The sequence below is a fragment of the Micromonospora noduli genome, from assembly GCF_003264475.1.
In the GTDB taxonomy this organism is placed as follows: Bacteria; Actinomycetota; Actinomycetes; order Mycobacteriales; family Micromonosporaceae; genus Micromonospora; species Micromonospora noduli.
The window spans coordinates 57,672-115,342 of sequence record NZ_PYAC01000023.1 but is presented as its reverse complement, the minus strand read 5'-3'; the positions used below and the strand labels follow the sequence as shown (position 1 = coordinate 115,342).

At 71.5% G+C, this 57,671-nt stretch carries 51 protein-coding genes and 1 riboswitch (2 of these 52 cut by a window edge); of the genes, 22 read left to right on the top strand and 29 right to left on the bottom strand.

Annotated elements, in window-relative coordinates:
- The 3 genes from MED15_RS22635 to MED15_RS22625 form a co-directional block, all read right to left on the bottom strand.
- Positions 1 to 47, bottom strand: partial view of a DEAD/DEAH box helicase gene (locus MED15_RS22635; RefSeq protein WP_112586740.1) — the 5' end (the start) only. It extends 1,687 nt beyond the left edge of the window; only the first 47 of its 1,734 coding nucleotides appear in the window; it begins with the start codon at positions 45 to 47; its stop codon lies beyond the left edge, outside the window.
- Positions 48 to 236: 189 nt separating this feature from the next.
- The gene (locus tag MED15_RS22630; RefSeq protein ID WP_091400592.1) at positions 237 to 899 is read right to left on the bottom strand and encodes a trimeric intracellular cation channel family protein; all 663 of its coding nucleotides are present in this window, start codon (positions 897 to 899) and stop codon (positions 237 to 239) included.
- A gap of 40 nt (positions 900 to 939) precedes the next feature.
- Positions 940 to 1,158, bottom strand: coding sequence for a DUF3039 domain-containing protein (locus MED15_RS22625; protein ID WP_007456912.1), 219 nt, complete (start codon positions 1,156 to 1,158; stop codon positions 940 to 942).
- Between the two features lie 88 nt (positions 1,159 to 1,246).
- On the opposite strand from MED15_RS22625, the gene MED15_RS22620 reads away from it, so the two are divergent.
- A complete protein-coding gene (locus tag MED15_RS22620; protein WP_112586738.1) occupies positions 1,247 to 2,182 on the top strand; it encodes a pseudouridine-5'-phosphate glycosidase in 936 nt (311 codons plus the stop codon).
- Positions 2,179 to 3,078 (top strand): carbohydrate kinase family protein, encoded by a 900-nt coding sequence (locus MED15_RS22615; RefSeq protein WP_112586736.1) that lies wholly within the window; start codon positions 2,179 to 2,181, stop codon positions 3,076 to 3,078. The genes MED15_RS22620 and MED15_RS22615 overlap by 4 nt, the downstream gene beginning before the upstream one ends.
- Before the next feature lie 65 nt (positions 3,079 to 3,143).
- Here the strand turns inward: MED15_RS22615 and MED15_RS22610 are convergent, their stop codons facing one another.
- Complete coding sequence (locus MED15_RS22610) at positions 3,144 to 3,503, bottom strand: DUF3099 domain-containing protein (RefSeq protein ID WP_208646708.1); 360 nt, start codon at positions 3,501 to 3,503, stop codon at positions 3,144 to 3,146.
- A 104-nt stretch (positions 3,504 to 3,607) separates the two neighbouring features.
- Here MED15_RS22610 and MED15_RS22605 point away from each other — a divergent pair, with 104 nt between their 5' ends.
- Together MED15_RS22605 and MED15_RS22600 are read left to right on the top strand one after the other, a co-directional pair.
- Positions 3,608 to 3,892: a hypothetical protein gene (locus tag MED15_RS22605; protein ID WP_030489374.1), complete on the top strand. Its 285-nt coding sequence runs from the start codon at positions 3,608 to 3,610 to the stop codon at positions 3,890 to 3,892.
- Positions 3,893 to 3,909: 17 nt separating this feature from the next.
- Entirely contained in the window at positions 3,910 to 4,221 is a 312-nt protein-coding gene (locus tag MED15_RS22600) for a hypothetical protein (RefSeq protein WP_091400586.1), read from the top strand.
- Between the two features lie 9 nt (positions 4,222 to 4,230).
- On the opposite strand, the gene MED15_RS22595 is transcribed toward MED15_RS22600, so the two are convergent.
- A complete protein-coding gene (locus tag MED15_RS22595) occupies positions 4,231 to 4,821 on the bottom strand; it encodes an HhH-GPD-type base excision DNA repair protein (protein WP_112725293.1) in 591 nt (196 codons plus the stop codon).
- Between the two features lie 95 nt (positions 4,822 to 4,916).
- Between MED15_RS22595 and MED15_RS22590 the strand changes: the two genes are divergently transcribed.
- Positions 4,917 to 6,401 (top strand): DUF7782 domain-containing protein, encoded by a 1,485-nt coding sequence (locus MED15_RS22590; protein WP_181541691.1) that lies wholly within the window; start codon positions 4,917 to 4,919, stop codon positions 6,399 to 6,401.
- A complete protein-coding gene (dtd, locus tag MED15_RS22585; RefSeq protein WP_112586732.1) occupies positions 6,401 to 6,823 on the top strand; it encodes a D-aminoacyl-tRNA deacylase in 423 nt (140 codons plus the stop codon). The genes MED15_RS22590 and dtd overlap by 1 nt, the downstream gene beginning before the upstream one ends.
- A 27-nt stretch (positions 6,824 to 6,850) precedes the next feature.
- Here dtd and MED15_RS22580 read toward each other — a convergent pair whose 3' ends face one another.
- Positions 6,851 to 7,639 carry a sporulation protein gene (locus MED15_RS22580; protein WP_112736997.1) on the bottom strand — a complete coding sequence of 263 codons (789 nt, stop codon included), beginning with the start codon at positions 7,637 to 7,639 and terminating at the stop codon, positions 6,851 to 6,853.
- Positions 7,640 to 7,872: 233 nt separating this feature from the next.
- Between MED15_RS22580 and sigB the strand changes: the two genes are divergently transcribed.
- From sigB to MED15_RS22560, 4 genes are all read left to right on the top strand, one after another.
- Positions 7,873 to 8,889, top strand: coding sequence for an RNA polymerase sigma factor SigB (gene sigB, locus MED15_RS22575; RefSeq protein ID WP_112736871.1), 1,017 nt, complete (start codon positions 7,873 to 7,875; stop codon positions 8,887 to 8,889).
- Between the two features lie 123 nt (positions 8,890 to 9,012).
- On the top strand, positions 9,013 to 9,390 hold the full coding sequence (locus MED15_RS22570) for an ArsR/SmtB family transcription factor (protein ID WP_112586796.1): 378 nt from the start codon (positions 9,013 to 9,015) through the stop codon (positions 9,388 to 9,390).
- Positions 9,387 to 9,893: an SRPBCC family protein gene (locus MED15_RS22565; RefSeq protein WP_112699324.1), complete on the top strand. Its 507-nt coding sequence runs from the start codon at positions 9,387 to 9,389 to the stop codon at positions 9,891 to 9,893. The genes MED15_RS22570 and MED15_RS22565 overlap by 4 nt, the downstream gene beginning before the upstream one ends.
- Positions 9,890 to 10,297, top strand: a complete 408-nt coding sequence (locus MED15_RS22560) for a VOC family protein (protein WP_112736869.1) — start codon at positions 9,890 to 9,892, stop codon at positions 10,295 to 10,297. The genes MED15_RS22565 and MED15_RS22560 overlap by 4 nt, the downstream gene beginning before the upstream one ends.
- Before the next feature lie 10 nt (positions 10,298 to 10,307).
- Here the strand turns inward: MED15_RS22560 and MED15_RS22555 are convergent, their stop codons facing one another.
- From MED15_RS22555 to MED15_RS22545, 3 genes are read right to left on the bottom strand one after another with little or no spacing between them, the layout of a single operon-like run.
- Entirely contained in the window at positions 10,308 to 12,863 is a 2,556-nt protein-coding gene (locus tag MED15_RS22555; protein ID WP_112736867.1) for a bifunctional acetate--CoA ligase family protein/GNAT family N-acetyltransferase, read from the bottom strand.
- A gap of 24 nt (positions 12,864 to 12,887) precedes the next feature.
- Complete coding sequence (locus tag MED15_RS22550) at positions 12,888 to 14,069, bottom strand: acetoin utilization protein AcuC (RefSeq protein WP_112586724.1); 1,182 nt, start codon at positions 14,067 to 14,069, stop codon at positions 12,888 to 12,890.
- A gap of 48 nt (positions 14,070 to 14,117) precedes the next feature.
- Entirely contained in the window at positions 14,118 to 14,978 is an 861-nt protein-coding gene (locus MED15_RS22545) for a sulfurtransferase (RefSeq protein ID WP_112586794.1), read from the bottom strand.
- Between the two features lie 100 nt (positions 14,979 to 15,078).
- Here MED15_RS22545 and MED15_RS22540 point away from each other — a divergent pair, with 100 nt between their 5' ends.
- On the top strand, positions 15,079 to 15,768 hold the full coding sequence (locus MED15_RS22540; protein WP_091400569.1) for an iron-dependent transcriptional repressor DtxR: 690 nt from the start codon (positions 15,079 to 15,081) through the stop codon (positions 15,766 to 15,768).
- A 19-nt stretch (positions 15,769 to 15,787) separates the two neighbouring features.
- Here the strand turns inward: MED15_RS22540 and MED15_RS22535 are convergent, their stop codons facing one another.
- Both MED15_RS22535 and MED15_RS22530 read right to left on the bottom strand, forming a co-directional pair.
- Positions 15,788 to 16,336 (bottom strand): hypothetical protein, encoded by a 549-nt coding sequence (locus MED15_RS22535; protein ID WP_091400566.1) that lies wholly within the window; start codon positions 16,334 to 16,336, stop codon positions 15,788 to 15,790.
- A gap of 92 nt (positions 16,337 to 16,428) precedes the next feature.
- Positions 16,429 to 16,689, bottom strand: coding sequence for a DUF5522 domain-containing protein (locus MED15_RS22530; RefSeq protein ID WP_112699321.1), 261 nt, complete (start codon positions 16,687 to 16,689; stop codon positions 16,429 to 16,431).
- 150 nt (positions 16,690 to 16,839) lie between these two features.
- Between MED15_RS22530 and MED15_RS22525 the strand changes: the two genes are divergently transcribed.
- Genes MED15_RS22525 through MED15_RS22515 form a run of 3 tightly spaced genes read left to right on the top strand, consistent with a single transcriptional unit; the run spans position 16,840 to position 19,239 of the window.
- Positions 16,840 to 17,403 (top strand): dihydrofolate reductase family protein, encoded by a 564-nt coding sequence (locus MED15_RS22525; RefSeq protein ID WP_112604469.1) that lies wholly within the window; start codon positions 16,840 to 16,842, stop codon positions 17,401 to 17,403.
- A 3-nt stretch (positions 17,404 to 17,406) separates the two neighbouring features.
- A complete protein-coding gene (locus tag MED15_RS22520) occupies positions 17,407 to 18,264 on the top strand; it encodes an alpha/beta fold hydrolase (protein WP_112736865.1) in 858 nt (285 codons plus the stop codon).
- A gap of 33 nt (positions 18,265 to 18,297) precedes the next feature.
- The gene (locus tag MED15_RS22515; protein WP_112699319.1) at positions 18,298 to 19,239 is read left to right on the top strand and encodes a MerR family transcriptional regulator; all 942 of its coding nucleotides are present in this window, start codon (positions 18,298 to 18,300) and stop codon (positions 19,237 to 19,239) included.
- A 32-nt stretch (positions 19,240 to 19,271) separates the two neighbouring features.
- Here MED15_RS22515 and MED15_RS22510 read toward each other — a convergent pair whose 3' ends face one another.
- Entirely contained in the window at positions 19,272 to 20,207 is a 936-nt protein-coding gene (locus MED15_RS22510; protein WP_112604478.1) for a DUF2332 domain-containing protein, read from the bottom strand.
- Positions 20,208 to 20,350: 143 nt separating this feature from the next.
- Here MED15_RS22510 and MED15_RS22505 point away from each other — a divergent pair, with 143 nt between their 5' ends.
- Positions 20,351 to 21,463 (top strand): FAD-dependent monooxygenase, encoded by a 1,113-nt coding sequence (locus MED15_RS22505; RefSeq protein WP_244220543.1) that lies wholly within the window; start codon positions 20,351 to 20,353, stop codon positions 21,461 to 21,463.
- A 34-nt stretch (positions 21,464 to 21,497) separates the two neighbouring features.
- Here MED15_RS22505 and MED15_RS22500 read toward each other — a convergent pair whose 3' ends face one another.
- Together MED15_RS22500 and MED15_RS22495 are read right to left on the bottom strand one after the other, a co-directional pair.
- A complete protein-coding gene (locus MED15_RS22500; RefSeq protein ID WP_112725297.1) occupies positions 21,498 to 22,469 on the bottom strand; it encodes a CU044_5270 family protein in 972 nt (323 codons plus the stop codon).
- A gap of 10 nt (positions 22,470 to 22,479) precedes the next feature.
- Positions 22,480 to 23,049 carry an RNA polymerase sigma factor gene (locus tag MED15_RS22495; protein ID WP_208646707.1) on the bottom strand — a complete coding sequence of 190 codons (570 nt, stop codon included), beginning with the start codon at positions 23,047 to 23,049 and terminating at the stop codon, positions 22,480 to 22,482.
- A gap of 238 nt (positions 23,050 to 23,287) precedes the next feature.
- Positions 23,288 to 23,369, top strand: a riboswitch (ZMP/ZTP riboswitch).
- 13 nt (positions 23,370 to 23,382) lie between these two features.
- Between MED15_RS22495 and MED15_RS22490 the strand changes: the two genes are divergently transcribed.
- Positions 23,383 to 24,282 (top strand): bifunctional 5,10-methylenetetrahydrofolate dehydrogenase/5,10-methenyltetrahydrofolate cyclohydrolase, encoded by a 900-nt coding sequence (locus MED15_RS22490; RefSeq protein WP_112725299.1) that lies wholly within the window; start codon positions 23,383 to 23,385, stop codon positions 24,280 to 24,282.
- Between the two features lie 72 nt (positions 24,283 to 24,354).
- On the opposite strand, the gene MED15_RS22485 is transcribed toward MED15_RS22490, so the two are convergent.
- Both MED15_RS22485 and nrdR read right to left on the bottom strand, forming a co-directional pair.
- Complete coding sequence (locus MED15_RS22485) at positions 24,355 to 27,219, bottom strand: vitamin B12-dependent ribonucleotide reductase (protein WP_373861087.1); 2,865 nt, start codon at positions 27,217 to 27,219, stop codon at positions 24,355 to 24,357.
- A 67-nt stretch (positions 27,220 to 27,286) separates the two neighbouring features.
- Positions 27,287 to 27,787 (bottom strand): transcriptional regulator NrdR, encoded by a 501-nt coding sequence (gene nrdR / locus MED15_RS22480; protein WP_091400542.1) that lies wholly within the window; start codon positions 27,785 to 27,787, stop codon positions 27,287 to 27,289.
- A 539-nt stretch (positions 27,788 to 28,326) separates the two neighbouring features.
- Here nrdR and lexA point away from each other — a divergent pair.
- A complete protein-coding gene (lexA, locus tag MED15_RS22475) occupies positions 28,327 to 29,112 on the top strand; it encodes a transcriptional repressor LexA (RefSeq protein ID WP_112586701.1) in 786 nt (261 codons plus the stop codon).
- Positions 29,113 to 29,187: 75 nt separating this feature from the next.
- Here the strand turns inward: lexA and MED15_RS22470 are convergent, their stop codons facing one another.
- Positions 29,188 to 30,954, bottom strand: coding sequence for a hypothetical protein (locus MED15_RS22470; protein ID WP_112736863.1), 1,767 nt, complete (start codon positions 30,952 to 30,954; stop codon positions 29,188 to 29,190).
- 50 nt (positions 30,955 to 31,004) lie between these two features.
- A complete protein-coding gene (gene hflX, locus MED15_RS22465) occupies positions 31,005 to 32,459 on the bottom strand; it encodes a GTPase HflX (protein ID WP_112586697.1) in 1,455 nt (484 codons plus the stop codon).
- A gap of 183 nt (positions 32,460 to 32,642) precedes the next feature.
- On the opposite strand from hflX, the gene MED15_RS22460 reads away from it, so the two are divergent.
- Positions 32,643 to 34,109, top strand: coding sequence for an NAD-dependent malic enzyme (locus tag MED15_RS22460; RefSeq protein WP_112586695.1), 1,467 nt, complete (start codon positions 32,643 to 32,645; stop codon positions 34,107 to 34,109).
- 105 nt (positions 34,110 to 34,214) lie between these two features.
- Here MED15_RS22460 and dapF read toward each other — a convergent pair whose 3' ends face one another.
- The 3 genes from dapF to MED15_RS22445 are packed head-to-tail and all read right to left on the bottom strand — an operon-like array spanning position 34,215 to position 36,743.
- On the bottom strand, positions 34,215 to 35,060 hold the full coding sequence (gene dapF / locus MED15_RS22455; RefSeq protein WP_112736861.1) for a diaminopimelate epimerase: 846 nt from the start codon (positions 35,058 to 35,060) through the stop codon (positions 34,215 to 34,217).
- A gap of 7 nt (positions 35,061 to 35,067) precedes the next feature.
- Complete coding sequence (miaA, locus tag MED15_RS22450) at positions 35,068 to 35,991, bottom strand: tRNA (adenosine(37)-N6)-dimethylallyltransferase MiaA (RefSeq protein ID WP_425271087.1); 924 nt, start codon at positions 35,989 to 35,991, stop codon at positions 35,068 to 35,070.
- Positions 35,976 to 36,743, bottom strand: coding sequence for a class III extradiol ring-cleavage dioxygenase family protein (locus tag MED15_RS22445; RefSeq protein ID WP_112736860.1), 768 nt, complete (start codon positions 36,741 to 36,743; stop codon positions 35,976 to 35,978). The genes miaA and MED15_RS22445 overlap by 16 nt, the downstream gene beginning before the upstream one ends.
- Before the next feature lie 150 nt (positions 36,744 to 36,893).
- Between MED15_RS22445 and MED15_RS22440 the strand changes: the two genes are divergently transcribed.
- The 3 genes from MED15_RS22440 (at position 36,894) to MED15_RS22430 (ending at position 42,315) form a co-directional block, all read left to right on the top strand.
- Complete coding sequence (locus MED15_RS22440) at positions 36,894 to 38,105, top strand: DUF349 domain-containing protein (protein ID WP_112586688.1); 1,212 nt, start codon at positions 36,894 to 36,896, stop codon at positions 38,103 to 38,105.
- Between the two features lie 1,017 nt (positions 38,106 to 39,122).
- Entirely contained in the window at positions 39,123 to 40,706 is a 1,584-nt protein-coding gene (locus tag MED15_RS22435; RefSeq protein ID WP_112586788.1) for a cellulase family glycosylhydrolase, read from the top strand.
- 259 nt (positions 40,707 to 40,965) lie between these two features.
- On the top strand, positions 40,966 to 42,315 hold the full coding sequence (locus MED15_RS22430) for a pectate lyase family protein (protein WP_112586684.1): 1,350 nt from the start codon (positions 40,966 to 40,968) through the stop codon (positions 42,313 to 42,315).
- Positions 42,316 to 42,363: 48 nt separating this feature from the next.
- On the opposite strand, the gene miaB is transcribed toward MED15_RS22430, so the two are convergent.
- The 8 genes from miaB to MED15_RS22390 all read right to left on the bottom strand — a co-directional run bounded on the left by miaB (position 42,364) and on the right by MED15_RS22390 (position 57,327).
- A complete protein-coding gene (gene miaB / locus MED15_RS22425) occupies positions 42,364 to 43,857 on the bottom strand; it encodes a tRNA (N6-isopentenyl adenosine(37)-C2)-methylthiotransferase MiaB (RefSeq protein WP_112725303.1) in 1,494 nt (497 codons plus the stop codon).
- Between the two features lie 155 nt (positions 43,858 to 44,012).
- Positions 44,013 to 47,882 carry an FxSxx-COOH system tetratricopeptide repeat protein gene (gene fxsT / locus MED15_RS22420; protein ID WP_112736858.1) on the bottom strand — a complete coding sequence of 1,290 codons (3,870 nt, stop codon included), beginning with the start codon at positions 47,880 to 47,882 and terminating at the stop codon, positions 44,013 to 44,015.
- A gap of 49 nt (positions 47,883 to 47,931) precedes the next feature.
- Complete coding sequence (gene fxsT, locus MED15_RS22415; RefSeq protein WP_112604514.1) at positions 47,932 to 51,795, bottom strand: FxSxx-COOH system tetratricopeptide repeat protein; 3,864 nt, start codon at positions 51,793 to 51,795, stop codon at positions 47,932 to 47,934.
- Entirely contained in the window at positions 51,785 to 53,029 is a 1,245-nt protein-coding gene (locus MED15_RS22410) for a TIR-like protein FxsC (RefSeq protein WP_112736856.1), read from the bottom strand. The genes fxsT (MED15_RS22415) and MED15_RS22410 overlap by 11 nt, the downstream gene beginning before the upstream one ends.
- Positions 53,026 to 53,643, bottom strand: a complete 618-nt coding sequence (locus MED15_RS22405; RefSeq protein WP_225855054.1) for a TIR-like protein FxsC — start codon at positions 53,641 to 53,643, stop codon at positions 53,026 to 53,028. Before MED15_RS22405 ends, MED15_RS22410 begins: the two co-directional genes overlap by 4 nt.
- A 347-nt stretch (positions 53,644 to 53,990) precedes the next feature.
- Entirely contained in the window at positions 53,991 to 54,815 is an 825-nt protein-coding gene (locus MED15_RS22400) for an AAC(3) family N-acetyltransferase (protein WP_244220541.1), read from the bottom strand.
- Complete coding sequence (locus tag MED15_RS22395; protein ID WP_112736854.1) at positions 54,799 to 57,138, bottom strand: FxsB family cyclophane-forming radical SAM/SPASM peptide maturase; 2,340 nt, start codon at positions 57,136 to 57,138, stop codon at positions 54,799 to 54,801. Before MED15_RS22395 ends, MED15_RS22400 begins: the two co-directional genes overlap by 17 nt.
- Positions 57,139 to 57,327, bottom strand: a complete 189-nt coding sequence (locus MED15_RS22390; protein WP_112586670.1) for a hypothetical protein — start codon at positions 57,325 to 57,327, stop codon at positions 57,139 to 57,141.
- A gap of 139 nt (positions 57,328 to 57,466) precedes the next feature.
- On the opposite strand from MED15_RS22390, the gene MED15_RS22385 reads away from it, so the two are divergent.
- Positions 57,467 to 57,671: the 5' portion of a DUF2277 family protein gene (locus tag MED15_RS22385; protein WP_112700128.1), read on the top strand. Its footprint extends 44 nt past the window's final position; only the first 205 of its 249 coding nucleotides appear in the window; its start codon is at positions 57,467 to 57,469; its stop codon lies beyond the right edge, outside the window.

Sequence of the window (57,671 nt, the reverse complement as noted above, 5' to 3'; positions counted from 1 at the left end):
GCGCGTAGCGCCGGGAACGTCTCGAGCACCGGCGTCCGGGCTGCCACGCGAAGCTCCTCTCCGACCGCACGATGGCGGACCCCGGGCGAGGGCCACGAGGATCCGCCGCCCATGAAAACGCCTCCGCGCAGAAGCTGCCGCGAAGGCCGACTCAGCATAACCAGCACGGGCCGTCGGGCCCAGGCGACGCCACGCTGGTCACAATCCCGCACCCATTCGAACAGCGGCCCGACGTCTCACCACTCCCGGTCGGTGCGTGGATCCGCCCCGTCGGCGCGCGGCGGGCGCAGCGTGGCCACCGGCGCCGACCAGCGTCGACGCAGCGCGATCAGGCGTAGCCCGAAGACCAGGACGGCGGCGGCGGTGAGCGGCGCGGGCCCGGTCTGCCCGGTGACGTACAGCAGCACCACCAGGACCGAACCGGCCAGTGCCGCCAGCGCGTAGATCTCCCGGCGCAGCACGACGGGGATCTCGGCGGTGAGCAGGTCGCGGCCCAGCCCGCCGCCGATCGCGGTGAGCATGCCGATCAGGCAGGCCCCGACGGCCGGCACCCGGGCGTCGAGCGCCTTGAGCGTGCCGGTGACGGTGAACAGCGCCAGACCGGCCGCGTCCAACACCAGCACTGTGGTGCGCAGTCGGACCAGTTGCGGGTGCAGCCAGAAGACGGCGAGCGCGGTGATCGCGGCGGTGGCCGCGTACCGCCAGTCGGCGAAGGCCAGCGGCGGCACCTCGTCGATGACCAGGTCCCGGAAGATCCCACCGCCGAGGGCGGCCACGAAGCCGACGAAAGCGACACCGAACAGGTCCAGTCGCTTGGCCACCGCCGCCGAGGCCCCGGACGCGGCGAACACCGCCACCCCGGTCAGGTCGGCGAGGAGCAGGGCGGTGGAGGTGGTCACCGCCGCAGGCTACGTCGCCGGCCGGAGCACCGGCCGAGGTTCACTCACGGTACGAGTCGTAGATCTCCTTGCACTTGGGGCAGACCGGCGAACCCGGCTTGGCCGCCTTGGTGACCGGGAAGGTCTCGCCGCAGAGAGCGACGACGAAAGTGCCCATGACGGCGCTCTCGGCGATCTTCTCCTTGCGGACGTAGTGGAACATCTCGGGACCGGTATCGGCGTCCTTCAGCTCCGGACGCTCGAGAACCTCTGTGCTCACGTCTGCACCTCCAACCGACAAGTTTGGCAGGTCATCATGGCCGGGTCCACTTGAGGCCGGTCGGGGCCCCACCCCGTACGGTGCCCGTGTGACTGACTTTCGCATCAGCTACGGCACCGAGGTCGCCGAAGCCCTGCGCGACGGCCGGCCCGTCGTCGCGCTGGAGAGCACCATCGTCTCGCACGGTCTGCCCCGACCGGAGAACCTGCGGGTGGCCAGGGAGATCGAGCGAACGGTTCGGGACGCCGGGGCCGTTCCGGCGACGATCGGCATGATCGCCGGCGAGCTGGTGGTCGGCCTGGACGACGCGCAGCTGACCCGGCTGGCCACCGTCGACGGGGTGACGAAGCTCTCCGTCCGCGACCTCGCGGTGGCTGCCGCGACCGGCGCTGACGGCGCGACCACGGTGGCCGCGACCAGCGCGGTGGCCGCCGCCGCCGGCATCGGCGTGTTCGCCACCGGCGGGCTGGGTGGGGTGCACCGGGAGGCCGCGCACACCTTCGACGAGTCGGCGGACCTGGTCACCCTGGCGCAGACCCCGATCGCTGTGGTCTGCGCCGGGGTCAAGTCGATCCTCGACGTGGGCGCGACCCTGGAGCGCCTGGAGACCCTCGGGGTCGCGGTGGTCGGTTACCGCACCCGCCGGTTCCCCGGCTTCTACCTCACCGACGCCGGCTTCGACCTGGACTGGTCGGTGGACTCGCCGGAGCAGGTCGCCGCCGTGCTCGCCGCCCGCGACGAGCACGCCGTGCACACCGGCGGGCTGCTCATCGCCAACCCGCTGCCGGTCGACGAGCAGCTCGACCCGGAGCTGCACGACCGGACGCTCACCGAGGGCCTGGCCCTGCTGGAGCGGGACGGGATCACCGGAAAGGCCGTCACCCCGTACCTGCTCGCGCACTTCCACTCGGCCACCGAGGGCGCGAGCCTGGCGGTGAACGTTCGGATCATCCTGCGCAACGCCGACCTGGCCGCGCGGATCGCGGTCGCCTCGGTGGCCCGCGGCACCGCCGTCCCGGCATGACCCGACCGGCCCGGGTGGTCGTCGTCGGGGACGTGATCACCGATGTGGTCGCCGTGTTGTCCGGGCCGCTCGCTGCCGGCTCGGACACCGGAGCCGCGATCAGTCTCGGCGGCGGCGGTCAGGCGGCCAACACCGCCGCCTGGGTCGCCGCGCAGCGGGTGGACGTCACGCTCGTCGGTGCCGTCGGTGACGACGACGCCGGGCGGGACCGGGTGGCCGAGCTGGAGCGGGCGGGCGTCGACTGCGCCATCGAGCGGGTCGAGGGCGCCCCGACCGGCACTGTCATCGTGTTGGCCGCCGACGACGAGCGCACCATGGTCAGCCAGCGGGGCGCGAACCTGCGGCTGAGCGCCGCGCACGTGGAGCAGGCCCTCGCGGCGGCGCCCGGCGCTGGGCATCTGCACCTGTCCGCGTACACCCTGTTGGACGCGGAGTCGCGCGGCGCGGGGCTGCGGGCGTTGGCCGCTGCCCGCGAGCGCGGGCTCACCATCAGCGTCGACGCGGCCTCCGCGGCGCCGTTGCGGCGGGTCGGCGCGGCGGCGTTCCTGAGTTGGGTACGCGACATCGACCTGCTCCTGGTCAACGCGGACGAGGCCACGGTGCTGGCCGGCGGGCTGGACCCGGCGGCGCAGGGGCGGGCGCTGTCGGCGACGGCCCGTCGGGTGGTGGTGAAGCGTGGCGCGGCCGGCGCGGTCTGGGTGGACCGCACCACCCCGGTCTGCGTGGCTCCGGCCAGCCGGGTGGCGGTGGTGGACGTCACGGGCGCGGGCGACGCCTTCGCGGCCGGTCTGCTCACCGCGTGGCTCGCCGGTGCCACGCCGGCCGCGGCACTGAGCCGCGCCACCGACCTGGGTGCGCTCGCCGTCTCCACCGCCGGGGCTCGGCCACAGGCGTAGCGGCCGGCACACGGCCACCGGGCACGGCGCGGTCGTGACCTATCGAACCCTGGCCCGTTCGCGGGTCAGGGTTCGACGTCGATGACCTTGTGTGGGCGCTCCTCGGCGGTGAGGCTCATCGACGGGGTGTCGTCAGTGTGCCGGCGGTGGAACCGGTTGGCCAGCCGGTGCTCTTCCTTCGGCGGCCGGTCGTTGGCCAGCAGCACGGCCAGCCAGGGGATGAGCACCATGCCGAGGGCGCACAACGGCAGCCAGAGCCAGAGCAGTGGGGCGTTCGCACCGACCAGGATCGCGCCGACAATGATGCAGGCCACCCGGATGCCCATCATCAGGACATAGCGGCGCTGACGGCTGTTGAGCTGATCACCCTGGCTGCGCGAGGCGTCGGTGATCAGAATCGGCTGGTACGCCTGACGCTTCACCATGGACCTCCTCGAGGGGGTTACGCCTCATCCTGTCACCGCGGGGCCGTGATCAGCGAACTTCGAGTCATCCCGCCGCGTGTTACGCCCGTGGTACGCTCCGCGATGTGGGCAGCAGGTTCAGCTTCACCGACGAGGCGTTGGCCAACCTGAGGGTCTACGACGTCACACCCGGGGAAGTCTGGGAGGCGCTGCACAGCGCCCGACGGGTCATCCGTCATCTGGGTGACGACGTGATGGTGGTCTACGCCGCCGCCCGTCGGGGCCGCCGGCTGGCGGTGCTGCTCGCCGAGGCCGATGGCACCGACAACGACTGGGACATTCTCTCCGCCCGCGAGTTGAGCGACGTCGAGTCCAAGCGCTATGACGAGGCCGTGCGGAGATCTCGGTAGATGAGGAGGCCGTGACGATGCACCGTAACGACGCGACCAAGCAGTTCCACGACGGCGGCGAGCGAATCGCCGAGCTGATCGACGAGAGCCCGGCGGCGGAGCTGCCCACCCCCGACAGCGACGTGCCGATGGTGAGCCGCTCGGTGCGGCTGCCACTGGACACCTACGAGCGGGTCCGCGCCGCCGCCGACGCCCGGGGCATCGGGGTCACCACGCTGATGCGCCAGTGGATCGAGGCCGGCCTGGCCGACCTGGACGACTCGGCGACCGTCTCGCTGGCCGACGTCCGGCGCGCCCTGGCCTCGCTGGCGCACCCCACCGCCGCCTGAGCAGACGGCTCAGCCGCCTGTCGTCTTTGCCTTGGCCGCCGCCTTCATCTGCTGCTTGAACTCCCGCACCCGACGCAGCGAATCGGCGTCGGTGACGTCGGCCACCGACCGGTACGCGCCCGGGTCGCCGTAGTCTCCGGCTGCCTTCCGCCAGTCCTGCGGGGTCACTCCGAACCGCTTGCCGAGCAGGGCCACGAAGATCTGCGCCTTCTGCTTGCCGAAGCCGGGCAGCGCGGCGACCCGGCGCAGCAGCTCCGGCCCATCGGCAACCTCCGCCCAGAGCAGCGCCGCGTCACCGTCGTAGCGCTCCACCAGCACCTGGCAGACCTCCTGCACCCGGGCCGCCATGGCCTTCGGGAACCGGTGCAGCGCGGGCGGCTGGGCGAAGAGCGCGACCAGGGCCTCCGGGTCGTACCCGGCCAGCTCCGCCGCGTCCAGCTCATGGCCGAGCCGCTGCTGGAGCACGTACGGCGACGAGAACGCCTTCTCCATCGGCACCTGTTGATCGAGAACCATGCCGACCAGCAGGGCCAGCGGGCTGCGTTCCAGCAGCCGGTTGGCCTCCGGGTCGATGGGCAGGACAAGCGTCATGCGGACCATCCTGCCTGGCGTACCGAACCGGGCGGACACCGACGCTCCGACACCTTCCGGCGGGTGACGCTGACCCGGGACCCAACGGGAGGCAGGATGTCGGGGTGGACGAACACGACATGCTGCTCTCCCCCGCCGGCGTCGACGCGCTGCGCACCGCACTGACCCGGACCGGATTCACCAGTCACGGCATCGCCGAGCGGCTGGGCGCCCAGGCGACCGCGGCTGTCGCCCGCAACGACTACCGGGCCGCGCTGCTGGCCACCGGGGACGGCGACCCGCTCGGCACCCTGATCCGGCTGTTCATCTGCGCCCAGACCGAGTCGGAGGTGGCGGTGACCGCCGCGCTGGCGCCACTGAGCCTGGCCGAGGCCCTGGCCGGCGGGCTGGTCGAGCGGTACGGCGACGGCCTGCGTGCCGGCATCGACCTGGAGCCGTACGGCGAGGACTGGTGGGTGCTCGCCGACGTGCCGGCCAGTGCCCGCCCGGGTCGCCCGTTGCACGCCGAGCACGTCCTCGGCGTCGGCGGGGCGACCCACACCCTGATCGGCGCGACAATGCGCCGGCCGGTCGACACCGCACTGGACCTGGGCACCGGCTCCGGCATCCAGGCCCTGCACCTGGGCACCCACGCCAGGTCGGTGACCGCCACCGACCTCTCCGAGCGGGCACTGCGCTTCGCCGCGACCACCGCCGCCCTCAACGGTCAGGACTGGGAGCTGCTCCGCGGCGACCTGGTCGCCCCGGTGGCCGGTCGGCGGTTCGACCTGGTGGTGAGCAACCCACCGTTCGTGGTCGGCCCGGGCACGACCACGCACGTGTACCGCGACTCCGGCCGGGTCGGTGACGCGATCGGCGCAGAACTGGCCGCCGCCGCCCCGGGCCTGCTCACCGAGGGCGGCACCATGCAGTACCTGGCGAACTGGGTGCACGTCGCCGGCGAGGAGTGGGACGAGCGGGTGGCCGGCTGGTTCGCCGGGACCGACCTGGACGCCTGGGTGATCCAGCGCGAGGTGGCCGACCCGATGGCGTACGTCGACCTGTGGCTCACCGACGTCGGCGAGACCGCCGACCCGCAGCGGATGGCCGCCTGGCTGGACTGGTTCGACGCGCACAAGGTGGAGGGCATCGGCTTCGGCATCGTGTCACTGCGTCGGAGCGGGCACGCCGACCCGGTGGTCCGGGTGGAGGATCTGCGCCAGCGGGTGCAGCCACCGCTGGGCGACCAGGTCGCCGCCTGGTTCGACCGCCAGGACTTTCTCCGGGTACGCGACACCGAGGCGTTGCTCGCCGAGCGCTACCGGGCCGCCGAGGGCCTCCAGCTGCGACAGGAGGCCACCATGGGCGACGAGGGCTGGGGGGTTAACCGGCAGGTCCTCGCGATGCCGCACGGCCTGCGCTGGACCGAGGAGATCGACCCGCTGGTGCTGGCGCTGGTCGGCGGCGCCGACGGCCGGCTGCCGCTGCGTGACCAGCTCGCCCTGCTCGCCGCCGCGCACGACGTCGAGCCCGACGAGATGGCCGAGGCCGCCGGCCCGATCGTGGCGCACCTGGTGGAGCGCGGCTTCATCGAGCCGGTGAGCGCCTGATGCGAGCGGTGGTGCAGACCGTCGGGCGGGCCAGCGTGACGGTGGACGGCGAGGTGGTCGGCGCCATCGAGAACGGCCTGCTGGTGCTGCTCGGCGTGACCCACTCCGACACCGCGGAGACCGCTCAGACGATGGCCCGCAAGGTGCACGAGGTACGCATCCTCGACGGCGAGCGGTCCGCCGCCGACACCGGCGCGCCGATCCTGGTGGTCAGCCAGTTCACCCTCTACGGCGACGTCCGCAAGGGCCGCCGACCGAGCTGGACCGCCGCCGCCCCCGCCGAGGTCGCCGAGCCACTGGTGACAGCGGTGGTCGACGCCCTACGCGAACGGGGAGCGAAGGTGGAGACCGGTCGCTTCCGCACCCACATGCTGGTGGAGAGCACCAACATCGGCCCCCAAACCCTCCTCCTGGACCTCTGACCAACAGCGGTGATCTGCCGGGTGGGGTTAGGAGAAGAGGCCTCGGCGGGACAGGGACTGGCGGAGCCAGTTGTCGAGTTCGGCGGTCCAGTCGGTGCGGTCGGCGGTGGCCTGATCGACAGTGAACCGGCCGAAGGCGTCCCGGCCCTCGGTGAAGACACCGCCGCGCTTGTCGACCTCCAGCACCACCTGCATCTGCTGCGCGTCGGCGATGAAGGTGACCTCCAACTGGTTGATCGAGCGGGCGTACTGCGGTGCCGGGCTGAACTCAATCTCCTGGTAGAACGGCAACGTCTGGCGTACGCCGTAGATGTGACCACGTTCCACATCGGCGCGCGCGAACCGGAAGCCCAGCCGCAGCAGCGCGTCCAGCAGTCGCTCCTGCGCCGGTAGCGGGTGCACCGACACGGCGTCCAGGTCACCCTTGTCGACCGCGCGGGCTACCTCCAGCTCGGTACGCAGGCCCATCGTCATTCCGTGCAGGTGCTGCCCGTACAGCTCGGTGACCGGTGTCTCCCACGGCACGTCGAAGCGGAACGGAAGGTCGTAGCGCTGCCCCGGCTCCAGCCGGAACGCGCCGGTGACCTGCTGGCGGTGGAACTCCTGAGTGGTGTCGTAGTCGTTGTCGCCGCTCTCCACCTCGACCCAGGTGACCAGGCCGAGGGCGACGTGGTCGATGTCGACCTGGTGGTCGCCGCCCAGCACCTGGATCCGGCCCTCCAGTTGGCCGCCCGGGCGGCAGTTCGCGTTGGCCAGCACCGTCTCCACCGACGGACCACCGACGCCCATCGCCTTCATGAGCCGCTTGAAGACCACACCGTCCTCCAACTGTCGTTTCCGGCCGACCAGAGATGGCCGGCCGTCCGCAACGTAGCCGGGGCGGGCAACCACACACTCCGGTGACACACCGCACCAGCGATCCGACGCGATTCCTGTCGGGTGCCCGATCGCCTCACTCCCGTTTTACGCCCCGCCCGCCAAGCTGTTGTTCACACCGGCGCCACTGGGCCGGGAACACGGCACCGACGTGGAAACGGGGAGAGACAGAGATGGTCCTTCAGATGACGGAACACCGGACGCGCCCGGCTACCACGACCGACACTGACGGAGCCCCCGAGGCCCTCGTCGACCTGGACGCCACCGACGAGCGCGGCATCTCCACCGACCTGGTCCGGGCTTACCTCAACGGAATCGGCCGGACGAAGCTGCTGACCGCCGCGCAGGAGGTCGACCTGGCCCGGCGCATCGAGGCCGGCCTGTTCGCCGACGAGAAGCTGGCCACCTGCACCCCGGTTTCCGCGGAGCTGCGAGCCGACCTGGAGCTGATCGTCGCGGAGGGTCGGGCGGCCAAGGACCACCTGTTGGAGGCGAACCTGCGGCTGGTGGTCAGCATCGCCAAGCGCTACACCGGCCGTGGCATGGCGTTTCTCGACCTGATTCAGGAGGGCAACCTCGGTCTGATCCGGGCGGTGGAGAAGTTCGACTACGCCAAGGGCTACAAGTTCTCCACGTACGCCACCTGGTGGATCCGACAGGCCATCACCCGCGCCATGGCCGACCAGGCCCGCACCATCCGCATCCCCGTGCACATGGTCGAGCAGGTCAACCGGATGGTTCGGGCCCGCCGCGAACTGGCGGTGACGCTGGGCCGCGAGCCGACGGTCGCCGAGGTGGCCCACGCACTGGAGATCCCCGAGATCCAGGTCATCGAGCTGATCTCCTACGACCGGGAACCGGTCAGCCTGGACCAGGCCGTCGGCGACGACGGTGAGAGCGCGCTCGGCGACTTCGTGGCCTCGGTGGACCCGCGCACCGAGCCGGGCGACGCCGCCGCCCAGGGCGAGCTGCGCAACGAGGTCAGCATCGTGCTCTCCACCCTGTCCCAGCGGGAACAGGCGGTCATCCGCCTCCGGTTCGGCCTGGACGACGGCCGCCAGCGCACCCTGGACGAGGTCGGCCGGGAGTTCGGCCTGTCCCGGGAGCGGATCCGGCAGATCGAGAAGGTGACGCTGCTGAAGCTGCGCGCCCCGGAGCGGGCCCAGCGCCTGGAGGCGTACGCCTGCTGACGCACCGGTTCCCACGGAAGGCCCCGGCGGTTCGCCGGGGCCTTCCGTGCTGTCGAAGTGCTTGACCGGCGACCCCATCCACGATAAAAACCATGTGGTTATAAAACCAGGAGGTTATACGTGGTGGGCACCGAACTGCTGGACGCGACCTTCGCGGCGCTGGCCGACCCGACCCGGCGGGCCATCCTCGCCCGGCTCGCGGCCGGGGAGGCGACAGTGACAGAGCTGGCAGCACCCTTCGCGATGAGCCAGCCGGCCATCTCCAAGCACCTCAAGGTGCTGGAACGCGCTGGCCTCGTCAGCCGGGGGCGGGACGCCCAGCGCCGACCCTGCCGCCTGGAGGCCCGACCGCTGCGGGAGGCGACAGCCTGGCTCGCCGACTACCGCGACTACTGGGCGGAAAGCTACCAACGCCTCGACGCACTGCTCGACGAACTCCAGTCCGTCGACCGCACCGGCACCGAGCGTCGACCCGCCAGACCGAACGGAACGGGCGGTTGACCAACCTCGATGATCCGCTCGTCGTCCACACCCCGGGTGATCGGGAGATCGTGTTGAGTCGGCTGTTCGAGGCACCGGCACAGCTGGTGTTCGCCGCCTTCACCCGACCCGAACTGCTGACCCGGTGGTACGGCGCGCGTGGCTGGAGGCTGACGGAGTGCGACGTCGACCTGCGGATCGGTGGACGGTGGCGGTTCGTGTCGCAGGGCCCGGAGGGTGCGCAGATGGTCCAGGCTGGGGTCTACCGGCAGATCGAGCCACCGCACCGGCTGGCCTGCACCGAGCTGTTCGACGACCAGTCCTATCCGGGCGAGACGCTGGTCAGCCACGAGTTCACCGAACTGGCCGGTCGGACGACGGTCACCACCACGCTGCTCTACGCCACCGCGAAGGGGCGGGACACAGTGCTGCGCTACCCGATGACCCGAGGGGTCGGGCAGAGCTACACGCGGCTCGCCGACCTGCTGCGATCCACAACGACGATACGAGGAGAGCAACCATGAACTGGACACTCGAAGTGGTGATCGTGCCGGTCTCCGATGTCGACCGGTCGAAGAAGTTCTACGCCGACCAGCTCGGCTTCACGGTGGACCACGACACCGTCATCAATGACGACGCGCGCATCGTCCAGCTGACGCCGCCCGGCTCGGGCTGCTCGATCGTGATCGGTAAGGGCGTCGTCCCGCAGATGGCGCCCGGCTCACTCAAGGGCCTGCAACTGGTGGTGCCCGACCTGAAGCGGGCCCACGAGGAACTGGTCGGGCGGGGTGTGGAGGTCAGCGAGATCCAGGTGGTGGGTCAGAACCCCCGGCCGGTGCCGGATCCGCTGGACAACGTCGGCTTCGTCTTCTTCGCCGACCCGGACGGCAACACCTGGGGCGTCCAGCAGATCTCCAGCCGCGCCTGACCGGGCACGCTCACAGGCGGCGGGGGCCGGTGTCCGGGCGGGCGACCACGCCACCCACCCCCACCTGCGCGTGCAGGATCGAGATGCCATCCGGGCGGGCGAGCACCGGGTTGAGGGTCAGCGAGCGCACCCGGGGCTGTTCGTCGGCGAGCTGACCCACCCGCAGCAGCAGATCGGCCAGGGCCGCACGGTCGACCGGCGCGGCCCCCCGGTGCCCGCGCAGCAGCGGCGCCGCCCGAGGCTCGTCAACCAGCTCGGCCGCGTCCCGGTCGGTCAGCGGCACCGCCCGCCAGGCCCGATCGCCGAGCAGCTCGGTGGCGACCCCACCCAGGCCGAAGCCGACCACCGGCCCGAACGCGGGGTCTTCCACCACCTCCACCACGCAGGCCACGCCGGGCGGGACCATCGGCTGGACCAGCGCGTCCGCGCCGAACGTCGCCGCCAGGTCGGCGTACGCCCGGCGGAGGGTCGGCTCGTCGGGCAGGTCCAGCCGGACCGCGCCGAGGTCGAGCCGGTGCCGCAGCCCGGGGGCGGCCGCCTTGAGCGCCACCGGGAAGCCCAGCCGCGCCGCCGCGTCGACAGCAGCGTCGACCGAGTCGACGGACACCGAGGCCACCACGTCGATGCCGTACGCGGCCAGCAGCGCACCCGGGTCGGTGGCGTCGGCCCGGAGCGCGGCCTGCGCGGCAGCCCGATCGAGGCCGGGCAGCTCCGGTGCCACCCCGGGCGGGCGGCGAAGCCACTCGGCGTAGCGGTGCGCGCGGGCGAGAGCGCGGACCGCCTCCTCCACGCCGCCGTACGCCGGCACCCCCGGGGGCAGCCGCCCGACCAGGAACGTCGCCACTGTCGGCTTGCCCAGCGCGAGGGCGGCCGGCAGCGCGGCGGTCACGTCGGCGTCCACCTCGGTGAGCTGGCCGGGTAGTGGCGGGGCGAAGACCACCACCAGGGCGTCCACCCGTTCGTCGGCGGCCGTCTCGGCGAGCGCGGCGGCGAACTCGGCGGCACCGGCGCTCGGCCCGACGTCGCGGGGGTAACCGTCGGCCACGCTCAGGCCGTGCCCGGCGCAGGCGGTCGCGGCGAGCCCGGTGAGGGCCGAGGAGTTGCCGACCACACCGACCCGGCCGCCGGCCGGCAACGGCTGGTTGGCCAGCAGCACACCCACGTCGAGCAGCTCCGGCACGGTGTCCACCCGAATCACCCCGGACTGGGCGAAGAGCGCCGCCACCGCCACCTCGTCCGGCCCGGCGGCGTCACCGACCCCGGGCGGGCGGGCCGGCGAGGCGAGCGCGACGACCGGTTTGGCGCGGCCGATCCGCCGGGCCAACCGGGCGAACTTCCGCGGGTTCCCGAAGGTCTCCAGGTAGAGCATGATCACGTCGGTGCCGGGGTCGTCCTGCCAGTACTGCAGGAGGTCGTTTCCCGAGACGTCGGCCCGGTTGCCGGCCGAGACGAAGCTGGACAGCCCGAGGCCCCGCCGGTCCGCCTCGGCGAGCAGCGCCACCCCGAACGCACCCGACTGGCTGAAGATGCCGACCCGGCCGGCCGGCGGCAAGGCCGGGGCGAGGGTGGCGTTGAGGCGTACCGTCGGGTTGGTGTTGGCCACGCCCAGGCAGTTCGGGCCGACGACCCGCATGCCGGCGGCGTGCGCCGCGCGGACCAGTGCCCGCTGGGTGGCCGCGCCCTCGGCGCCGGCCTCGGCGAAGCCGGCCGAGATGACCACCAGGCCGTGCACCCCGGCGGCGGCGGCGTCGGCGACCACAGCTGTCGCCGCCTCGGGTGGGACCGCCACCACGGCCAGGTCCACCGGCGCTCCGGCCTCAACCGCCGACGGGTACGCGGGCAGCCCCGCCACTGTCGACGCGCTCGGATGCACCGGCACCACCGCACCGGTGAACCCGCCGTCGCGCAGGTGCCCGAGCACCGCCGCGCCGACGCCCTGGCCGGTGGCGCTGGCGCCGTAGACGACGATGCCGCGTGGGGCGAGCAGCCGGGCAATTGAGCGGGCCTCGGTGCGGTGCTCCCGGCCGCGCTGCACCTCCAGGCTGGCCTCGGTGGGCGCGATGGGAAAGCTCAGGTGGACCACGCCGTCGGCGTACTCGCGCTGGACCTGGTAGCCGAAGTCGGCGAAGACCCGCAGCATCGTCCCGTTGGCCGGCAGCACCTCCGCGACGAAGCTCATGATGTCGTTGCGGCGGGCCGCGTCGGCCAGGTGCTCCATCAACACCGAGCCGATGCCACGCCCCTGGTAGGCGTCCTCCACCACGAAGGCCACCTCCGCCTCGGGTGCCTGCGGGCCGAGCCGCTCGTACCGGCCGACCGCGACGATCTGGTCGGCGGCCAGCACCACGAACGCCTCCCGGTCGTGGTGGTCCACTGTGACGAAACGGATCAGATCCCGCTCCGGGATGCGCGGGTACGGCGAGAAGTACCGCAGGTAGCGGGTGCGCTCGGAGAAACGGCTGTGCATCGCCACGATGCCCGGCGCGTCGGCCGGGTCGATCGGTCGCAACTGAACGGTGCTGCCATCGCTGAGCAGCACGTCGACCGGCTGGTTCACGGTCGTCACCGGAACGCCCTCCCCCGGCCCGGCTCAGTCCCGTGGATCGTGCGGGTCGAGCCCGAGCAGCGGGAAGACCGTCTTGCGGGTGGCCGCGATCGCCCGGTCCACCGCGTTCGGCTCACCGGTCGGCTGCCACGGCTCGTACGACGGGTCGGCGTCGTCGGTCATCCGCAGCGGCACCTCCCGGCCCAGATTTCGGGAGGCGACCAGGTCCCGCCACGCGGGTGGGGTGAGCGTGGCCGGATCGATCGGATCACCGGTGGCCACGGCCAGCAGGTGACTCCAGGCCCGGGGCACCACCTCGACGAGCGCGTACCCGCCGCCGCCGGTGGCCACCCACCGGCCGTCGCACAGCTCGTCGGCGAGCGCCCGCATCGCCAGGTAGGTGGCCCGCTGCCCGTCCACCGTCAGGTTCAGGTCGGCGAGCGGATCCAACCGGTGCCCGTCGGCGCCGCACTGGCTGACCAGCACCTGCGGCCGGAACGCGCGCAGCACCGACGGCACTATCGCGTGGAACGCGCGCTGCCAGCCGCTGTCGTCGACACCGGGCGGCAACGGCATGTTGACAGCGGTGCCCTGCGCACCCGGCCCACCCGTCTCGTCCGGGAAACCCGTGCCCGGGAAGAGCGCCAGCGGGGTCTCGTGCACGCTGACCGTCAGCACGCGCGGGTCGTTCCAGAAGATGTCCTGCACTCCGTCGCCGTGGTGCACGTCGACGTCCACGTACGCGACCCGCTCGGCGCCCAGGTCGAGCAGGCGGGCGATGGCCACCGCGGGGTCGTTGTAGACGCAGAAGCCGGAGGCTCGGGCGGACATCGCGTGGTGCAGCCCACCGGCCACGTTCACCGCCCGCCGGGCGTCGCCGCGCCAGACCGCCTCGGCGGCGGCCACCGTCGCGCCGGCGATGAGCGCGCTGGACTCGTGCATACCCTCGAAGACCGGGTTGTCGGAGGTGCCCAGCCCGTACCCGGCGAAGAGCGGGTCGCGCGGCGCGTTACGCACCGCGGCGAGGTAGGCCGGCGCGTGCACCCTGGTGAGCAGGGCATCGTCGGCGGGCTCCGGCTTGACCATGCGCACCCCGGGCCGACTCAGGATGCCCAGCTCGCGGGCGAGCGCGATGGTCAGCTCCACCCGGACCGGGTCGAGTGGATGGTCACCCATGTCGTAGGCGAGCAGCGACTCGTCCCACACCACAACCGTGTCGTCGGACATGAGCCCATCGTCGCACGAGGATCGGCGCCGGCCCACCGCACGCGCAGGTCAGCGGCCGGGTGTCGACCCGGAGGCGACCGGTCGGGCCGGGTCCGCCACCCAGTTGCTCCACGATCCAACGTAGAGCGCGGCGTCCGTGCGGCCGGCCAGGTGCAGCGCGAGCACCGCCTGGGCGGCGGTCACCCCCGAGCCGCAGTACGCCCCGACGGCCCGCCCCTCGGTCACCCCGGCGGCGGCGAACCGCTCGCTCAGCAGGTCGGCGGCCAGGAAACGGCCGTCCGGCCCGATGTACTCCCCGGCGGGCAGGTTCGCCGCTCCCGGCACGTGCCCGGCCACCGGGTCGATCGGCTCGACCTCGCCCCGGTAGCGGGGCGCCGCCCGTACGTCGAGCAGCACGGCGTCGTCCGCGGCGGCCAGCGCGGCGGCCTGCCCGGCGTCGAGCACCGGGAGGTCACCGGGGCGCACCACGACGTCACCGGGGGTCGGGGCGGGCGCGTCGGTGGAGACGGACCGGCCGGCGGCGACCCAGGCGGGGTAGCCGCCGTGCAGCAGGCGCACCGGCCGGTGACCCGCCCAGCGCAGCGTCCACCAGGCCCGCGCGGCGGCCATGCCGTCGCCGCCGTCGTACACCACCAAGGGGTGACCGGCGCGGACGCCGGCGGCCCGTAGCGCGGCCTGCAACGCGGCCGGGTCGGGCAACGGGTGCCGACCGCCGGTGCCCGGCACCCCGCAGAGCGCGGTGTCCAGGTCGACGAAGACCGCCCCGGGCAGGTGGCCGGCGACGTAGTCGTCGCGCCCGGGCGGGCCGATGAGCCGCCAACGGACGTCGAGCAGGGTGGGCGGATCGGCCTGGTCGAGCTCGGCGACGAGCCGGTCGACCTCGACCAACGGCTCCTGGGTACCGGACATGGCGACCATCCAACACCATCCGCGTAGACAGCACGCGGTTCGGCGAAGGTCACCAGCCGTTCCCCGAGGTAACATCGTGCACCGGAGGGCCGCTGATCTCATGAAGTCTCACGACCTGGTCGACACGACCGAAATGTACCTGCGCACCATCCTCGAGTTGGAAGAAGAGGGGGTGCCACCGCTGCGTGCCCGGATCGCCGAGAGGCTGCAGCAGAGTGGCCCCACAGTGAGCCAGACCGTCGCCCGGATGGAGCGCGACGGCCTGCTCACCGTCGAGGGAGACCGGCACCTGACGCTCACCGCCCTGGGTCGCGGCAGCGCCGTGTCCGTGATGCGCAAGCACCGCCTCGCCGAGCTGCTGCTGGTCAACGTCATCGGCATGCCCTACGAGGAGGCCCACGAAGAGGCCTGCCGTTGGGAGCACGTGATGAGCGACGCGGTGGAGAAGCGGGTCTACGACCTGCTCAACCGGCCGACCCGTTCCCCGTACGGCAACCCGATCCCCGGGCTTCAGGAGCTGGGTTCGCCGGCGGCGGAGACCACCGAGGCCGCCGAGGGCGAGCGCAACCTGGCCTTCCCCGGCCTCTCCGGGTCGGTCGTGGTGCGCCGGATCTGCGAGAGCGTGCAGAAGGACGCCGACGTGCTGCGCCAACTGCACGCCGCTGGTGTCGACCCGGGTGCCACGGTGACCGTGGCCCAGGAGCGCGACGGGGTGTCGATCGACCGCTCCGGTGACCGGGTGCGGCTGCCCCGCGAGGTCGCCTCCCGGGTCTTCGTCGCCGCCAACTGATCAATCGGGCACCCGGGCGTCACAACGCCCGGGTGTCCACCTTTTTCGCCAACGCCGTCAGGTCACCGGTCAGCTTCTCCACCGCCGAGCGCTCACTGCCACGGGCCGTGGTCCAGCTCACCGTGGCCAGCCGTCCGTCGCCGGCCAGCCAGCCCACCTCGGCGACCGGCCCGTGCCCGCTCGCCGCGGCGGTGGTCCGCTTGTACGCCTGCTGACCCAGCCCGGTGACCTTCGCCGCCTTGTCCGGCACCACGTCCGCGCCGAAGCTGGCCTTGTCGATAGTGGTCTCGGTCACGCTGAGTGTCAGCTCCGGCAGGGTGGCACCCGCGGCCCGGACCACACAGGTGTGGGTGTCGCCCTGTTCGCTGGCCGCCGCCACGTCGAAGCGGACCTTCACCACCTGCTCGATCACCGCGAAGTCCAGCAGACGGCAGGCACCGCCCGAGGAGGCCGCCGCCACGTCCACCGCGATCGGCACCGGCGGTGGCACCGCCGCCGGTTCCGCCTCGTCGGCACAGCCACTCACCAGCAGCCCGGCAAGCCCGGCGATCACGATCCGCCCGCGCACACTCCACCCTCTCGCCGACCGACGGCGGAAGGCGCCCGCCACATGTCCGTCGGACACCGTACGGGGTGTCGCTGTCGCGCGGAAGTCCTCGTCTACGCCTGTTCCGAGGGTGGATCGTCCACGTACGGACAGTGCCGGCAGCCGCGCCCGCAGCACGTGCCGCGGCGGGCCAGGAACCCGGCGCTGAGCACGAACAGCCCGCTCGCCGGGTCGAGGTAACCGGCCTCACCGGCGGCCAACGCGGCGGTGTGCGCGGCGAGGATCCGGGTTCGGTCGGGGTGTTCGGACGGCAGCCGGGACGGGTGCGGCTCGGTGAGCGGCCGGTCGGCCAGGGGTCGTCGCTCTCCGGTCACCCACAGCAGTCTAGGGACGGTTCGTGGTCGGCCTCCCGCCGCCTGGGATCCGGCGACATGCCCCGGCGTCGTCGCGGCGAGCGGTCGTTTCGTCGTACGGTCCGACGACGATCGGGTTTGACACCCGTCGACGCATACGGAGGGGAAACGATGCGAAAGATCGTTGTGCAGATGAGTCTGTCGTTGGACGGGTTCTTCGAGGGTCCGGGCGGCGACATCGGCTGGCACCAGGTCGACGAGGAATTGCACCAGCACTTCAACGATGTGATCGCCCCGATGGGCGGGTTCCTCAGCGGCCGGGTCAGCCACGAGCTGATGGCCGCCTACTGGCCGACCGCCGATCAGGACCCGACCGCCAGCGGCCCGGAGCGCGAGTTCGCCCGGATCTGGCGGGACATGCCGAAGATCGTCTACTCGCGCACCCTCGACCACGCCGACTGGAACGCCACTGTCGTGCACGAGGTCGACGTCGAGCAGGTCCGCAAGCTCACCGCCGAACCGGGCGGCGACCTGGCGCTCGGTGGGGCCGACCTGGCCGCGACGTTCGCCCGGCACGACCTGATCGACGAGTACCGGATCTACATCCACCCGGTGTTGCTCGGTCGGGGCCGCCGACTCTTCCCCGACGCCGAGACCCCGGCCGGTCTGCGGCTGGTGGAGAGCCGGGTCTTCGGCAACGGCGTGGTCCTGCTCCGCCACGAGCGGGTCCGCTGACCGATGATCACCACCTTCACCGCGATCGACGGGACCGCCCTCGCGTACCGGACGGTCGGAGTCGGAGACCCGCTGGTCTGCCTGCCGGGCGGGCCGATGCGCGACTCCGCGTACCTCGGTGACCTCGGCGGTCTGCGCGCGCACCGGACGCTGGTCATCCTCGATCCGCGAGGCACCGGTCGTTCGGCGGCACCGGCGGACGTCTCGACGTACCGCTGCGACCGCATGGTCGACGATGTGGAGGCGCTGCGCGGGCATCTGGGCCTCGACCGGCTGGATCTGCTCGGGCACTCTGCCGGCGCCAACCTGGCTCTGCAGTACCTGACCCGGCACCCCGATCGGGTGGGCCGACTCGCGCTGGTCAACCCGAGCATCCGAGCGGTCGGGCTGGAGGTGACCGCCGCGCAGCGCCAGGAGGTCACCGAGGCCCGGGCCGGCGAGCCGTGGTTTCCGGTGGCAGCGGCGGCGTTGGAGTCCATCCTCTCGGGTCGGGCCGGGCCAGACTCCAAGCAGGAGATCGCGCCGTTCTTGTACGGCCGGTGGGACACGGCCGCTCAGGTCCACCAGGCCGCGGAGTCCGGTCAGCGCAACGAGGAGCTGGCAGTGATCTTCAGCTCCGAAGGTGCCTTCGATCCGCCGGCCACCCGTGCGGCGCTCGCCGCACATCGAGGCCCGGTGCTGCTGCTCGCCGGCGCGGTCGACCTGGCCGCACCGCCGGGCCTGGTGACCCGGTTCGCCGAGCTGATCCCCCGCGCCGAGCTGGTAGTTCAGCCGGGCGGCGGGCACTACCCATGGCTGGACGACGCCGAGGCGTTCACCGCGACGGTCGCGGCGTTCCTCGCCGGTACGGATGGTGCTTGAGTCTCCACCGGGGGGAGACGCGAGGGTGGGGGCATGAGCGGGCAGACGTTTCACACGATCGGCGACCTGGCCCGACGGACCGGCCTGAGCGTCAAGACCATCCGGTACTACGCCGACAGCGGGGTCGTACCGCCGACGGACCGGAGCCCGGCCGGATACCGGCGGTACGGCCCGGCGGCCGTGGCCCGGTTGGAGCTGGTTCGGACGCTGCGTGACCTGGGCCTGGACCTGGCCACCATCCGGCGGGTGGTCGATCACGAGGTACCCCTGCCCGAGGTCGCCGCCGCGCACGCCGAGGCGTTGGCCGTGCAGATCCGGGTGCTGCGGCTGCGCCAGGCGGTGCTCACCGCCGCGGCGAGGCGTGGGTCGGGCCCGGCCGAGGTGGACGAGCTGCACCGGCTGGCCCGGCTCACCACCCGGGAACGGGGGCAGTTGGTGGCCGACTTCCTGGACAGCGTCTTCGCCGGCCTCGGCGACCGGCCCGCATACCCGGGTGTGATCGTCTCGATGACACCTGAGCTTCCCGACGACCCCAGCACCGAGCAGGTCGAGGCGTGGCTGGAGCTGGCCGAGCTGTGCCGGGAGCCGGAGTTCCGGGCCCGGATGCGGCGGCTGGCGCGACAGCACGCCGCCGACCACGACGTCCCGGGGCTGCCCCGCCCGGACGCCGTCGCGGTGGTCCGGGACGCGGTGGCCCCCGCCCTCGCCGCTGGTCTCGACCCGGGCAGCCCGGACGCCGATCCGGTGGTCGCAGCCGTCACCAGCCGATACGCGAGCCTGCACGGTCACTCCGACGAGGGCGACCTGCGTCGGCGGTTGCTCGAACGGCTGGTGGCGGCCAACGACCCCCGCCGGGACCGCTACCTCGACCTGTTGGCGGTGCTCAACGGCTGGTCCGCCGGCGACGCGACGGTGCCAGCGGTGGACTGGTTCATCCGGGCCCTGCGCCACCGGATGCCCGAGCCGGCTCGTTGAGCTGACCGCGTCGAAAGAGCGGCTTGGTGACGTCAGCCGAACCAGGTCAGCGCCTGGCCGTGGCCTCTGGCCCAGGCCAGCGGCTTTCCGTCGAGGGCGAGGACGTTGTGCAGCACGTCGCTCGGTGGGTCGGGCAGCCCGTCGTACCGGAGCACCTCCGGCCCCTCGTTCGCCACCCAGTGCCCCGGCAACTCGCGGACCAACCGGACGAACGCGTCGCGGCGCGGGGGCGGCACCTGATAGAGCACTGACGTGTGGAAGACCACCAGCGTCGCGTCGGCCGGCGCCCGCGCGGCCAGCGCCGGCAGGTCGTCCACCAGGTCGCCGCGGACCAGCAGCGGCGGGTCGGCCGCGGCGACCGCCGCCGCGGCGCGCAGCCGGGCCCGCCGGTGGGCGTGCTCCGGCCAGATCAGCGCGTCCAACCAGGACACGTCGTCGCTGTCGGTCACGTCGAGCGGGTTGAGGTCCAGGCCGGCCCGCCACACCACCTGGGGTACGCGGGCCGGCGGCGCCAACCCGTCGGCCGCGCAGTCGAGGACCAGCTCACCGGAGCCGACCCGATGGTCGCCGTAGCGGTACGCGTACCGGTCGGGGTAGAGGCAGAGCCCGGCCGACGCTCCGACCTCCAGCAGGGCGAGGGGCTGCGGCAACGCGGCGAGCACCGGCAGCAGGACCGCACACCGGCCCGCCTCGTTCGTCTGGGTCGCCCGGGTGAGCATCTGCGTCTCGATGGCCGGCCAGTGCGTCACCACGTGGTCGTGGAACGCGGCCGGGTCGTCGACCGGGCCGCCGAGCCAGCGAACGACACCGAACAGGAGATTCGGCTGCCGCTTGGCCGGCGGAAGCCCGTCGAGCAGGGTGAGCAGGTCGTCGTCGCGGGCGACGGCCTGCGACAGGCGCTCATACGTGGGCGACACCCCGCGCGCCTCGCGGCTGCCGAACTCGGCGTACGTCTCAGCGGTCGTCATGCCTCATCGTCGCAGCCCATTCCTCGGTATTTCAGCCCCCGTTCCCGTGCGTTGGCTCACCCGCCTCGTAGAGTGCTGCGGCGGCTGGACCGCTGAGCAGCAGCTCAGCGGGGTCGAGCCGGGGCAACGGGGAGGAACGTGTCGTGCGGGGTGACGGTATCCGGGTACTGATCGTCGGCGGAGGTGTCGCCGGACTGGCGACGGTGGCCGCGCTACGCGAGTGGGGTGCGACTGTCGACGTGGTCGAGCGGGCACCCGGGCCGACCGACTCCGGCACCGGCATCTACCTCACCGGCAACGCGACCCGGATGCTCGACGTACTCGGTCTGGCCGAGCCGGTCGCCGACGTCTCCGTGGAGATCACCCGGCAGCGCAGCGCCAACCAGCGCGGACGTCGCCTCTTCGACATCGACGTGGCCGCGCTGTGGCAGGGCGTCGGGCCGTGCGTGTCGCTGCCCCGGGCGCAACTGCACCGGGCGCTGCTCGCCGGCGTCGGCGACACCCCGATCCGCTGGGGCCGCCAACCGGTCGCGCTCCTTGCGGAGGGCGACCAGGTCGCCGTCGAGTTCGACGACGGTGCCACCGAACGGTACGACCTGGTGCTCGGCGCGGACGGAGTTAACTCGACGGTCCGCCGGCTCGCCTTCGACGGCCAGGCCGCCCGCGACCTCGGCCAGTACGCGTACCGGTGGGTCGCTCCCCGCGTCGACGACGAGCCGGTCTGGTCGGTGCAGTTGGGGCGCGGTCGGCAGTTCCTGACCATCCCGATCAGCGCCGAGCAGACGTACTGCTACTACAACGACGGCCCGGTGGCCGACCGGCCCGGCTGGCGCGACGAGCTGGCAGCGACGTTCACCGAGCCGGTGGCCACCATGCTCAAGGCCCTCGACTACGACGACAGCACCCTGCACGCCGGGCCGAACCAGGAGGTCGTGCTCGACTCCTGGTCCCGGGGGCCGGTGCTGCTGATCGGCGACGCCGCCCATGCCACCTCGCCGAACATGGCCCAGGGCGCGGCGATGGCAGTGGAGGACGCGGTCGTGCTCGCCTCGTCGTTGGCCACCGCCGGGTCCATTGCCGAAGCCCTGCGCGGGTACGAGGCGCGGCGCCGCCCGCGTACCGACTGGGTGCTCAGCCAAACCCATCGCCGCGACAAGGCCACCGGGCTCCCGCCCGCGCTGCGCGACCTGGTGATGCGCCACCTCGGCGAGCAGATGTTCCGGTCGAATTACAGGCCCCTGTTCGTCCAGCCCTGACCGGCCGGATGCAGCCGGGCGAGCGCATCGCCGCTCACGGCAACTGGCCCGGCCGGTCGACGATTGCGATGCGGAGTAGCGCGACAGAGTCGTACAGGGACTCCTTGCCGTCGCGCACCACCGTCCCACGACGGCCGAGGAAGACGTGGGTGTCGCGGTCGAAGAGGAAGTCCTCGTTGCCACCGATCACGCCGGGCATCCGGATCGCCACCCCATGCCGACCGGCGGCGTCCACCACGTCGCCCGATATGACGACCGCTCCGGGCTCCCGTGCCAGCAGTTCGAACAGCGCCGCCAGCGCTCGGGGTGGCACGTAGCCGCGGAGCATCCACCGCGCGGTGGTGTACACCATGCTCTCGTCCCCGTAGAGGGCCTCCTCGTCGGCTCCTTCGGGAAGATGCAGGTCGACCGGGTTTTCCCGAAGGTGTCGCAGCAGCTCGTCCGGATCGGTGGGGAGGTCGCCGTGGTACGCGGGCGGCTGGAACGCGTCGAGGTCCTTAGTGGGATCGGCGGCATCGCCCATCCGGAGCACCCGCAGCTCGCCCCACCCGTTCGGGTCGCTCTCCGGTCGGTAGCGTCCCTGCGTGTACGCGACTCCGCCGGCCGACTGCCACAGTTGGTTCCGTGTGGTCTGGTAAGGGCCGCTGTCTGGCAGGTCCCGGATCGTCACCAGGGATTCCGTGAAGACGTACTGATCGGGTCGGGCGGTGAGCTCCGGCTGTTGCCGGGCCGCGTCGGCCGCCAGATGGAAGATCTCCGACGCGCTGGCCGTCGGCGGCGGCTGGTCGCCCACCCTGATCGTCTGGACCGCCAACGCACCGGCGGTCAGCGTCACCGCCAGCCCGAACGCTCCGACGAGGCGCCAACCGCGCAGGAACCGGGTACGTCGTCCGGCGGGACGGGCCGCCGACGCCACCTCGGCCCGTTGGGCCACGTGTGCTGTCAGATCCCTGAGGAGCTGCTCCTCGAAACCCTGCGGCGACCGTTCCGTCTCGTTCATCGTCATCTCCGTCTCCTCAGGCGAGGGTGGTGACCGGGCGGGCGAGCACGGCGCGGACGACGCGGCGGGCACGATGCAGGCGGACCCGAGCGGCGACCGGTGACATCCCGAGCACAGTCGCCGCCTCCGCGATGGTGAGGCCGTCCACGGCGACGAGTTCGACGAGCGTCCGGGTGCCCTCGGGCAACTCGCTCAGCGCCCCATGGGTGCGGCGAGCCGCCGACTCGGCGTCGATCCGCTCCTCGATCCGGGCGATGTCATCGAGGCCGAGGTCCCGTCGTCCGGCCAGTCGGCCGGTGACCCGCAACCGTTGGGCCGCCCGACGCCGCTCGTCGCCGATGACGTTGCGGGCCACCCCGTACAGCCAGCCGATCTGGCTACCCCGCTCCGGCCGGTAGCCGGCCGCCGACTCGATCACCGCCAGGAACACGTCGGCGGTCAGGTCGGCGGCGAGGTGTGGGTCGTCCACCCGCCGTGCCACGAACCGACCCACCGCCTCGAGGTGCCGTCGGTAGAAGACCTCGAAGGCCACCGGATCGGCTCCGATGCCCGAAATGTCATCATCGGCTCGGCTCGGCTCATTCACAGGCCGTCCTCCCTCGTAGCCTTCACACCCCTTCTTCGTAAGGCGGGGCACGAGTGTTACCGAACTGGCCGCCGGGCTTCCATCGGCGGCACCATCCCGACAAGCGGTATACCTCAGGGTCATAAATATGACCGTGAGGTATATCGATGGTCGGCAGCATGCCCCGGTGCGGCCGGCCCGGCGCTGGCGGCGGCGCTGCTGGTCCAACTGGGCAACCGCCCTGGTGATGCGGCATTATCGAAGCACCGGCGACTGGCGGCACGGGGATGGTGGAACCATCGGGGAGCCTCTCGCGGGCGTCGACCGCCTGGGCGCCTGCGTCGAGGAACCGTCATGACCACGACCAGCGAATCCACCGAGCACCACACCCCGACCGGCACGGCCCGACTCCTGCCAGGTGCACCCGTCGCCGAAGCCGTCCTGGCCGAGACCGCCGACGCGGCCGCCCGCCTGCGCAGCCGCGGCATCACACCGAGCCTCGCCACCATCCTCGTCGGCGACGACGACGCCAGCGCCGGCTACATCGCCATCAAGCAGCGTCAGGCCGCCGCGCTCGGGTTCGCCTCCCCGCACGTGCACCTGCCCGCCACCGCCACCCAGGCCGAGCTGCACCAGGCCATTGCCCGATTCAACAGCGATCCAGCCGTACACGGGCTGCTCGTGCAGTACCCAGTGCCGGGGCATCTGGACTACGACGCGGCGCTGCAGACCATCGACCCGGACAAGGACGTCGACGGGATGCATCCACTGAACATGGGGCGTCTCGCCGTCGGCCTGCCCGGCCCGCTGCCATGCACCCCCGCCGGCATCGAAGCCCTCCTGGCGTACTACGAGATCCCCGTCGCCGGTCGTGAGGTCGTCATCCTCGGCCGCGGTGCAACTCTTGGCCGCCCCCTGGCCATGCTGCTCGCCCAGAAGCGCCCGACCGCCAACGCCGCCGTCACCGTCGTACACACGGGCGTGCCCGACTGGCCCCGCTACACCCGCCGCGCCGACATCCTCGTCGCCGCCGCCGGCGTACCCGGGATCGTTCAACCTGAGCACGTCAAGCCCGGCGCCGTCGTCATCGGCGCCGGCGTCCGCTACGACGGGCGGCGGCTCCTGCCGGACGTGGACGAAGCGTGCGCCGAGGTCGCCGGCGCCATCACCCCCCGGGTCGGCGGGGTCGGTCCGACCACCGTCGCGATGCTGTTCCGCAACGCCGTACGCGCCGCCGAGCGAGCGAACCAGTAACCAGCGGAGGGCGGAAACGCCGCGAGCGCGGCAGGTGGTCCCTGCCGCGCTCGCGGGTGGTGCGGTGGTACGTCAGCTGCAGCCGCTGGTGGAGCCGCAGCCCTCGCAGACGTAGCAGCTACCGGCGGGCCGCATCTTCGTGCCGCAGGTGAAGCAGAGCGGCGCGTCGGCGGCCTTGCCGATCACGGCCTCCAGCAGTTCGGTGCTGGAACCCACGCTCGGAGCCGGCTTGGCGGCGGCCACGTCGGCCATCTCCTGGGCCGGCTGGGCGACAGCCTCCGGCTTGGCCGGGGTCTCCACCGGCGCGGACGACGCCATCGCGGTGAGCTCGGCGCCGGTGACGCCGGCGGCCTCCGCGTCGGCCTCGGCCCGCAGCTGCGCGGCCCGCTCCGAGGCGGTGAAGATGCCCAGCTCGGCGCGACGCTCGTAGGGCAGGAAGTCCAGCGCCAGGCGACGGAAGATGTAGTCCATCACCGAGGCCGCCATCCGCACGTCCGGGTCGTCGGTCATGCCGGCCGGCTCGAAGCGCATGTTGGTGAACTTGCTGACGAACGTCTCCAGCGGCACGCCGTACTGCAGGCCGATGCTGATGGCCACCGAGAAGGCGTCCATCACGCCGGCCAGGGTCGAGCCCTGCTTGGACATCTTCAGGAAGACCTCACCGAGGCCGTCGTCCGGGTAGGACGACGCGGTCAGGTAGCCCTCGGCGCCACCGACGGAGAAGCTGACCGTCTCGGACGGGCGCTTCTTCGGCAGGCGCTTACGCACCGGCCGGTACTCGATGACCTTCTCGACCGTTGCCGGCGCGGTCTCGACGGCGGCCGGCTCGGTGGCCTTGTTGGACTTGGCCACCGAGAGCGGCTGGCCGACCTTGCAGTTGTCCCGGTAGATCGCCAGCGCCTTGAGGCCGAGCTTCCAGCCCTCGAAGTAGATCTTCTCGACGTCCTCGACGGTGGCCGCCTCCGGCATGTTGACCGTCTTGGAGATGGCGCCGGAGACGAACGGCTGGATGGCCGCCATCATCCGCACGTGACCCATCGGGGCGATCGTCCGCTCCCCCATGGCGCAGTCGAAGACCGGGTAGTGCTCCGGCTTGAGGCCGGGGGCGTCCACCACGTGGCCGTGATCGGCGATGTGCTCGACGATCGCCTCGACCTGCTCCTCCGGGTAGCCGAGGCTGCGCAGGGCGCGCGGCACCGTCTGGTTGACGATCTGCATCGAGCCGCCACCGACCAGCTTCTTGAACTTGACCAGCGCCAGGTCCGGCTCCACGCCGGTCGTGTCGCAGTCCATCATGAAGCCGATCGTGCCGGTCGGGGCGAGGACGCTCGCCTGCGCGTTGCGCCAACCGTTTTTGTCGCCGATCTTGTTGCCCTGGGTCCACTGCTTGGTCGCCTCGCGGACGATCGCGGTGGCCACCGGGCTGGTCGGCTTGATCTCGTCGTTGGCCGCGGCGTGCTTGCGCATGACCCGCTTGTGCGGCTCGGCGTTGCGGGCGTAGCCGTCGTACGGGCCGACGACGCCGGCCAGCTCGGCCGAACGGCGGTAGGCGGTGCCGGTCATCAGGGACGTGATCGACGCGGCGACCGAACGGCCCTGGTCCGAGTCGTACGGCAGGCCGGTGGCCATCAGCAGGGCGCCCAGGTTGGCGTAGCCGATGCCGAGCTGCCGGTAGGCGCGGGACGTCTCACCGATCTTCTCGGTCGGGAAGTCCGCGAAGCAGATCGAGATGTCCATCGCGGTGATGACGAACTCGACGGACTTGACGAACTTCTCCACCTCGAAGCCACCGTCGGCGCGGAGGAACTTCATCAGGTTGAGCGAGGCCAGGTTGCACGAGGAGTTGTCCAGGTGCAGGTACTCCGAGCACGGGTTCGACGCGGTGATCCGCCCGGTCTCCGGGCAGGTGTGCCAGTCGTTGATCGTGTCGTCGTACTGCAGACCCGGGTCGGCGCACTCCCAGGCGGCCTGGGAGATGGTGCGGAACAGCTTCTTGGCGTCGACGGTGTCGATCACCGAGCCGTCCAGCCGGCCGCGCAGGTCGAAGCCCTTACCGTTCTCGACCGCCGACATGAACTCGTCGGAGACGCGGACCGAGTTGTTGGCGTTCTGGTACTGCACGCTGACGATGTCGGAGCCGCCGAGGTCCATGTCGAACCCGGCGTCACGCAGCGCGCGGATCTTGTCCTCCTCGCGCGCCTTCGTGACCACGAACTCCTCGATGTCCGGGTGGTCCACGTCGAGGATGACCATCTTGGCCGCCCGGCGGGTCGCGCCGCCGGACTTGATGGTGCCGGCCGAGGCGTCCGCGCCGCGCATGAAGCTGACCGGGCCGGAGGCGGTGCCGCCGGAGGAGAGCAGCTCACGGGACGAGCGGATGCGCGACAGGTTGACTCCGGAGCCGGAGCCGCCCTTGAAGATCAGCCCCTCCTCCTTGTACCAGTCCAGGATCGAGTCCATCGAGTCGTCGACGGCCAGGATGAAGCAGGCGCTAACCTGCTGCGGCGACGGCGTGCCGACGTTGAACCAGACCGGCGAGTTGAAGCTGAACACCTGGTGCAGCAGCATCCAGGTCAGCTCGTGCGCGAAGACCTCGGCGTCGGCCGGGCTGGCGAAGTAGCCGTACTCCTCACCCGCCGTGCGGTAGGTGGTGACCACCCGGTCGATCAGCTGCTTGAGCGACCACTCACGCTCCGGGGTCCCCACCGCTCCCCGGAAGTACTTGGTGGTCACGATGTTGGCCGCGTTGACGCTCCACGACTCCGGGAACTCCACCCCACGCTGCTCGAAGTTGATCGAACCGTCCCGCCAGTTCGTCATCACGACGTCACGGCGCTCCCAGGAGACCTCGTCGTACGGGTGGACCCCCTCGGTCGTCCACACCCGCTCGATCTTCAGCCCCGCGCCTGCCTTGCTTCGTGAACGGCTAGTTGTCACGCCGTCGCCCCCCTCGTCTGCGCGGTCACCCACCGCGCGTCCCAATCTCTTGAAAAACCGTGAAGACTCAGCTGGTACGGCCGGCGGCCTCAACCGCATCGGCCCGGCCCTGCTCCCGGGCTCGCGCCGCGGCCCGCAACGTCTCGATCTCGCGCTCGAAGTCGGCGAGCGAGTCGAACGAGCGGTAGACGCTGGCGAACCGCAGGTAGGCGATCTCGTCCAGGTCGCGTAGCGGACCCAGGATCGCCAGGCCCACGTCGTGGCTGGGGATCTCGGCGGCCCCCTTGGCCCGGACCGTCTCCTCCACCCGCTGCGCGAGCAGTGCGAGTGAGTCGTCGTCCACCGGCCGGCCCTGGCACGCCTTACGCACCCCGCCGATGATCTTCGTGCGACTGAACGGCTCGGTCACCCCGCTGCGCTTGACGACCGCGAGGACCGCCTCCTCGACGGTGGTGAACCGCTTGCCGCACTCCGGGCAGGACCGCCGCCGTCGGATGAGCTGACCGTCGTCGGCCTCCCGCGAGTCGACCACCCGGGAGTCAGCGTGCCGGCAGTACGGACACCGCATCGCCCACCTCCAAATAATGATCAACTGCGAGCGGACCGGACACCCCCGGGCACGACTCACCACGACGGGGCCACCCTCGGATGACGCCCGCCGTGATCAACGTTACGGGAGTGCGGTAGGTAGTCAGACCCAACCTGTAGGCAACTTACGCCCGTGTCACTACTACATCTAGGGGTCGACCGTATGTCGCTGGGGAAGCCGGGTCAAGTTGGCCGGCGTGTCCGGCGCGTCACGGACCATCCGGTCATCCACGCACCGCACAACGCCCGAAGACCCAACGTCACGATGCCGCCCGGGTTACCGGCCAGCCGGCCGAACACGGCCGGAAAATGGTCCAGGATCGAACACCAGTGCTACCTGACGTACCATTTATCAGAACATCCGTACGACCGGAGCGCTTTTTCACCCCGACACGCCGGTGAGAGGTCGTACAGATGTTTGAAAATGACTGATCTCACCTATACGGTCATGAACAACGTGGCACCACCGCACGCACCACGAGCCGACGAGGCACCCAGCGCCGACCAGGGAGGACGGACGTGACCGAGGACCGGGCCAGCCGGCCGAAGAGCCCGCAGCAGATCACCGAGGCGGGCCCCCCGGCCACCCGACGCCGCAGCGCCGCGCGCAGCCGGACGGGCCAGCCCGCCGTGCGCGCGGTCACCCCGGTGGTCAGCACCTTCCCCGACCCGGCGACGGTCGACCTGACCGCCCGCCAGCGCCGCATCCTGGAGTTCATCCGCAACTGGGTGGAGCGCCACGGCTACCCGCCGAGCGTCCGCGAGATCGGCGAGGCGGTCGGCCTGGTGTCGCCGTCCAGCGTCGCCTACCAGCTCAAGGAGCTGGAGAAGAAGGGCTTCCTCCGCCGCGACCCGAACCGGCCGCGCGCGGTGGACGTCCGCGCCCCCAGCGAGGCGATCGACGACGAGCTGTCGAGGGCACAGCGGCCCACCCCGGCGTACGTGCCGATGCTCGGTCGGATCGCCGCAGGTGGGCCGATCCTCGCCGAGCAGGCCGTGGAGGACATCTTCCCGCTCCCCCGCGAGCTGGTGGGTGAGGGCGAGGTCTTCATGCTCCAGGTCAAGGGTGACTCGATGCTCGACGCGGCGATCTGCGACGGCGACTGGGTGGTCGTCCGGCAGCAGCCGACCGCCGACTCCGGCGAGATCGTGGCCGCCATGCTCGACGGCGAGGCGACAGTGAAGACCTACCGGCGGCGCGACGGGCACGTCTGGCTGATGCCGCAGAACCCGGCCTTCGACCCGATCCCCGGCGATGACGCCACCATCATGGGCCGGGTCGTGGCGGTGCTGCGCCGGATCTGACCGATCGGCGGGTGGGTGCCCGACGGCGCTCACCCGCACCGCTCGTCATTGGCCGGTGAGCGCCTCAGCGTCCGATCAGTAACGGTCGCCTCGGGGACCGCGACCGCCCCCGGGATACTGCCCGTACGGGTCCACGGGCGCGTCGTCGTCGCGTCGCCGGCCGGGCCGCTGAGCCCGGTAGTCGGGCTCCTGCCCTCCGCGCCGGGGCGGCTCCGCGCGACCGGGCTGACCGCCGTCGCCGCCGTACACGCCACCGCCAGGACGGCCACCGCCGCCCTGCGGACGGCCAGCGCCACCAGCCGGGGGACGACCACCGCCACTGGCCGGAGGACGGCCACCGCCGCCAGCCGGGGTACGTCCGCCGCCACCGGCCGGAGGACGACCACCGCCGCCAGCCGGGGGACGTCCTCCACCGCCGTAGACGCCAGCACCGCCGCCGTCCGGTCGCGGCGCACCGTAGCCACCGTCAGCCGAGGGCGGCCGGCCGCCACCGCCGTACACGGCTCCACCCGCCGGGGCCGGGCCACCGCGACCCGCACCACCCGCCGGGGCCGGACCGCCGCGACCCGCACCAGCGCCGTAGACCGCGCCGCCGGCCGGAGCGCCGCCCCCGTAGACGCCACCCCTGCGGTCATCGTCGGCCGGGAACCCGTCAACGGCACGACCCGTGTGCGGGCCGAACGGCTCACCGTCCGGCTCCGACGGGTCGGACGCGTCAGCGGTCGGCGGCCGACGGCGGGCGCGAACGATGCCGAAGATTCCGGCGGCGACCAACAGCAGGCCGATCAGCCCGACCGCCCCGACCAGGTACGTGATGTCGTCGAGGCTCAGCCCGTCGGTCCAGGATTTCGAGGCGGCCGGCTTGGCGCCGTCCTCGGCGGCCAGCGGCACGGCGGTCGACGTCGACGGGGTGTAACCGAGGATGTCGAGCGGCTCGTCTTCGGTGAACCGGCCCGCGTCGGAGACGGTGAGGAACGACTTTCCGTCGGAGGTGTAGCTGATGGCCTCGCCGAACGGGTCGGCCAGCGGCGTCACCCGCGGCTTGACGGTGGTGAGCGCGCCCACGATGTCGCCACCGGTCACGTCGAACTCGAAGGCGTCCGCGTACGTGCGCAGGACCACCCGGGAGCCGTCCGGTGCCCGAGATGCGCCGGTGATGGCGATCCGGCCGAACGTGTTGAGGGTGTTCTCCGTCTGGGTCTTCGGCAGCGTGATCTCGCCGGCCTTACGCATCGGCACCGGGTCGGTGTCGCCGCTCTTGAGGGCCGCCGACGGCGTGTAGATCTCGGCCTTGCCGCTGGTCACCTTGGTGATGATCAGCGGTTTTCCGTCGTCGCCGATGAGCAACGCCTCAGCGTCGTGCGGTTTGGCTCCGGGGTAGGAGAGCCGGTGCAGCGTCGGCTCCTTGGTACCGCTGACCGGCATCGACCAGAGCGCGACGCGGCTGCGCCGCTCCTTCGAGTCGGGGTTGTCACCGGTATCGGCGATCCAGAGGGTGCGGCCGTCCTTGGACAGGGCGAGATCCTCGGTGTCGAACGGACCCTGGCCCGAGTACCGGACCGGCTCCTTCGAAATCTTGCACTTGCTGTCGAGGAAGAACACCCGCTTGCGCGCCGCGACGTCGGTGCCGTCGTTGATGACGATGAAGCCACTCTTGGTGGCGACCAGCCCGGACAGCTCCCGTAGGCGCTCGTCGGTGATCGTGCATCGCTTCTGGCCAGGGTTCGCGGCGGGCGGCCCGGACGCCCCAGGGGCGGGAGCCGCTGCGGCGACTCCGGCGAGCGCCACGGTTGCCCCGAGCAGGCCGAGGGCAACCGTGACCGAGGAAACAACGCGGCGCATTCGGCCAGTGTCGCATGCCACGCGTTTCCGGTGGATGACGCCGTGGCCGCTCAGGACCGGCTGCCGGCCGCCTGCCCCTGCCGCTCCACGTCGAAGGCCGTCAGCTCCGCCGCCAACTCCGCGCCGACGCGGACGTGCAGCAGAGTGCCCTCCGGCAGGTGCGACGTGCTGAGCACCTCACCCGTTCGGTGCGCCCGAGCCACCAGGTCACCCCGGTCGTACGGCAGCACGGCCCGGACCTCCACGGCCGGACTCGGCAGCCGCTCCTCGATGGCCGCGCGCAGCTCGTCCATGCCGCGCCCGGAGTGGGCGGACACGAAGATCGCGTCCGGCCAGAGCCGCTTGAGCCGCAGCAGAGTGTCCTCGTCGGCCGCGTCGGTCTTGTTGACCACCAACAGCTCGGGGAGCCGGTCCGCGCTGACCTCGGCAAGCACCGCGTGGACCGCTCGGACCTGCTCCTCCGGATCCGGGTGGGTGCCGTCCACGACGTGCACCACCAGATCCGCCTCCGCGACCTCCTCCAGCGTCGAGCGGAACGCCTCGACGATCTGGTGCGGGAGGTGTCGGACGAAGCCGACAGTGTCGGAGAGGGTGTAGAGCCGCCCGTCCGAGGCGGTGGCCTTGCGGGTCGTCGGGTCCAGCGTGGCGAACAGCGCGTTCTCCACCAGCACGCCCGCACCGGTCAGGCGGTTGAGCAGGCTGGACTTGCCGGCGTTGGTGTAGCCGGCGATGGCGACCGCAGGAACGGCGTTGCGGGAACGCCGGGTGCGCTTGGTCACGCGTACCGTCTTCATGCTCTTGATCTCGCGACGCAGCCGGGAGATGCGGTGACGGATGCGCCGCCGGTCGGTCTCCAGCTTGGTCTCACCGGGACCACGAACACCCACACCGCCGCCGGCGCCGCCGCCCCGGCCGGAACCACCGGTCTGCCGGGAGAGCGTCTCACCCCAACCGCGCAGTCGGGGCAGCAGGTATTGGAGCTGGGCCAGCTCGACCTGCGCCTTACCTTCCTTGCTCTTGGCGTGCTGGGCGAAGATGTCGAGGATCAGCGCGGTGCGGTCGACGACCTTGACCTTGGTGCGCTGCTCCAGGTTGCGCAGCTGCGACGGGGACAGCTCACCGTCACAGATGACCGTGTCGGCGCCGGTGGAGAGCACCACCGCGCCAAGATCGTCGACCTTGCCACGGCCGATGTACGTGGCCGGGTCGGGTCGGGTACGACGCTGGATGAGCCCTTCGAGCACCTGCGAACCGGCGGTCTCGGCCAGCGCGGCAAGCTCGGTCAGCGAGTTTTCCGCGTCGGTGACGGTGCCTTCGGTCCAGACGCCCACCAGGACGACCCGCTCCAGCCGCAGCTGGCGGTATTCCACCTCGGTGACGTCGGTGAGCTCGGTTGACAGGCCCGGGACGCGTCGGAGGGACTGCCGCTCCGACAGCTCCATCTCGCCGGTGGTGACGTCGTCGAGCTCGCCCTCGACGGGGACAAAGCTCTCCTGGTCTCGCAAGCGGTTCTCCTGTCCGTTTTGATAAGTAGAACGTAATCCTGACATGACACAACGCCGAACGCACCTGCTATATGCCCATGGTGAAGGTCGCCAAAAGTGGGGGCGAATGCTGGTCGGCCGCGACAACCCGGTAGAAATGCGGGCGGCGGCCGATCGGCCGCACAGCCGTTACGGAGGGATCCCGTGGCCATCACCCGAATGCCCAGCGCCGGATTTTCGATCACCATTCGGATCGCCGTGACCGCGGACGCCTCCTCGATCGGCCGGCTCACCACCTCCGTCGGCGAGGCCGGGGCGATCGTCACGGCGCTGGACGTGGTGGACTCGGACCCGACCCACGTGATCGTCGACCTGACCTGCGACACCGCCGACGCCGGTCACGCCGACCAGGTGGTCGACGCGCTGACCGCGCTGGACGGCGTGGACGTGCGCAAGGTGTCGGACCGGACGTTCCTGCTGCACCTGGGCGGCAAGATCGAGGTGACCTCGAAGGTCGCGCTGCGCAACCGCGACGAGCTGTCGCGCGCGTACACCCCGGGGGTGGCCCGGGTCTGCATGGCGATCGCCGAGAACCCGGCCGACGCGCGGCGACTGACCATCAAGCGCAACACCGTCGCTGTGGTCAGCGACGGCTCGGCGGTGCTCGGCCTGGGCAACCTCGGCCCGGCCGCGTCGCTGCCGGTGATGGAGGGCAAGGCCGCGCTGTTCAAGCGCTTCGGCGGGGTGGACGCCTGGCCGGTGGTGCTGGACACCCAGGACACCGACGAGATCGTGCAGATCGTCAAGGCGATCGCGCCGGCCTACGGCGGCATCAACCTGGAGGACATCGCCGCGCCGCGCTGCTTCGAGATCGAGGCCCGGCTGCGCGAGGCGCTGGACATCCCGGTTTTCCACGACGACCAGCACGGCACCGCGATCTGCGTGCTGGCCGCGCTGACCAACGCGCTGCGCGTGGTGGGCAAGCGGCTCGAGGACGTCCGGGTGGTCGTCTCCGGAGCCGGCGCGGCCGGCACCGCGATCATGAAGCTGCTGCTGCGCCAGGGCGTCGGCGACATCATCGCGTACGACCGGGAGGGCGCCCTGCACCGCGGGCTGACCGGGCTCAACTCGGCGTGGCAGTGGCTGGCGGAGAACACCAACAAGGAGAACTACTCCGGCGACCTGCCCGGCGCGATTCGCGGCGCCGACGTGTTCATCGGGGTCAGCGCGCCGAACCTGCTCACCGGCGACGACATCGCCCAGATGGCGAAGGACTCGATCGTCTTCGCCCTCGCGAACCCGGACCCGGAGGTCGACCCCCGGGAGGCGCGCAAGCACGCCGCCGTGGTCGCCACCGGCCGCTCGGACCAGCCGAACCAGATCAACAACGTGCTCGCGTTCCCCGGGGTGTTCCGCGGCATGCTGGACGCGCACGCCGAGGAGTTCACCGAGGAGATGGCCATCGCGGCCGCCCGGGCCATCGCGGACGTGGTCGGCGAAGAGAAGATCAACCCGACGGTGATCGTGCCGAGCGTCTTCGACTCCCGGGTCGCCCCGGCGGTCGCCGCCGCCGTGCGCGCCGCCGCGCACAACCCGAGCCCGCTCCCGGCCGCCGACCCCGGCCCCGCCGACCTCCCCGAGATCGCCGCGAACGCCAGCGCCACCCCGTAACGCGCGCGAACCGCCCACCGGCCACGCCGTTGATCAAGAGGTTTGCGTCAGGAACTACGCGAAACTTGACGCAAACCTCTTGATCAACACGGGTGGGGCGGGGGGTCAGGGGCGGAGCGTCGTTGGGTCCAGCTCGCCGGTGGCCACCAGGACGGCGGGGCCGGAGAGCCAGCAGGAGTCGGCGGTGACCGTGACCGTCACGCGGCCGCCGGGCACGTCGACCGCGACCACGCCGGTGTCCCGGCCGGCGTCGCGCAGCGCCACCGCTCCCACCGCGCAGGCACCCGTGCCGCAGGACAGGGTCTCGGCGCTGCCCCGCTCGTACACCCGCATCAGGGTGTGCTCGTCGGTGCCGTCGACCGGGTCGCCCGCCACGATGAACTCCACGTTCACCCCGCTCGGGAAGACCGACGGGTCAAACCCGGGCGCGACGGTCAGGTCCAGCGCCGACAGCTCCACGTCGGCCGGCAGCCTGCAGACCAGGTGCGGGTTGCCGACGTCCACCACCGCACCGGCAATGGTCAGTCCGCCGAGCGTGGCGGCGGAGCTGTCGTACACCTGGGGTCGGCGCATCTCGACGGACACGGCGTCGCCCTCGACCAGCGCGCGCACGACGCCGGCCCGGGTGGCCACCGGCAGCGCCGCGCCGGCGGGCGTGGCCAACCCGGTGTCGAGCAGGTAGCGCACGAAGACCCGGGCGCCGTTGCCGCACATCTCGGCGAACGAGCCGTCGGCGTTCCAGTAGTCCATGAACCACTCGGCCTCGCCGGCCAGACCCGCGCCGTCCGGATGCTTGGCCGCGCGGACCACCCGCAGCACGCCGTCCGCGCCGATGCCCCGACGTCGGTCACAGAGCGCCGCGACCAGCTCCGGGGTCAGGTTGAGCTGGCCGTCCGGGTCGGGAAGGAGGACGAAATCGTTGCCGGTGCCGTGGCCCTTGGTGAACTCCACAGCCCCATCATCGCGCAGCCGCCGGCACCAGATGCAGGGCGGCCCCGATCAGGTCCGGAATCGTCGAGTCCAGCCAGTGGATCCGCGGGTCGCGGCGGAACCAGGACCGCTGCCGGCGGACGAAACGCCGGGTCGCCCGGACCGTCTCGTCGTGCGCCTGCGCCTCGGTAAGCTCACCGGCGAGCAGGCGCAGCACCTGCTGATAGCCCAGCGCCCGACTCGCCGTCCGCCCCTCGGCCAGGCCGCGCCCGACCAGCTCACGGGTCTCCGGCACCAGGCCGTCGGCCCACATCCGGTCGACCCGCAGCGCGATCCGCTCGTCCAGCAGGCCGGTGTCCAGGTCGACGCCGAGCTGCACCGAAGGGTAGTACGGCGTGGGCTGCGGCAACGAGGCGGCGAACGGCGCGCCGGTCAGCTCGATCACCTCCAGGGCCCGCACGATCCGCCGGCCGTTGCCCGGCAGGATGCCCTCGGCGGCGACCGGGTCGGCGGCGCGCAGCCGTGCGTACAGCGGGGCCGGGCCGACCTCGGCCAACTCCCGTTCCAGCCGATCCCGCAGCGCCGCGTCCGTGCCCGGGAACTCGAAACGCTCCAGCACCGCCCGCACGTACAGCCCGGAGCCACCGACCAGCAGCGGCACCCGCCCTCGGGACAGGATGTCGTCCACCGCCGCCCGGGCCAGTCGCTGGTACTCCGCGACGCTCGCCGGCTCGGTGACCTCCCAGATGTCCAGCAGGTGATGCGGCACCCCGTCCCGCTCGGCGAGGGTCAGCTTGGCGGTGCCGATGTCCATGCCCCGGTAGAGCTGCATCGAGTCGGCATTGACCACCTCGCCGTCCAGGGCCTGCGCCAACGCGATGCTCAGCGCGGACTTGCCGGCCGCGGTCGGGCCGACCACCGCGACGACCAGGCCTGTCACACGCGCTCCCAGGACGCCACGAAGTAGGCCACCCCGTAGGGGGCGGAGTCGTGCAGCAACTCGCCGCGCCACCCACCACCGGCCGCGCGGGCCGCGCCGGCGAGCACCTGCCAGGGCGCGCGACCGGCGGCCTTCAGCTCCGCCGACACCACCGGGTCGAGGTCGAGCAGGGCGTCCAGGTCCGCGTCCGCCAGCGCTGCGGCAACCCCCTGGTCGTACGGGAGGGCGCGCGCGTCGTCGTACCCGGGTGCCTTTTCTCCCCGGCAGGCCGACCCGTCCCCGAGCACCAGCGACGCCACCCGGTCACCGGCGGCGCCGACCTCGTCGGCGAGCGCGGCCAGCTCGGCCGGGCCGGCATCGGCGGCCACCTGCACGGCGGTCACCGTCGGTCGGGTGTCGTGACGGGCCAGCAGCCACGCGCCGATGGTCAAACTCAACGGCAGTAGCGCACCCCGGTCCGATTGGCCGGGCACCAACGGCAGGTACAGGTCGACACCCCAGGGCTGGAGAGAACCGGTCGCCGGGGTGCGGATCGGGCCGGTCACCGGGCCGGTGCCCACCAGCACCACAATGTCCGGATCGGGGGCCAGCAGCCGGCGTACGGCGGCGTCACAGGCCGCCCGCAGATCGTCCAACTCCGGGGCCGCGGAGCCGGCCACCTCGGGCACGAGCAGGGGCGGATGCGGGCAGACGGCGGCGGCGACCAGTGGCACCCGTCCACCGTAGCGGGAATCCCCGGTGCGTCTCCGCGCCGATCCGGTCATTCGGCCCCTAGGACACCGTATGGTCACGGTCGGCGATAGGCGCTCGACGCGGACCGGGTCGGACCTGTGACAATGCCGGAAGCAACTTGGCTGCGCCGTGGCGGCGACGGGGGATCGATCCCTCGACGCCGGGAGAACGAGGATGGGCACATGAGCGACTGGACTGCCTTCGGACGGGTGGACGCGGACGGCACCGTGTACGTCAAGACCACCGAGGGAGAGCGGGTGGTCGGATCCTGGCAGGCGGGAGCACCGGAGGAGGGCCTGGCTCACTTCGCACGTCGCTTCGCCGACCTGGTGACCGAGGTGGACCTGACCGAGGCGCGACTCAAGTCGGGTGCGGCGGACGCCGGGCACTCGTTGAGCACGATCCGACGGATCCGTGCCTCGCTGCCCGAGGCCAACGTGGTCGGCGACATCGACGCGCTGGCCACCCGCCTGGACAAGCTGGCGACCCTCGCCGAGGAGAAGGCCGGCGAAGCGCGCGCCGCCCGGGACGCCGCTCGCGGCGAGGCCCTGGCCCGCAAGACCGCGCTGGTCGAGGAGGCCGAGAAGCTGGCCGCCGAGTCCACCGGGTGGAAGACCGCCGGGGACCGGCTCAAGGAGATCCTCGACGAGTGGAAGACCATCCGCGGGGTCGACAAGAAGGCCGACGGTGAGCTGTGGAAGCGGTTCGCCGCCGCCCGGGACGGCTTCACCCGCCGCCGCGGCGCCCACTTCGCCTCCCTGGACTCACAGCGCAAGCAGGCCCAGACCGCCAAGGAGGAGCTGGTCGCCGAAGCGGAGAAGCTCGCGGACTCCACCGACTGGGCCGCCACCGCCAACCAGCTCAAGGACCTGATGACCCAGTGGAAGGCCGCTCCGCGCGCCTCCAAGGAGGCCGAGCAGAAGCTCTGGGAACGGTTCCGGGGTGCGCAGGACGCCTTCTTCAGCCGGCGCAGCGAGGTCTTCTCCGCACGGGACAACGAGCAGCGCGGCAACCTGGAGCGCAAGCAGGCCCTGCTCGCCGAGGCCGAGGCGTTGGACATCGACGCCGACCCGAAGGGCGCCCAGGCCAAGCTGCGGGAGATCCAGGCCCAGTGGCACGAGGCCGGTCGGGTCCCCCGCGAGGCGGCCGCCGGGCTGGAGCGTCGACTGCGCGTCATCGACGACAAGGTCCGTGACGTGATGGACTCGGCGTGGCGCCGCACCACCAAGGAGGACAACCCGCTGCTCGCCCAGATGCGGGCGCAGGTGGCGGAGGCCGAAGACCGGCTGGCCCGGGCGCAGAGCGCCGGGGACGCACGCCGGATCAAGGAGGCTGAGCAGGCCCTCGCCTCCAAGCGGCAGTTCCTCCAACTCGCCGAGCAGGCCGCCGGCTGAGCTGACGACGTCCGGAGCCCCCGGTCCCGCTCGGGACCGGGGGCTCCCGCGTGTCCGGCCCCGCGCCACCGGCCCCCGATCCCCGCGCCCCCGCGTCCGCGAGCCCCTCGGCCCCGCGCCCCGCGTCCGCGAGCCCCCGGGTCAACGCCACCGGGGGTCCGCGCCACCGGCCCCGCGCCACCGGCCCCGCGTCAAGATCCGCGCAATTTGCCGGATGTTGCTGCCTCGGACAGGCGGGAGACAGCAACATCCCTGATGTTGCGCGGATCTTGACGAACAGCAGGGCCCTGAGGGGCGGGGAGCGGGGTTTGGGGGCATCCGCGCCCGTCAAGGTCATGCTCGATCCAGGATGTAGTGGCCACCTAGCGCCGGAAGACCACTACATCCATGTTGGAGCACGATCATGCGCTGCGGAGCGCGTTTCGAACGGACGCGCGGCACGGGCAGCGCCACGCCACGCCACGCCACGCCACGCCACGCCACGCCACGCCACGCCACGCCACGCCAGGCCAGGCCAGGCCAACAAGATCGTGCTCGAACCTGGATGTAGTGGCATCAGCACGTCTACAGACCACTACATCCATGTTCTAGCGCGATCATGAAGGGGCACGCGGTGCAAGGCGGGCAGCGCGAGCGGAGAAGCGGGCACGGCGCGAACGGACGTGGGCGCGGCGCGAGCGCGAGCGAAGACCGCAAGGCCGGTGCGAGCGCTGGCGACGGGGACGGGCGCGGGGACGGGCGCGGGGACGCGACGCGGGGACGCGACGCGGGCAGGTTGACGCATTGACCTGGGCTGATCAGAATGAGCGACGGAGCCAGGTAGGGCCACCGGCGCGAGGGCGACGAAGGCGGAACATCCGCCGTCGAGGGTCGCCGGTGAGCTTCCGCGAGTGACCACGTCCGCGTGACATGGGCCGTCGCGCACTGTCCGCGTACCCCTAAGGGACCGTGACGTGCGGACGGCCGCCCGCCGGCGTCGTTCATGGACGGCGCCGGACCTCCGAAGTGGAGCTCGAATTGTTCCGTCCGAAAGCTCTCGGCGGCGCGCTCACCGCGCTCGTCACCGTCGCGGCTGGCGTGTTCCTCGCCGCCGCCGTCAGCACCAGCCCTGCCGTGGCCGCCGGCACCGGTACGGGTTATCTGCATACCAGTGGCAACCAGATCGTGGACAGCACCGGTGCGACGGTCCGGTTGACCGGCATCAACTGGTTCGGCATGGAGACTGACAACAAGACCTTCCACGGGCTGTGGTCGAACAACCCGTGGCGGGGACAACTCGACACGATGGCCCGGCTGGGTTACAACACGTTGCGGGTGCCGTACTCGAACGACGCGCTGAAGCCGGGTGCGACCGCCAGTGGGATCAACGACTTCGTCAACCCGGACCTGATCGGGCTGTCGCCGTTGCAGATCCTGGACAAGGTGATCGACTACGCCGGCAGCAAGGGCATGCGGATCATCCTGGACCGGCACCGGCCGACGGCGGCCGGGCAGTCGCCGCTCTGGTACACGTCGACGGTTTCCGAGGCGACCTGGATCAACGACTGGAAGATGCTCGCCCAGCGGTACGCGGGCAACCCGACGGTGATCGGTGCCGATCTGCACAACGAGCCGCACGCGGAGGGCACCAACCCGGCTGCCACGGGCGCGTGCTGGGGCTGTGGCGACACCACCCGGGACTGGCGGCTCGCCGCCGAGCGGGCCGGAAACGCGATCCTCGGCGTCCAGCCCAACTGGTTGATCTTCGTGGAGGGGGTGAGCTGCCCGAGTGGTGGCCTCTCCAACGTCTGGGACGGCGACACCAGCAACGACGAGGACTGCGGTTGGTGGGGCGGCAACCTGTCGAAGGCGGGGCAGTTCCCGGTCCGGCTGAGCGTGGCGAACCGGTTGGTCTACTCGCCGCACGAGTACGCCACCTCGGTGTACCGGCAGACCTGGTTCGACGCCCCGGACTACCCGGCGAACATGCCGGCCATCTGGGACAAGTACTTCGGTTACCTCTACAAGCAGAACATCGCCCCGATCATGATGGGCGAGTTCGGCAGCACCCTGGTCGACCCGAAGGACAAGGTGTGGCTGGAGAAGCTGATGGCGTACACCGGGACCGGGGTGACCGGGATGTCCTTCACCTACTGGTCGTGGAACCCCAACTCGGGTGACACCGGCGGTATCGCGCTTGACGACTGGACCAATGTCAACACCGCCAAGCAGGCGATCCTCCAGCCGTACCTGATCGCGCCGTCCGGTGGCGGCACCAGCGGGCCGCCGACGGACCCGCCGACGGACCCGCCGGCCGGTGCCTGCACGGCCACCTACCGGCAGGTCAACGCCTGGCAGGGCGGCTTCCAGGGCGAGTTGACAGTGAAGAACACCGGCTCGGGTGCGGTGAACCCGTGGTCGGTCACCTGGAGCTGGCCGTCGGGGGTGACGTTGGGCAGTGGTTGGAACGCCACAGTCACGCAGTCCGGTACGACGGTCACCGCGGCGGCTCCGAGCCACGCTCCGTCCCTGCCGGCGGGCGGGTCGGTCACCGTGGGCTTCACCGCCAACGGCACGGCCAGCGCGCCGGGCACTGTGAAACTCAGCGGCACCAGCTGCTGATCCACCGGGACGGCCGGTGCGCTGCTGCCGGGACGGCCGGTGCGCATCGCATCGGCCGTCCCGGCCATTTACATTCAGATCCTTCTATGTTCTTATCGGGAAAGCGCTTGCCTCTTCGTCGGTGAGCGCGAGCGCGGGAGCCGCTTTCCCTCACGAACCTGCACTGGCGGGCCCGAGGACCACTGGTCCCGGCCGAGATTCGCCGCCCACGGGCATGGGCGTCGCGACACCTCCGTCCGCCTCATCGAAAGGAAGCAGCATGCGCACAGGACGGCGTCGAATGACGCTGATCGCCACCACGGCCGCAGCCACCGCCACCCTGATCACCGCCGGGCTGTTGACCTCCGTGTCCGCCCAGGCGGCCGCCGGCTGCCAGGTGGCCTACTCGGTCGCCAGCCAGTGGCCGGGCGGATTCACCGGCAACGTCACAGTCACCAACCTCGGCGACCCGGTCTCCGGGTGGACGCTGCGCTGGTCGTACGGGGCCGGTCAGCAGGTCAGCCAGGCGTGGGGCGCCACCGCCTCGCAGAGCGGCAGCCAGGTCTCCGCGACCAACGTCGACTACAACGGCAACCTGGCGACCAACGCCAGCGCCACGTTCGGCTTCAACGCGAGTTGGAACAGCTCCAGCAACCCGGCTCCGAGCAGCTTCAGCCTGAACAACGTCGCCTGCACCGGCAGCACCACGCCGACCACCCCGCCGCCGACCACCCCGCCGCCGTCGAGCACTCCCCCGCCCAGCACTCAGCCGCCGTCGGCCCTGGTCGGCTGGGCCACCCAGAACGGCGGCACCACCGGTGGCGGCAACGCGGCCACCACCACCGTCACCACCGCCTCGGCCCTGACCAGCGCGCTGAACGCGACCGGCGCCGCGGTGATCCGGGTGTCCGGAACGATCACCTGCTCGGGCATGCTGCGGGTCCGGTCCAACAAGACCATCCTCGGCAACTACGGCGCGACCATCGTCGGCTGCGGGTTCAACGTCAGCGGCGACCGCAACGTGATCATCCGCAACCTGACCTTCCGCAGCTGGAACGACGACGCGATCAACGTGCAGGAGTCGGCCACCAACATCTGGATCGACCACAACAGCTTCAGCAACGGGTACGACGGCGCCGTCGACATCAAGCGCGGCTCGGACTTCGTCACCGTCTCGTGGAACCGGGTCTTCAGCCACGACAAGACCATGCTGCTCGGTCACAGCGACGACAACGCCAGCCAGGACGTCGGTCACCTGCGGGTGAGCTACCACCACAACTGGTTCGACGGCAGCAACCAGCGCAACCCCCGGGTGCGCTTCGGCAACCCGGTGCACGTGTACAACAACTACTACCGGGCCAACGGCGGCTACGGCGTGGCGTCCACCGAGAACGCCGGGGTGCTCGTCGAGGGCAACTACTTCGAGAACGTCGACGACCCGTACCACCTCGGTGAGGGCGACTCGGGCCCCGGCAGCCTGGTCGCCCGCAACAACCACTTCGTCAACTCGCCCACCGGCCAGGCCGGCGGCAGCGTGGCCAGCATCCCGTACTCCTACCAGCTGGACACCGCGAGCAACGTCAAGTCCATTGTGACTGCGGGCGCCGGCGCCGGCCGGATCACCGTCTGATTCAGCCTTCGCGGAAGGGCCCCTCGTCCAGGGGGCCCTTCCGTGCGGTCAGTGGGTGGCGCAGCCAGCGGCGGGGGCAGCCACGACCGGCGGTGCGCCGATCGTCGGAAGACCGAGCAACACCCCGGGGGTACGCGGGGAGCGACCCGCCTCGGCCGCGTCACCGGCCCGGGTGCGCCGGTGCGCCACCGGCGCTCCGTCGGCGTTCAGGTGGTGCGGCGCGGCGTACGTGATCGTGGTGTTCACGATGTCGCCCGGCCGGATCTGACCAGCGAGGGACTCCCCGTCGGCGGTTTCGGTCGCGAAGTGCACAAGTCGACCGTCGCGGGCCCGACCGGACATCCGGCCGGTCCGCTCGTCCTTGCGGCCCTCGCCGACCGCGACCAGCACCTCGACGGTCTCACCGACGAGGCGCTTGTTCTCCGCCCAGGTGATCTCCTCGACGCAGGCGACCAACCGCTCGTAGCGCTCCTGCACGACCTGCTTGGGCAGCTGATCGTCCATGGTCGCGGCGGGGGTGCCGGGCCGCTTCGAGTACTGGAAGGTGAAGGCCGAGGAGAACCGGGCCTCCCGGACCACGTCCAGGGTGCGCTGGAAGTCGGCCTCGGTCTCACCGGGGAAGCCGACGATGATGTCGGTGGTGATCGCCGCGTCCGGCATCGCCGCGCGGACCTTCTCGATGATCCCCAGGTAGCGCTCGGAACGGTAGGACCGGCGCATCGCCCGGAGCACGTCGTCGGAGCCGGACTGCAACGGCATGTGCAGCGAGTGGCAGACGTTCGGCGTCTCGGCCATCGCGGCGATCACGTCGTCGGTGAAGTCCTTCGGGTGCGGGCTGGTGAACCGGACGCGCTCCAAGCCGTCAATGTCGCCGCAGGCCCGCAGCAGCTTGCCGAACGCGTACCGGTCGCCGAACTCCACACCGTACGAGTTGACGTTCTGCCCGAGCAGGGTCACCTCCAGCACGCCCTCGTCGACCAGCGCGCGCACCTCGGAGAGGATGTCGCCGGGGCGCCGGTCCTTCTCCTTGCCGCGCAGTGCCGGCACGATGCAGAACGTGCAGGTGTTGTTGCACCCCACCGAGATCGACACCCAGCCGGCGTACGTGGACTCGCGGCGGGTGGGCAGCGTGGACGGGAAGACGTCGAGGGACTCCAGGATCTCCACCTCGGCGGCGGCGTTGTGCCGGGCCCGCTCCAACAGCACCGGCAGCGCGCCGATGTTGTGGGTGCCGAAGACCACGTCCACCCAGGGGGCCTTGCGGACGATGTCGCCCCGATCCTTCTGGGCGAGGCAGCCGCCGACCGCGATCTGCATCCCGGGGTGCTTGTCCTTCACCGGGCGCAGACGACCGAGGTTGCCGTAGAGCCGGTTGTCCGCATTTTCCCGCACCGCGCAGGTGTTGAAGACCACGATGTCCGGGGTGTCGTCGCCAGCGGGTGCGCGCTCGTATCCCGCCTGCTCAAGCAGGCCGGAGATGCGTTCAGAGTCGTGCACGTTCATCTGGCAGCCGTACGTGACGACGTTGTAGGTCCTAGCCACCCTGTTGGTGCCCCTTCCCCTCGGGCTACCAGGGTAGCGGCCCGGTCCGGGGGCATGTCCGACCGGCATTGTCCGTCCGGCGGCGTTGGCCCGGCGCCCCATGGTGAGGGTCCACGGCCCCGGCCGGTGCGCCCGACCCGAACTGGCGCCTCCGATCAGAACAGGTGCGGTTCGATCACCCGCACGACGAGCCGCCCTTCGCGCAGGGTCTGCACGCTGGGGTGCTCCTGGCCGATGACCTCGGCCAGCCGGTCCGCCACCGCCCCGAGGTCCTCCACAGGAGCGCCGCCGCCGACGTGCCTCGACACCAGGGCGAGATCACCGAGGCAGCGCAGCGTGTCGGGGTGGTCCGTGCCGAGCACTTCCGACAGCCGCGCGGCGGTCTCCCGCAGCCGGTCCGACGCCGACACCCGGTCATCCTCCTCGGCGAGACACACCGCGTGGTTCAGCTCTGCGGCGAGGGTGTGCGGGTGGTCGGGGCCGAGCGCCTTGCGCAGCTCAGCGGCCGCCCGGGCAGCCGACGCGCGGGCTTGCGACCTGCGGCCGAGCGCGCGCTCGGCGGCAGCGATGTTGCTCAGCGTGGCCAGGGTGTGCGGGTGCTCCGGGCCGAGCCGGAGACCCTCCTCGTACGCCTGGGTGACCGCGAGCATCTCGGTCCGCGCCCGAGCCGCATCGCCGACGGCCAACAGGTTCGCCGCCCGGCTCGCCCGGCACGCCAGCGTGTCCGGGTTGTCCGGACCGAATCGTTCGCCGAGTTCGCGGTGTGCCGTCTCGAACATCGGCGCGGCCTCGCTGCCCCGACCGGAGCTGCGCAGGGACACCGCCAGGTTGACCTGAGCGACGAGGCTCTGGCCGTCGTCCGGCCCGAGCACCTCGCAGTACGTGTCGTACACCGTGCGCAACAGGGCGACCGACCTCTCGTACTCGCCAGTCTCCCGCAGGTCGATACCGAGGCGCATGGCGGAGACGAGGGTGTGCGGATGCGTGGGGCCGAGCACCAGCCGGCGCCGCTGGTGCACCTCGTCGTCCCATCGACGGGCCGACCGATAGTCGCCGAGCAGCCGGTATGAGACGGCGAGGTCGTTGGCCGCATTCAGTGTCCGGGGGTGGTCCTCGCCGAACACCTCGAGCCAGGAGGCGTAGGTGGACCTGGCCCGTTCCAGGGACTCGGCGTAGCGGCCGAGCGCCCGCACGTCAGCGCCGAGGCCGCCGGAGGTCATCAGGCTGTGCGGGTGCAGCGGACCCAGCAGCCGGTTCTGCTCGGTTAGCACCGCCTCGTCCAGGTCCCGGGCCTCGTCGAACCGGCCCAGGCTACGCAGGATGTTCGCTCGATTGAACCGCAGGTGCAGCAGTTGGCGGTCCAGCACCGACGCCTCGACCTCGTCGTGCGTGTCGCCGAGCCGAGCGGTCCAGGTGTCGTCCACCTCCTGGCTGAACCAGTCGGCCTGGTCCAGACCGCCGCGCTGCCACAGGTAGCGGACCCGGTCGATCAGCAGCTGACACACCGACTCGTCCGGGCAGGTCAGCGCCTCGGAAGCCTCCAGGTGTGGCCAGAGCATGCGCAGCCGGGCCCAGGTCGTCGGGTCGTCCACCTCGCCGCGGGGCCGGGACGCGGCCAGCACCAGGTGCACCTGGTGTCGGGCGGCGGTGATCTCGTCGTCGGTCATCCGGTCGCGGACCACCGCCTGCAACAGCCGGTGCACCTGGACCCGACCGCCCTGGACGTCGAGTTTGAGCAGCGCCAGCCGGTTGATCTGCTGGACCAGGGCACCGCGCACGAGCCGCTCCGACACCGACGGGTCGAACGGCACGAGAGCCGCCGCCATCTCGTCGCTGTAGATGAGTTCGAGGGCGATCTCCGGGGCCAGCACTGAGCAGAGCTGCAACAGCCGGTAGGCGGCGGGCGCCTGCTCCAGCAGCCGGTTCAGTGACAGGTCCCAGGTCGCCTCCACGGAGAGGATGCTGGGGCCGTGCCGCTCGATCTGCCGTAGGTAGTCGGCGACCGACGTGCCGGTGTCGGCGAGCCAGGCCCCCGCCGCGGCCACCGCGATCGGAAGGTCGCCGAGCGCCTCGGCCACCCGGTCAGCCTGCTCGACGCCGATAGTGGGCAGCCGCTGGGCGAGGTGCGCGATGGCCTCGGTGCGGTCGAAGACGTCCACCTGGATCGGGTTCGCCCGGTCACCCCAGGCGCGGTTGCGGGAGGTCAGCAGAACGTGCCCGGGGCCCTGCGGCAGGAAGGGCTCGATCTGGTCGAGTTCTTCGGCGTTGTCGAACACGACGAGCCACCGCTCGTACGGCTCACCGCGGCCGAGCACCTGGAGCACCGACCGGACCGTGTCGGGCAGGGTCGGCCTGGCGAGGATGCCGAGGCGACCGGCGAGGTCGGCGAGTGCGGTGTCGACGAACTGCGGCGGGTCCGCCACGATCCACCAGACCACGTCGTACGCGGCCTTGAACCGGTGCACGTACTCCAGGGCCACCTGCGTCTTACCGACGCCGCCCATGCCCTGCAGGGCTACCGGCAGCACCACCGCGCTGCCCCCGCTCTGCAACTGCGCGCGCAGCCGCGCCAGGTCGTCCTCCCGGCCGGTGAACCGGGCGTTCCGGTTGGGAGCATTGAAGATCAACGGCTCGGTGCCGGGATAACGGGCACTCCCACCCGCCGGGCCGTCCGCCGACGAGGGCACCGGCCGACCGACCAGCCGCAACACCCGCTCCACGGCGGTCGCGGCGCTCACATTGACCAGGTTGGTGAAGCTCTGCGACGGGAACTCGGCCAGTGGGCGCAGGTCGGCGACGTACACGGCCAGGGCCGTCGAACCGGTGCTCGTGTCCCGGTCGGGCATACCACCGGACGGGGTGGCCACGTAGGCCGGCGAGACCACTGTCAGCGTGCGCGGGGCCGGCGTACCGGCGGACCCGACGGCGGCAGTGGGCTCCACCACCCGCAGCCCGGCCGAGCTGAGCACCCGCTCCAGCCACTCGGCCCAGATGGCGTCCTCCGGCGCGTACCGGAGCACGATCTGGTCGTCGATCGCCTCGGTGCGTCGGTGGAAGCGGGCGTTGGCCCGCTCCCGTACCGACTCGTCCATCGCCGGCAGCGCGGTCACCGCCCCGTCGGTGAGGATCCCGGTCAACGCCTCGAACGCGGCCAGCAGGGACGACGGCGAACCGGGCGGATCACCAAACGTCGCAAGCTTCTCCTCGTACGCGTAGAACGGTCGGTACGGGACCTCGACCGTCGCCCAGTATCGCCCTCGTTCCGCCTCGGTCATTCCCGCCGGCAACCCGGCGAACCGGCGCATGGCCAGCAGGCGACCCGCTACGGCACGCTCCCTCTCGGCCTGGTCGACCCGCATCGGCACCGGCAGTATCCGGATGTCCCGCCGGCGATACCGGTCCCGTACCGAGTGCGCCACCCGGGCCGCACCGTCGATGCTCTGGTCGCTGAGGGTGAAGCAGTCCACCAGCGTGTCCGGCAGGTGCAGGGTGCAGATGTCGGAAACGTCGCTCAGCCCCGTCCGGCTGTCGATCAAGGTGAAGTCGTACTGGCGCTTCATGTCCGCCCGCAGCGCCTCGAAGAACTGCGCCCCGCCCAGCCGGTTGTAGAAGTTGTCCCAGTCCAGGCCGCTCACCGAGACGGCGTAGTCGCTGTTCTGTCGGCCGGCGGAGAGGAAGTCGAGGCCGCCGCCGTCGGGGAAGTTCCAGCGCAGCGAGAAGGCATGCCGCCCGACCCGGGCGTACTGCTCCATCCAGCGGTCCGGCCGGTCGTCGACCCGGGTGGTCTCCCACTCGTAGCCGCGGATCATGTCGATCACACCGCTGGTGCCCTGGATCGCCTCGGCGTCGAGGAACGGGTGGAAGTAGCGGTGCAGACCGGGCGACTCGAGGTCCCAGTCGGCGACGAGCACCCGCCTGCCACTGGCCGCCAGGATCCAGGCCACGTTGGCCAGCGCCATCGTCCGGCCCGTTCCACCCTTGAACGAGTAGAAGGTGACGACCTGGCCTTCGCGATCGTTGTTCATCGGTTTTCTCCGTGGGGACGCGGTGAGGCCGGGCCTGGTGTCGTACGGGCTAGAACGGGTGAGGATCGATGATCCGGGCGACCAGGTGCCCGTCCCGCAGCGCCCGCACGCCCGGGTGGTCGGCCCCGACGACCTCACCCAACGAGACGACCTCGGCGGTGACCGTCGGCGGCCGGTCACCCACGTTCTCGCGCAGGACGAGCGCCAGGTTGGCCTGGCAACGCAGGGCGTCCGGGTGGCGCGAACCGGACGCGGCCAGCCAACGCTCGGCGGTTGCGCGGAGGTGGTCGAGCGCGGCGTCCCGGTCCCCCTCCTCGGCGCGGCAGATGCCGAGGTTCTCCTCAGCGGCGAGGGTGTGCGGGTGGTCCGGGCCGAGCACCTCGCGCAGGGCACCGGCCGCCCGTTCGGCCGTCGCGCGGGCCTCCGCGGTCCGGCCCACGGCCCGCTGCGCCGCGGCGAGGTTGCTGAGCGCACCCAGGGTGTGCGGATGGGTGGCCCCGAGCCGCTGCTCGTAGATCCTTGCCACCTGTGTCGCCTCGGCCACCGCGCGTCCGGTGTCGCCGAGTGCCAGCAGATTCGCGACCAGCGCTGCACGGCAGATCAACGTTTCGGGATTGTCCCGCCCGAACTTCTCCTCGAGCACCGGGTACGCCGCGTCGAGCAGTCCGGCTGCCTCCACCAACTGGCCCGCGCTCCGCAGCGACACCGCGAGACTGACCTGAGCGTTCAGCGTGTCCCCCGCCTCGCTGCCGATCTCCTTCAGACTGGCGAGTTGTTCGTGCACTGTGCGCAGCATCTTGGCCGAGTTGGCGTACTCACCGGCCTCCCGCAGGTCGCGTGCCAGCTGCGCGGCAGAGTGCACGGTGTACGGATGTTCCGGGCCGAGCACCTGCCGACGGAGCTGGAACACCGCCTCGTCCCGAACGCGCGCCGAGCGGAAGTCGCCCACCAGGCGATAGGAGTGCGCGAGGTTGTTGGCCGCGAAGAGCGTGCGCGGATGGTATTCGCCGAACTCCTCACTCCACGCGTCGTAGGTCTCCTGATCACGCTCGATCGCGTCGGTGTAGCGGCCGAGGGCCCGCAGATCGGCACCCAGGCTGCCGGCGGTCATCAGGGTGTGCGAATGCCGGTCACCCAGCAGCTCCCGTTGCGCTTCGTGAGTCTCCTGGTCCAGGTCGTGGGCCTCGACGTAGTGGGCCAGTGCCCGTAGCACGTTCGCACGATTGAAGCGCAGGTGCAGCAACTGCCGACGCAACGTGGCGAGCTCCTCGGTGCCGTAGAGGCGGGCCCGCCGCTTCGACCAGACCCCGTCGACCTCCTTGGCGAACGCGTTCGCCTCGTCGAGTTCTCCCTGACGCCACAGATACCGCACCCGGTCGATCATCAGCTCCCGGACCGACTCGTCCTTGCTGCCCATCGCGCCGGAGGCCTCGATGTGCGGCCAGAGCCTCCGGAACCTGTCCCAGGTGCGCGGATCGTCGGCGTCGCCGCCAGGCCACGCCTTGCCCAGCACCAGGTGTGCCTTGTGTCGGGTGTCGGCGACCTCGTCCGGGGTCATCCCGCCCCGTACCACCGCCTGGAGCAACCGGTGCACCAGGACCCGTTGCTCGGACATGTTCATAGTGAGTAGCGCCGACCGGTTGATCCGCTGGACCAGCCGCCCGATCATCATGGGTTCCGACACCGCGGGATCGAACGGCGCCAACGTCTTCACCATCTCGTCGTTGTACAGCAGTCCCAGGTCTATCTCGGAGGCCAGCACCGAGCAGAGCTGCAACAGCCGGTACGCCGCCGGGAACTGCGCGCGCAGCCGCGCCAACGAAAGATCCCAGGTGGCCTCCACGGAGAGGGCGCTGGGACCTTGCCGCTCGATCTGCTCCAGGTACGCGTCAACCGAGGTACCGGTGTCTGCGAGGTAGGCACCGGCCGTGGCCACCGCGACCGCCAGGTCCCCGAGCGCGTCGGCGATTCGGTCCGCCTCGTGCTCAGTGAGGGAGGGCACCCGACGTTGCAGGTGGGCGACGCTCTCCTTACGGGCGAACACGTCGACCTGGATCAGCGTGGCCCGATCTCCCCAGAGTTGGTTGCGCGAGGTGAGCAACACGTGCCCACCGCGCGGCAGGAAGCGCTCGAACGGGGCCGTCTCCTCGGCGTTGTCAATCACCAACAGCCACCGCCTGGGCTCACCGCGCCCGAGCGCCTCCAGCACCGCGCGTGCGTTGTCCGCCTGGTCCGTGTTGCCACCGACGCCGAGCCGGTCGGCGAAGGCCGCCAGCGACTTTTCCACGTCGGCGCCGATCGACTCCGTCGCGCCAGCGGAGATCCACCAGACCGCGTCGTAGGCGGACTTGAACCGGTGCGCGTATTCCAGGGCGAGCTCGGTCTTGCCGACGCCACCCATCCCCTGCAACGCGACCGGCAAGGCAACCGGCCCGGTCAGATGTCGGCGCAGGAGGGCCAGCTCATTCTCCCGTCCGGTGAACCGCGCGTTGCGGTTCGGGGCCTCGAAGACGGCCGGCTCGGCGGCCGGGAAACGCAGGCCGGCGTCAGCCGGGCCGTCGACGCGGAGCGGCAACGGGCGCCCCACCAGCCGCAGTAACCGCTCGGCGGCGGTCGCCGCGGTGACGTTGACCAGTTGGGTGGAGGAGGCCACCGCGAACTCCGCGAGTGGCCGCAGATCGCTCACGTAGACCGCGAGCGGAGTGGTGTCGGCGGTCGGGTCCCGCGGAGGCAACGCGGCGGGGGGCAGGGCCACGTAGGCCGAAGAGAGAATGGTCAGCGTACGGGCCGGCGGGCGGGCGTCGGACTCGATCGGCCGGGTACCGTCGACGACCCGTATTTCAGCCGAGCTGAGCACCCGCTCGATCCACTCCGCCCAGACCGCGTCCTCCGGGGCGTAGCGGAGCATGAGGTCGTCGTCGGGGAGCTTGTGGCGGCGCCGGAAGCGGGCCTTCTCCCGCTCGCGCACCGACTCGTCCATCGGCGGCATCGCGCGCACCTCGCCGTTTGTCAACTCCGCTGTCAGCGTCTCGAACGCCGCCAGCAGCGACGTGGGTGAGCCGGGCGCGTCGCCGAAGGTCGCCAACGTCTCCTCGTACGCGTAGAAGGGCCGGTACGGCACCTCCACCGCCGCCCAGTAGCGGCGCCGGTCCGCCTCCGTCATCTCGGTGGGCAGACCGGCGAAGCGGCGCATCGCGAGCGCCCGTCCGGCGTCGGCCTTCTCCTTCTCCGCCTGGTCGACCCGCATCGGCACCGGCAGGATCCGAATGCCGCGGCGTGAGTGGTGCCAGGCGACGGCGCTGGCGACCTGAGCGGCACCCTCGATGCCCTGGTCACTGAGGGTGAAGCAGTCGACCAGGGTGTCCGGCAGGTGCAGGGTGCAGATGTCGGCGACGTCGCTGAGCCCCGTGCGGCTGTCGATCAGGGTGTAGTCGTACTCGCGCTTCATGTCCTCGCGGAGTGCCTCGAAGAACTGCGCCCCGCCCAACCGGTGATAGAAGGTGTCCCAGTCCAGCCCGTTCACCGAAACGGCGTAGTCGCCGTTCTGCCGGCCGGCGGAGAGGAAGTTCAGCCCGCCACCGCCGGGGAACTCCCAGGCCAGCGAGAACGCGTACCGGTTGACCCGGGCGAACTGCTCGACCCAGCCCTCCGGCCGTACCGCCTCGCGGATGGTCTCCGACTCGTAGTCCCGGATCAGGTCGATGACCCCGGCGGTGCCGCCGATCGCCGACACGTCCAGAAAGGGGTGGAAGAAGCGGTGCAGCCCGGGCGATTCCAGGTCCCAGTCGGTGACCAGCACCCGCTTGCCGTTGGCAGCGAGGATCCACGCGACGTTGGCCAGCGCCATCGTCCGGCCCGTTCCGCCCTTGAACGAGTAGAAGGTGACTATCTGACCGTCGCGCTCAGTGCTCATCGGGCATCTCCGGGGCTTCGAACGATGACGGGGCCGGGTCGCGCAGGCTGGGTGGCCGGGTACCGGGCCCCGGTGCCGGGAACACCGCGCCGTGCTTCAGGTAGAGCCGCCGGGCCTCGGTCACCACGGTCGGCATCAGCCCGGCGAACTCGTCCATCCGCCCGACCCACCGCGCTCGCGTCGCGCCCGCGTCCTGCAGTACGCCCAGGACCAGCCGCGCCAGGTCTGCGCCGCGGTGCGCGTCGCGCGGGTCGTCGGCGTCGGTCACCACGAGCGGGACCACCCACGGCGGCAGCGCCCGCGCGGCGGCCCGCAGAGCGGCTGTGCCACCGGGAAGCTCGGTAAACCACGGGTCGATCAGAAGCACGCCGGGGCGGATCTCGAGCAGGTCCTCGGAGTCGGCGAAGTCGCTCGTGTGCACCGACAGTCCGAGCCGCTCGGCAGTGCTCGCGGCGTACTCGGCCACCGGAAGCTCCTGCCGCGCCCCGAAGGGACGCCAGAGGCGGCTGCGCTCTGCGTACCAGGACGCTTCCCGGCCCTCGGGCGGCTGGTCCCGGGTGGGTGCCAGCACCGTCACCACGAAGTCCGGGTTGGCCGCGATCCGCCGCGACACGTCCAGGGTGGGCGCCCGGGACGGACGCAGCCAGATCCGTTGGGTGGGCTCCACGATCCGCCGGGCCAGCCGCCCGAGCAGGATCTGGTACGGCTGCTGGTACGCGCCGAGCATGCAGAGCGCACGCATGCCGTTCTCGGCGTACTCGGGCACGTCCCGACCCAGATCCAGTGCCGCGTCGAGTTCGGGATGCTCCTCCCAACTGGGCACCGGAATCCAGAGGACCGGCGCCACGTGGTCGGCCGGTACGACGGGGGACGTCGGCTCCCCGGCCACGCGGAGCAGCCGAGTCAGGAAGGACTCCTGCTCGCCCAGTGCCCATGATCTGCTGAAGTAGCCAGGCGAATAGAGGGGCACGAACACCTGGGCCGCGCCGAGAGCGTCCGCCAGGGCCGCCTTCACGTCGGCGCCCGGTGGGATGGACTGGTCGATGAAACCGATCTCCACGCCCGGCCGCGGGGACACCAGCCGACTCACCTCACCCGACAGATCCGCGAAGAACCGGTCGACCCAGACGTCGGTGTCGGTGCGGGCACCCAGCAGCGGCGCGGAATGCGCGTAACTCAGGAAGAAGTAGGTCTGGCGAGTCGGCGCCCGCCCCTCGGCGGTGAGCGGCGTCATGCGGCTGCCTCCTCCGTGAAGAGCGTGCGCAGCTCATCGACGCCCGCGGGCACCAGCGGGTGGACGTGGTAGGCCCGATGGATCGCCACCACCCGCTGGGCGAGACGCCACACCACCGCGCGGTACGCCTGCTCCTGCTGCATGGTCAGCAAGCCGTAGACCCCCTCCTGCTCGTACTGGCGCGCGACGGTGTTGTCATCCGGTATGGCGGTCGGCGAGAACCGTTGGATGGCACGAATGCTCGGCGGCAGCGACGACTCGGCGGTCGGCGACCAGTTGACGGGCACGATCGCCGTCTCGTGCGCGGAGCCACCCGCGACACGTGGTTCGATGCGACGTCGTGCGAAGGCATGCCATTCCATGGCGCACCACGCACTGCTGATGAACGAGCTGGACACCAGCGGAATGAACACTTGGCAGGTCCCGGCGGCGCGCAACAGTTCGGGGGTCCAGCGCTCACCACCGCCCAGTGAGCTGTCCATGAAGCCGGGGTCGACCCCGGTCGGCAGGCCGACCAACTCGCTGACATGGGTGGAGAGGTCGTCGAAGAACCGCGAGAGGTACGCGTGGGGGGTGTTACCGGCCCGCCGGATCTGCGGACGTGAATAGCTCACGAAGAACAGCGGGGTTCGCGTATCAGCGACTGCTACCGCTTCGCTCACCGTCGTTCCTCCGCCGTCCGGAAAGCGACCGGAGTTTCAGCCTAAGGCGTTCGTCAATGCTGCAGACTGATCCGGTGCCGCCACGTCACTGTACGACGAAGGCCACTGTGGCGGGTATCGGCAGCAGCCGGGCCGTCGCTCCCCTGACCGGGCCACGACGGACGGACGGCCGCTCCTTCATGCGGCAACAGCAGCCGGCATTCGGCCAGGGTGCGGCGGGCCGCACGGGTCCTGACCGAGCCGGAGGGCAGGACGAGACCTCCGGTGTCGTACATCCGACCAATCGGGCTGGACCCGATTCACCGTCGCGCCGCCAGACGGTGCACGCCGAACCAGCCGATCGCGAAGTCCACTACGGCACGCACTGGCAGCAGGCGCGCGCTTGCCCGCCCCACCCGACCGTGCCGCACCAACGGCGTCTCGTCGAGCGCGGCACCCACCGCCGGGAAGTCCCGGTCGTCCAGGTCGAGAGCCCGAAAATCGAGGCGGACCCGCCGCCCGTCGACAAGCCGGAAGCACTGGTAGTCGCGCTCGGGAGGCGGCACCGGCAGCCGGTACTCGGCCAGGTGCAGGGCGGTGCACGCCTCGTAGCCGAGGCCGAGCAGCAGGACCTGCCCGTCCGCCGCGTAGAGCCCGCCCATTGGTGAGCGTTCTCCCAGGTGGCAGGTGAGGTCATGGCCGTCGGTGAGCTGCCGGGCCTGGGGGCCGAGCGCGGCGAACGAGGTCTGTGGATGGTCGCTGCGCACGGCACCGGGGGCACACCGGACGTACTCGGCGAGCGCCCCCATCCGCTGCGACGGGGTGGTCCGGCGGTCCCAGCCCGGCAGCGCCGCCTCGTACCGCTCGCGCTGCTCACGGTCCATACCGGCGATTGCCTCCAGGTGGGCTCGGGAGGTGGTCGAGTTACCGTCGGTCTGGGTGGGCACCAGGAGCGTGCCAGCCGGGCCGAGGACGTCCCGCAGGGCACCGGCGAGAGTCGCGGGGCCGCGCCTGAGCGGACCTACCCGGCGGAGGGCGCAATGCACCAGGAGGCACGCACCCGCGCGGACGCCCATCGCCCGCAGGTCGTCGGCGAGGCGGAGACGGTCCAGTGTGGACGGCTGACGCTCATCCGGCCCCGGCACGGGTTTCCTCCAGGGCGTGGCGCAGTTGGCCGACGAACCGCTCGCCCGCCGCGGTGAGCGACCGGCTGGCCAGCAGCGCGTCGGCACCGTCCCGGGTCCATGCCAGGAAGTGGGCCGCGTTCGCCGACGCGTCGCCCTGGTCGGTGGCCGCCCGGGACTGCCAGACCTGGGTGATGGCGAGGTGAGCGTAGACGCCCTGGAGGACGCCCTCCGGTGGCCGCGGGTCGGGGCGCCAGGGCACCCGGATCTGGGCGGCCTGGCCGGGTTCGACCAGGTCGTACAGGTCAAGAACCGCACCCAGCTTCGCGTGCTGCCACTCGTGCACGAGCAGCACCGCCATCGTCTCCGGGTCGGGATGGGGGGTGACGGCGACCGCGCCGAACGCGTGCCGGGCGGTGGCGCTTCGCAGGGGTCGCGCCGGGTCAGCCGCCAATGGAACGACGGCACGCAGGCCGCCGTCGAGCGCCGCCGCGTGCGCCGGCACGTCCCGGCGCACGACCCGCCAGGCCTCCGCCAGGGTACGGCCCAACGCCCGCGCCGCCGGACCGTCCAGGCGGGGCTCGACCGGCTGGCCGTAGCAGTCGCGGTACGGGTCACCGTCCTCAAGGAGCAGCCGGCCGCCGGGCACCGACACGTCGCGGGTCGGAAACCATCCGGTCGACGGCTGCGCCACCGGATCGAGGAGCACCGTCTGCTCGACCGACCCACCTCGGACCTGGAACTCGCCGGGTCGCACTGTCACCTCGGCGCTCTCCCCCAGGCCGGGCAGCACCAGGCTGCCGAGCGCGGGGAACGTTATCGTGTCGGCCCGCACCGGGACGTGCAACGCGGCCGGGACGCCGGCCCGCAGCGCCGCGGCGATGGCCAGGGCCGGCAGTGGGTCGACTGCCGCGCCGACGCCGGGCGGGGCCGACGAGTGGAGGCGATGCACCAGCCCGGGCCGGACGAAGGGGTGCGCCAGGACCGCTCGGATGGCCTCCGGTGCCGCCTGGTCGAGGTGGACGAGCAGTTCCCAGGCGGGCGTGGTGCCGGATCCGTCCCGGCAGGCCGCCAGCAACGCCCGGGTGATGGAGAGCTGGGTGGCGGCGAGCAGCGCGAGCGTCGACGCCGACCCGTGCCCGGTCGCCAGGTCGTCCAGCAACTCGTCGACGGGCGAGATGGTCGACAGTTCGCCCGACGCGGGCGGGGTGGGCGGCGGGTAGGCGTCCACTGTGTCGATCAGGCGGAGCAGGTCGGCGCAGTACACCGAGGGGTTGTCGAAGCCGGAGCCGGTCCGCCAACGGTGGGCGTACAGGCCGCCGCCGCACCGGTCGACCACCGGACAGGCCCGACAGGTCGCGCAGAGCCCGGCCACGCCGTCCTGCCGGACCGCGACCCCGGGGTGCCGCGTGGCCTCGTCCACCGAGTGGTCGAACACGTCGAAACCGGTGCCGGCCGCGCCGTGGTACGCGGTCTTCAGCGAGTCGACCTGCTCCCAACTCCCGTCCGCCTCGACGACCAGCACATCGGCTGGTGCGAGGCCGAACGCCTCGGTGCCGCCGCCGCCCGGGCGCAGCGCCTCGAACATCCGGATCGACATCGGCCGCCCGTCGTCCACCCAGCGCCGGTGAATCCGCCCCAGCCAGTCCGCGTACGGGGTCGGCTCGGGGCCGGGGCGCTCCGGCGGATGGTCCCAGGTGGCGTGGGGCAGCAACAGGTCGACCCGGGGCGGACTCTCAGCCAGCAGCGCCTCGTACACCCGGTCGGGGTCGTTGCGGACGTCGATCGTGCAGAGGATGCCGGCGTAGCTGGCGCGGTGCTCCGGCCGTCGGAGCAGGGCCAGCGCCCGGCGGACGTGGTCATGGCTGCTGCCGCCGTGGGCGAAGACCCGGTGGCGGTCGTTGGCGGCCCGGTCGCCGTCTAAGGACACACCGACCCGCACGTCGTACTCGACGAACAGCCGGCACAGCTCCTCGTCGAGCAGCACGCCGTTTGTCTGCATGCGCAGGTCGAGTCGCGTCCAGGGGGTGATCGCCGCGCGCAGTTCGGCCAGCACCTCTCGTAATCCCGCCGCCCCCAGCAGCAACGGCTCACCGCCGTGCAGCACCACGTGCACGACCGGCAACTCGTGCTCGCGGGCATGCTCGGCGATCCGCTGCGCGACGGCTCGAACCGTGGCCAGCGGCATCCGCACCGGTCGACCACGCCAGGTCTGGTCGGCGTGCTGGTAGACATAGCAGTGGTCGCAGCTGAGGTCGCACCGGCTGTGCACCTTCAGTACGAACTGGCTGATCCGTCGACATGATCCACCCGCTCCGGATGGACCACACCGACAGGCCACCATTCAGATGGCCGAGTTGAAGAGGGCGACGGGCACGGTGCCGGAGGGCACCGGCCCACCCTCAACGACGCGCCGCCGGATCGCCTCGACCAGATCGGCGTGCTCGACGGCGATCCGCTCAAGCGGGATGTCCAGGCTATGTGTGAGGTCATCCAGGCCCGGACGGGATGGGCGGGTGGGTGCGTTGTCCACAATGATTCTCCGGGTCCCGCGGACGCGCCACGGGAGGTGTGATGGACGGCCCGAGGGCCCTGACGCGCCACCAGAATAGGCAACAGCCCCAACGATGTCATCGTTGGTCAAGTAGCGCACCAACCGAGGAGGAACTCACATGTGCCGGAGCATCAAGACGCTGCGTGAGCCGTTCACCCCGCAGGTGACCGACGCGGACGTCGAGGCGGCAGCGTTGCAGTACGTCCGGAAGATCTCTGGCTTCCGGGCGCCCGCCGCGCACAACGCCGCCGCGTTCGACGCCGCGGTGGCCACCGTGGCCGAGGCGACGCGCACCCTGCTCGACCATCTGGTGGTGCGGGGTG

Coding starts and splice junctions, on each gene's coding strand:
- MED15_RS22615 (WP_112586736.1), top strand. CDS start 2,179: ATGACCCGACCGGCCCGGGTGGTCGTCGTCGGGGACGTGATCACCGAT.
- MED15_RS22610 (WP_208646708.1), bottom strand. CDS start 3,503: ATGGTGAAGCGTCAGGCGTACCAGCCGATTCTGATCACCGACGCCTCG.
- MED15_RS22600 (WP_091400586.1), top strand. CDS start 3,910: ATGCACCGTAACGACGCGACCAAGCAGTTCCACGACGGCGGCGAGCGA.
- MED15_RS22595 (WP_112725293.1), bottom strand. CDS start 4,821: ATGGTCCGCATGACGCTTGTCCTGCCCATCGACCCGGAGGCCAACCGG.
- dtd (WP_112586732.1), top strand. CDS start 6,401: ATGCGAGCGGTGGTGCAGACCGTCGGGCGGGCCAGCGTGACGGTGGAC.
- sigB (WP_112736871.1), top strand. CDS start 7,873: ATGGTCCTTCAGATGACGGAACACCGGACGCGCCCGGCTACCACGACC.
- MED15_RS22560 (WP_112736869.1), top strand. CDS start 9,890: ATGAACTGGACACTCGAAGTGGTGATCGTGCCGGTCTCCGATGTCGAC.
- MED15_RS22550 (WP_112586724.1), bottom strand. CDS start 14,069: ATGTCCGACGACACGGTTGTGGTGTGGGACGAGTCGCTGCTCGCCTAC.
- MED15_RS22545 (WP_112586794.1), bottom strand. CDS start 14,978: ATGTCCGGTACCCAGGAGCCGTTGGTCGAGGTCGACCGGCTCGTCGCC.
- MED15_RS22540 (WP_091400569.1), top strand. CDS start 15,079: ATGAAGTCTCACGACCTGGTCGACACGACCGAAATGTACCTGCGCACC.
- MED15_RS22525 (WP_112604469.1), top strand. CDS start 16,840: ATGCGAAAGATCGTTGTGCAGATGAGTCTGTCGTTGGACGGGTTCTTC.
- MED15_RS22520 (WP_112736865.1), top strand. CDS start 17,407: ATGATCACCACCTTCACCGCGATCGACGGGACCGCCCTCGCGTACCGG.
- MED15_RS22515 (WP_112699319.1), top strand. CDS start 18,298: ATGAGCGGGCAGACGTTTCACACGATCGGCGACCTGGCCCGACGGACC.
- MED15_RS22510 (WP_112604478.1), bottom strand. CDS start 20,207: ATGACGACCGCTGAGACGTACGCCGAGTTCGGCAGCCGCGAGGCGCGC.
- MED15_RS22500 (WP_112725297.1), bottom strand. CDS start 22,469: ATGACGATGAACGAGACGGAACGGTCGCCGCAGGGTTTCGAGGAGCAG.
- MED15_RS22490 (WP_112725299.1), top strand. CDS start 23,383: ATGACCACGACCAGCGAATCCACCGAGCACCACACCCCGACCGGCACG.
- nrdR (WP_091400542.1), bottom strand. CDS start 27,787: ATGCGGTGTCCGTACTGCCGGCACGCTGACTCCCGGGTGGTCGACTCG.
- MED15_RS22470 (WP_112736863.1), bottom strand. CDS start 30,954: ATGCGCCGCGTTGTTTCCTCGGTCACGGTTGCCCTCGGCCTGCTCGGG.
- MED15_RS22445 (WP_112736860.1), bottom strand. CDS start 36,743: ATGACCGGATCGGCGCGGAGACGCACCGGGGATTCCCGCTACGGTGGA.
- MED15_RS22440 (WP_112586688.1), top strand. CDS start 36,894: ATGAGCGACTGGACTGCCTTCGGACGGGTGGACGCGGACGGCACCGTG.
- MED15_RS22430 (WP_112586684.1), top strand. CDS start 40,966: ATGCGCACAGGACGGCGTCGAATGACGCTGATCGCCACCACGGCCGCA.
- fxsT (WP_112736858.1), bottom strand. CDS start 47,882: ATGAACAACGATCGCGAAGGCCAGGTCGTCACCTTCTACTCGTTCAAG.
- fxsT (WP_112604514.1), bottom strand. CDS start 51,795: ATGAGCACTGAGCGCGACGGTCAGATAGTCACCTTCTACTCGTTCAAG.
- MED15_RS22410 (WP_112736856.1), bottom strand. CDS start 53,029: ATGACGCCGCTCACCGCCGAGGGGCGGGCGCCGACTCGCCAGACCTAC.
- MED15_RS22395 (WP_112736854.1), bottom strand. CDS start 57,138: ATGGTGGCCTGTCGGTGTGGTCCATCCGGAGCGGGTGGATCATGTCGA.